This window comes from Citrobacter sp. Colony219 (genome assembly GCF_019382635.1).
Lineage (GTDB): Bacteria > Pseudomonadota > Gammaproteobacteria > Enterobacterales > Enterobacteriaceae > Citrobacter > Citrobacter youngae.
This window is the reverse complement of the sequence record NZ_CP080033.1, coordinates 2514032-2563631: the sequence shown is the minus strand read 5'-3', so window position 1 is coordinate 2563631 and position 49600 is coordinate 2514032. Positions and strand designations below refer to the sequence as shown.

Genomic DNA, 49600 nt, shown 5'->3' with positions numbered 1-49600 from the left:
CTTACCAGTTCCATAGCGTGCCATCTTCAAGACGGGCGACCGGCAGATATGCGGGATCGTACGGATATTTCGCTGCAAGTTTTTCGTCAAACTCAATACCGAGCCCTGGTTTGTCACCTGGATGCATGTAGCCGTTATCAAAGGTCCAGTTATGCGGGAACACTTCCAACATCTGTTCTGAGTACCCCATATATTCCTGCACCCCGAAATTGGGTACCCACAGATCGAAATGCAGCGCAGCGGCCATGCAGACTGGCGACAAATCGGAAGGTCCATGAGAACCCGTGCGTACCTGATAAAGTGAGGCAAAATCAGCAATACGACGCATACCGGTGATACCGCCTGCGTGGGTAATAGTGGTGCGAATATAGTCGATCAGCTGTTCTTCAATAAGCTGCTTGCAGTCCCAGATACTGTTGAACACTTCCCCTACCGCAATCGGCGTGACCGTATGCTGGCGAATCAGGCGGAAGCACTCTTGGTTTTCAGCGGGGGTTGGGTCTTCCATCCAGAACAAACGGTATTGTTCAATGCTCTTACCAAAACGAGCCGCTTCAATTGGCGTCAGACGGTGATGCATGTCATGCAGAAGATGTTCATCAAAACCAAATTTGTTGCGGACGGCTTCAAACAATTTCGGTGTGAAATCGAGATATTTCTCCGTCGACCACAGCTGCTCTTCCGGCCACTGGCCTTTGGTCGCAGGTTCGTAGGCCAGGCCTTTACCTTTAGACATTCCGTAGGTGGTCTTCATTCCCGGTACACCACACTGCACACGGATCGCTTTAAATCCCATCTCTTTATGACGCGCGTAATCCTCCAGCACATCATCAATGGAATGACCCGTTGTGTGACAGTACACCATGACGCCTTCGCGTGATGCGCCCCCCAGCAACTGGTACAACGGCATATTCGCCGCCTTCGCTTTGATATCCCACAGGGCCATATCCACCGCAGAAATCGCCGACATCGTTACCGGGCCGCGGCGCCAGTAAGCCCCCTTGTAGAAAAACTGCCAGATATCCTCAATTCGATGCGCATCACGTCCAATTAGCTGTGGACACACATGATCTTTCAGGTAGGACGCCACGGATAATTCACGCCCGTTAAGCGTGGCATCCCCTAATCCAGTGATCCCATCGTCTGTCGTGATTTTCAGCGTGACAAAATTACGTCCTGGACAGGTAACAAAAACTTCAGCCCCGACAATCTTCATTTTTTAATCCTTACATCTCTTCTTGTGATGCAGGAAATTTACCCAACTGAACTACTACCATACAAGTATGAAGATCAAAAAAACGCTCACTGATCACAAAAAAAGGCGCTATGCGCGCCCCCATCCGGCAACGATGATCAACATCCCGCACAGTGCTACTAACGCGCCGGACCAGTCGTACAGGCTCAGTTTTACGCCATCGACAATGCGTAACCAGAGCAGTGCAGTCACCACGTAGACACCACCATACGCGGCATATACCCGCCCGCTCGCCGCCGGATGTAGCGTCAGCAACCAGACGAACAGCGCTAATGACACCCCAGCGGGAACCAGCAACCAGGCCGTCGCCCCACGCTTAAGCCAGAGCCAAGGTAAAAAGCAGCCAATGATTTCGCATAACGCGGTGACGAAGAAAAGTAATGTTGTCTTAAGCATTGAAGTAATTCAGTTACCTTCGGTTTAACCATGATACGACAGAATATGTCCAACGTATCCATATGCGCCCAGTGGGTATGCCCTGGCGCAGGAATAGTGTAGAATTTAACCCTGTTTTATCGTTTTTTTCCCTTTCTCATTAAAGGAATTCGCCATGAAAATTACACTGACCAAACGCCTGTGTCTGACGGCCATGCTGACGCTGGCGGCGGCCGTGTACACCTCTTCCGTATTTGCTGAAACCAGTAAACTGGTCATAGAGTCCGGGGACAGTGCGCAAAGTCGTCAACAGGCTGCAATGGAAAAGGAACAGTGGAACGATACGCGTCAGTTGCGTCAGAAAGTCAACAAGCGTACAGAGAAAGAGTGGGACAAAGCCGACGCTGCTTTTGATAGCCGTGATAAATGCGAACAAAGCGCGAACCTGAATGCGTATTGGGAGCCTAACACCCTGCGTTGTCTCGATCGCCGCACTGGCCGCACCGTTGCCCCATAATCATTGTGCTCACTAGAAGATATTGAAAGGATACGATATGGCAAGCGCCCTCAGTGTAAAGCTGCGCCCGCTGGAGCGTGAAGATTTACGTTTCGTCCATCAGCTTGATAACAACGCCAGCGTCATGCGCTACTGGTTTGAAGAACCTTACGAAGCGTTTGTTGAGCTGTCAGACCTGTATGACAAACACATTCACGACCAAAGTGAACGCCGTTTTGTGGTCGAGTGTGACGGTGAGAAAGCCGGGCTGGTGGAGCTGGTTGAAATAAACCATGTGCACCGCCGTGCTGAGTTTCAGATCATCATTTCCCCGGATTACCAGGGCAAAGGTCTGGCAACGCGCGCGGCAAAGCTGGCGATGGATTACGGTTTTACCGTGCTTAATTTATATAAGCTGTATCTGATCGTTGATAAAGAGAACGAAAAAGCCATTCACATCTACCGCAAACTTGGCTTTATGGTCGAAGGTGAATTGATTCATGAGTTCTTTATTAACGGCCAATATCGTAACACCATTCGCATGTGTATCTTCCAACAGCAATATCTTGCCGATCACAAAATACCGGGTTCCAGCCTGTTACAACCTACCGCTCAGTAAAAACGGTTAGTAGTAATCAATGGTGTTTTCAATCGAGTAATGATGCTCAACTGCCGGCTTTACGCTTTCGTCAACGATAACCAGCTGGCAGTTGACCGGATTAGCATACGAATCATACTCACAGGTTTGTTTGACGTTACCTAAAGGATGATCGTTCAGCATGCTTACTGCCGTGTAATCCAGTTTTTTCAATGGATCGGCTGACGGTTTAGCCTCAACCTGCAGCGTATTGTCCTTACTGACGGTGGTTTTGCCGAGCGGGTAGCCTTCCGCATCATACCGGTACTGCACCTTCATTTCTTTTCCCGTGGCGGACACAACAAAACCGTTATCGTCGGTATCCCACACTACGCCCGCAGAAGGCAGTTCCGCCAGTTGGCATTTCCCCTGTAAACGGATCCGTTTTTCCATCGTTTCGGCATCCCGATAGAAGTTCGCATCCAGCACTAACGCCATACCCGTATTATTTTCGACATCATGCAATTCCAGCGTATCAAAACAACCTTCCTGCGAGAGTGTACCTGTGACGCGCTTAGTCACTTCGCCTTTGTCGTTGAGCAGTGTCTGACTAAAATCTTTCACCGGGCCACGCAGCGGATCAAAATCAAATTCATTGGAGAAGCTGGCCATTTCCGGCGTAAAGGACACCAGCCCTTTGGCGTTATCACACCCAACCAACACGATACACAGGAAACCTAACAGGGTCTGTTTCTTCACATTTTTCACCGGGATAAGAAGATAATTCTCAATCATATTAGCAAATACAGTTATTTACACCAGAAATGCTAATCTTAGTTTATGTCGATCACGAAAGGAGTTGATGATGAAATACATAGCAGGAATTGCCGCGAGCTTATTACTGGTCGCTTCCCCGCAGATCCTGGCGGCACCCGCGTCATGTGAGCGCGTGAAGAGTGATATCGAGCAGCGCATTATTAATAATGGTGTCGCGGAATCCAGTTTCACGTTGAATATTGTTCCTAATGACCAGGCCGATCAGCCTGATTCACTGGTGGTCGGTCATTGTGCCAATGATACGCACAAGATCCTCTATACCCGAACTAACAGCGGTAACGCACCCGCAAACAGTAGCCCTTCTCAGGACGGTCACGTGGCTGAACCGCAATAAATTTTTACCCTCCGTTCGCGGAGGGTCACTCCTGTTTGATATGCATTAATAAGATTTACCTATAAATAGGTAGACTCAACTTCATTGTTAGCAAGCTAGTTATTTCGTTATAAAACAATGTATATAGCGAAAATTACAATGGAGTGGGTTATGTCTGAAGATGAGCAATATGGAGGTATTAGCCGCAGGACGTTAGTGAAATCCTCGGCTATAGGTTCACTGGCACTTGCTGCCGGAGGCCTGTCACTACCCTTTGGTATTCGTGCCGCTGCTGCTGCAGTACAGCAATCAGTGCAACCTGTTGAAGATAAAGCTGTCTGGAGTTCCTGTACGGTTAACTGCGGCAGCCGTTGCCTTTTACGTCTGCATGTGAAAGATGATGCAGTCTACTGGGTTGAATCTGACACGACCGGCGATGATACCTACGGTAACCACCAAGTTCGCGCCTGCTTGCGTGGTCGTTCGATTCGCCGTCGTATGAACCACCCTGACCGCCTCAAATAYCCGATGAAACGCGTTGGYAAACGCGGWGAAGGCAAATTTGAGCGTATCAGTTGGGATGAAGCGCTGGATACCGTAGCCGGAAATCTGAAACGTATTTTGCATGATTACGGTAATGAAGCCGTTCACGTTCTTTATGGTACCGGTGTGGATGGCGGTAATATCACGAACTCCAACGTCCCCTACCGTTTGATGAATTCCTGTGGTGGCTATCTAAGCCGTTACGGGAGTTACAGCACCGCACAAATCAGCGCCGCCATGGGATACATGTTTGGTGCTAACGACGGTAACAGTCCCGACGATATCGCCAACACAAAACTGGTTGTGATGTTTGGTAATAACCCAGCCGAAACGCGTATGAGCGGCGGTGGCGTAACATGGTATGTCGAGCAGGCACGTGAGCGGTCAAATGCCAGAATGATCGTTATCGATCCACGCTACAACGACACCGCCGCAGGTCGTGAAGATGAATGGTTGCCTATTCGCCCTGGGACAGATGCTGCACTGGCCGCCGCTATCGCCTGGGTGCTGATCACAGAAGATCTGATTGATAAACCTTTCCTTGATAAATACTGCATCGGCTACGATGAAACCACTCTCCCCGCCAGCGCACCGCGTAATGCGCACTACAAGGCCTATATATTAGGTGACGGTCCGGACGGAATTGCCAAAACACCGCAATGGGCATCTCAGATTACCAGCATCCCTGCAGACAAAATCATCCAGTTAGCGCGTGAAATAGGTTCGGCAAAACCAGCTTACATCTGTCAGGGCTGGGGACCGCAACGCCATTCCAACGGTGAACAGACAGCCCGAGCAATCACCATGCTCTCTGTTTTGACAGGAAACGTGGGAATTAACGGCGGTAACTCCGGTATGCGTGAAGGGACCTGGGATCTGGGCGTTGAATGGTTCTCCATGTTAGAGAACCCGGTCAAAACACAGATATCGGTGTTCACCTGGACGGATGCTATCGATCATGGTGCAGAAATGACAGCCACCCGCGACGGTGTCCGTGGCAAAGATAAACTGGATGTGCCTATCAAGTTTATCTGGTGCTATGCCAGTAACACGCTCATCAACCAGCATGGCAATATTGCTCATACTCATGACGTTTTACAGGATGACAGTAAGTGCGAAATGATTGTCGGCATTGAGCACTTTATGACCGCATCGGCGAAGTACTGCGACATCCTGCTGCCGGATCTGATGCCTACTGAACAGGAAGATCTCATCTCACATGAGTCCGCCGGGAATATGGGCTATGTGATCCTCGGACAACCCGCTACCTCACCTAAATTTGAACGAAAACCCATCTACTGGATGTTAAGTGAAGTCGCTAAACGCCTGGGCCCGGACGTCTATCAAAAATTCACGGAAGGCCGCACCCAACACGAGTGGGTGAAATATCTGCATGCCAAAACCAAAGAACGTAACCCGGAAATGCCGGATTACGAAGAGATGAAAACGACCGGTATTTTCAAGAAAAAATGCCCGGAAGAACACTATGTTGCCTTCCGTTCATTCCGCGAAGATCCTGCGGCAAACCCGTTGAAAACGCCATCAGGGAAAATTGAGATTTACTCTGAAAGACTGGCCACCATTGCCGAGACATGGGAACTCAAGCAAGACGAGATTGTGCATCCGCTACCGGCTTATGCGCCAGGCTTTGACGGCTGGGACGACCCCAAACGCAAAACGTACCCGCTACAGCTCACCGGGTTCCACTATAAGGCGCGAACTCACTCAAGCTACGGCAACATTGATGTTTTACAACAGGCATGCCCGCAGGAAATCTGGATTAACCCCGTCGATGCTCGTTCACGTGGTATTCATCACGGCGATACGGTACGGGTGTTTAACAGCAATGGTCAGATGCTGATCGCTGCGAAAGTCACACCGCGTATTTTGCCCGGCGTGACAGCCATCGGCCAAGGCGCATGGCTCAATGCTGATATGTTTGGTGACCAGATCGATCACGGTGGTTCTATTAACATTCTCACGTCACATCGTCCTTCTCCGTTAGCGAAGGGGAATCCATCCCACAGTAATCTCGTTCAGGTTGAAAAGGCGTAAGGTGTAACCCATGACGACTCAATACGGATTTTTTATCGACTCCGCCCGTTGCACCGGTTGCAAAACTTGCGAACTGGCCTGCAAAGACTTCAAAAATTTAACGCCGGACGTCAGTTTCCGCCGTATTTACGAATACGCCGGCGGTGACTGGCAGGAAGATAACGGTGTCTGGCACCAGAACGTTTTCGCCTACTACCTCTCCATTGCGTGCAACCACTGTGAAGACCCGGCCTGTACCAAGGTGTGTCCAAGCGGCGCGATGCACAAACGTGAAGATGGTTTTGTGGTCGTGGATGAAGACGTGTGCATTGGCTGTCGCTATTGCCACATGGCCTGCCCATATGGTGCGCCGCAATACAATGCCGCCAAAGGACACATGACCAAGTGCGATGGCTGTCATGAACGCGTTGCTGAGGGTAAGAAACCCATCTGTGTCGAATCCTGCCCGTTGCGTGCGCTGGACTTCGGCCCGATAGAGGAACTGCGTAAAAAACACGGTACCCTGGCCGCGGTTGCGCCGCTCCCTGGCGCGCACTTTACCAAACCGAGCATCGTCATCAAACCAAATGCCAATAGCCGCCCGACCGGGGATACCACGGGTTATCTGGCTAATCCGAAGGAGGTCTAAAATGGGAAGTGGATGGCATGAATGGCCGCTGGTACTGTTCACGGTTCTGGGCCAATGCGTGGCAGGCGCGCTAATCGTCAGTGGGCTGGGTTGGGTTGCCGCCAAAGACGATGTTGTAAGGCAGCGCATTGTTCGCAGTATGTTTTTTCTTTGGCTGGTAATGGGAATCGCATTCCTGGCCTCGGTTATGCATTTGGGGTCTCCGTTACGCGCATTTAACTCACTGAACAGAGTCGGTGAATCAGCGCTAAGTAATGAAATCGCCAGCGGTTCGCTGTTTTTTGCCGTCGGTGGTTTATGGTGGCTGGTCGCTTTTCTCGGTAAAATGCCTGTTGCATTAGGTAAAATATGGCTGCTGGTAAGCATGTTGCTGGGCGTGGTGTTTGTCTGGGCGATGACCAACGTTTACCAGATAGATACCGTACCGACCTGGTATAATGGTTACACTACGGTGGCCTTTTTCATGACCATGCTTCTGAGCGGGCCACTCTTTGCCGCCCTGCTGTTGCGTGCTGCTGGTGTTCCTTTTAATGCCAACGTGTTCGCGGGAATAAGCGTGCTGGCGTTACTGGTGAGTGCAGGTGTGATTGTCCTGCAGGGACTTTCCCTCGGCACAATCCACAGTTCGGTGCAATTCGCCAATGCGCTGGTACCTGACTACGGCCGCTTACAGGTGTGGCGCATCGTCTTGCTGGCCGCAGGTCTTGGGTGCTGGATATGCCCGCTTATCCGCCGTAAAAACCCGCATGCCGCTGGGCTGGCGTTAGGTTTAATTTTAGTCCTGGCCGGTGAAATCATTGGTCGTGGTTTGTTTTATGGTTTGCATATGACAGTCGGAATGGCTGTTGCAGGTTAACTCTCGGGTGCGGGGCAACCCGCACTGTTCAGGATTGTTTGCATGACCCATTTTTCACAATGTGACAACTTTTCAACCGCAGCGCGCGTTCTGGGCGCGTTGTTCTTCTATGCGCCAGATAGCGCTGAAGCATCTGCGATGGTCAGTGCGTTAAAAGCTGATGGCTGGCAAGCACAGTGGCCGCTGCCGGAAGCTACGCTGTCGCCACTGGCTGCACAAATGCAGACAGATAGCGATGAAACGCTCCCACAAGCCTGGCAACGTTTGTTTATCGGCCCCTACGCTTTGCCATCCCCGCCCTGGGGTTCGGTCTGGCTGGATCGCGAAAACGTGTTGTTTGGTGATTCCACGCTGGCATTACGTCAATGGATGCGCGACAACGGCATTCAGTTTGCGCTGCAACAGAATGAGCCAGAAGATCACTTTGGTTCGCTGTTACTGCTAACCGCCTGGCTTGCCGAAAATGGCCGCCACACCGAATGTGAGCAATTGCTGGCCTGGCATCTACTGCCGTGGTCGGCTCGCTTTCTCGATATTTTTATCGAGAAGGCGGACCATCCGTTCTACCAGGGGTTGGGTAAACTGGCACGCCTGACGCTGGCACAATGGCAGTCGCAGTTATTAGTTCCGGTGGCAGATAAACCATTGTTTCGTTAATGTCACCCACGGGCAGGACAGTTCCTGCCCATTTCCCGCTAAGTTTCGCACGCTGAGCTTTTGCTTCTGCGGCTAATTACCCGCAAAATAAGCCGTCTGAATATTCCTGTCTGGCAACCCATGCATCGTTTACATGCTTATCCTGACCTACGCACTCTGTTTCGGCGTCTGCTGATCGCCGCGCTGATTGGTATCCTTGCAGCCCTGGCCGTTGCAGGATTTCGTCATGCGATGCAATTGCTTGAATGGCTGTTTCTGAGTAACGATACGGGAAGTCTGGTCAATGCCGCGACAAATCTGCCGCCGTTCAGACGCATGCTGACATCTGCGCTCGGTGGTCTGGCGGCAGGACTCTTGTTCTGGGGCTGGCAAAAATTTAATCGTTTACGCCCACAGGCCCCCACAGATTATATGGAAGCCCTGCAGACTGACGGGCAGTTCGACGTCAGCGCAAGTCTGGTGAAATCACTGGCCTCTTTGGTCGTCGTGGCGAGCGGTAGCGCCATTGGTCGTGAAGGAGCAATGATTTTATTGGCCGCATTGGCGGCCTCATGCTTCGCACAACGCTTCACACCGCGTTCGGAATGGAAATTATGGATTGCCTGCGGGGCTGCTGCTGGTATGGCCGGTGCGTATCACGCTCCGTTGGCGGGTAGCTTATTTATTGCCGAAGTGCTGTTTGGCACGTTGATCCTCGCCTCATTAGGGCCGGTGGTTGTCTCCGCCGTCGTCGCATTGTTAACCACCAATGCGCTTAGCGACAGCAACGCGCTACTGTATACCGTTCATCTGACACGTGAACTGCATGTGCTGGAATATGTGATGATTATCAGCACGGGTCTGTTAGCCGGTCTCTGCGGACCTCTTTTTATGTGGCTTATGACCACCAGCCACAACGGCTTTTTGCGCTTAAAACTCGCACCACCAGGCCAGTTAGCCCTGGGCGGGTTGATCGTTGGCCTGTTGTCGCTACTCACACCTGCGGTCTGGGGCAACGGCTACAGCGTGGTACAGTCGTATTTACTCTCTCCGCCTTTGCTCGCCGTCATCAGCGGAATTTTCATTTGCAAATTGCTGGCCGTACTCGCCAGTAGCGGTTCAGGAGCCCCCGGCGGCGTGTTTACACCAACGTTGTTCGTCGGTTTGTCGATCGGTATGTTACTGGGTCGGGTATGGGGGTTCTGGCTTCCGGGGGCGGATGAAATAGCGGTACTGTTGGGCTTAACAGGAATGGCCACACTGCTGGCGGCGACGACCCATGCCCCCATTATGTCGACATTGATGGTCTGTGAAATGACCGGGGAGTATCGACTGCTCCCCGGCCTGTTGATTGCTTGCGTCGTGTCGTCAGTGCTGTCGCGAACGTTACGCCATGACTCTATCTACAGACAACACGCTGCCGAGCATTGACAGACGAATATACTGAGAAAGCTCGCGCTGCTCGGCACGTGGCAAATAAGGCAATTCACCCATCAACGGTGCCGGTAATTTTTTGCTTAGCACGTCGATGATTTCGGCATAATGCGCCAATCCGGGGTTAATACGGTTCGCTACCCAGCCAATCAACGGCAGCCCGTCACTGGCAATCGCCTGTGCGGTGAGAATGGCATGGTTAATACAGCCTTCCTGAATGCCCACCACCATCAGAACCGGGAGTTGCTCCTGTACTACCCACTCCGATAACGGACGCAGATCGTTCATCAGACTACGCCAGCCACCTGTACCTTCAACAACAACGTGATCAACCTTCTCACTCAGGCTTGCAAGTCCATTGGATAACAGGGTGTAGTTAACCGGACCACTATGCGCCACGCTGCTTTCGTCTTCGCTCAGCGCGATAGGGTTAATCGCCTCGTACGGCAGTTCGATGGATGACACACTTTGCAGCACCAGTGCATCTTTATTGCGCATACCCTCCGGGGTCTCTTTGCTGCCTTTGGCGACGGGTTTGTAACCCGCCACACGTTTACCCCCTGACGCCAACGCTTGTAGTAATGCGCGGGAAACCACGGTCTTCCCAACAGAAGTGTCTGTACCTGTAATAAAGAAACGCTTCAGCATCACTAACTCCACCGTATGCTCTGAAAATATAAGTCAGGAAAATAAAACAGTGGAGAAAGTCTAAAGTATGACGGCCAGAACCAGCTTGAGATAGCGCAATTTTTCGTACAACAGTTAAAAAATGTTAACCCTGTAATAGACGAATCAACAAAGAACCGTTATACATCGCGTCTTTAACGAGAGCGGCCCCCGCCATCGTCCCCTGATTAGAAAATTGCGTACTTTCGACAACAATGTGCTGGCTGTAGGCCGGAAGCGCCTGTTGACGAATGCTGTCAGCAATCGTCGGGAACAAAATGTCAGCAGCTTTACTGAGTGGAGATCCTATCAATATCTTTTGCGGGTTGAACAAATTCACCATGATGGCCAGGATACGACCGACATGTGTCCCAACGCCGTTAATAATATCTTTCGCCAATAAATCGCCCTGCATGGCCGCCTGACACAGTGCGTCTACCGTCAACGGTTGTCCGTGCAGAGAGGAACTCATTGACTGCTTCAGTCGCACCTGCGCCAGTTCCAGCACGCTGTCGACGCTGGCGATCGTTTCCAGACACCCATGATTACCGCAGTAGCACCGTTTGCCGTAAGGGTCCACCTGCGTATGACCTATTTCGACCAGGCTGCTGCTGCCTGCATGCAGTAAATGGCCATCAGTGATCACCCCTGCACCCACGTTGTGATCGATGACTACCTGAATAACATCACGCGCCCCGCGTGATGCACCAAACAGCGCCTCGGCCATGGTCCATGCGCTGATATCGTGCTGAATGTATACCGGCACGCCGGTATGCCGCTCCAGCGTTTCGCCGAGCGGCATCTCTTTGACGTCATCATAGAACGGCATACGATGTACGATACCGTTCTCTGTATCAATAATGCCGGGTAAGGTAATCGCGATGGAAGTTAGGCGTTCGAGTTTTTGCTGGTGACGAATAAAAAACTGATCGACTTGCGCAACAACCCGTTCCAGTAACGATATCTCGCTGACCAGCGCCATTTCAAGACAATCCTCGACCACCAGTTTGCTGCTCAGATCGCGCAGCGCCAGGAAAATCTCGCCACGACTAATACGAATAGAAAGGTAATGCCAGGCTTCTGTTTCGACAACCAGCCCAACCGCCGGACGTCCGCGGTTACCGGCTTCTTTTATTTCCAGCTCCTGCACCAAATGCGCTTCCAGCATTTCTCGGACAATTTTGGTAATACTGGCAGGCGCCAATTGTGCCAGGCGAGAGAGATCAATACGCGATACCGGTCCCAGCTGATCAATCAGACGATAAACCGCGCCCGCATTGGTCTGCTTAATTTGATCGATATGCCCAGGCTGACTATCAGCAACCACCACTTACTCCCTTTATTTTCGCGCTCCGAAATAATCTGTAGACTATGGTGAAGCACTTCAATGGTTTCCGTCAACTTTTTGCTTAGCCTTGTGATTTACTGCACATTTTCGACCATTTTTAAACTAAATTAACCGCGCTGCACTGCGGCTAAAAGCTGCTGGCGAAAACGCTGCGCAGCGTGGCTTTGTTCATGATGCTTCGGCCACACCAACCACATTTCGGAGACCGCATCGTCTTCGGCAATAGGGATCCAACACATTTCATACAATTGCACCCGTTTAAAAGAGGCGGGCAAAATGGAAACCCCCAACCCTGCGGCCACCAGTCCAATGATGGTCATCGCCTCACCGACCTCCTGGGCGATGGTTGGTTTCAGATCATAACGGCGCATCAGGCCGAGAATATCGTCATACAACCCCGTTCCAACATGCGGATCAAAAAAGACAAACGGCTCGTTTGCCAACTCCGCCAGCGTCACCACCGGCTTTTGCGCCAGAGGATGTGCGCGTGGGATCATCGCCATCAGCGGCTCATGCAAAATGACCTCCCGCGCCAGCGTGTCCGGTAGTTGCGTATTGCGCAGGAGCCCTAAATCCAGTGTTCCCTCGTTGAGCGGGGCAATTTGCTCGCGCGTATTCATTTCACGGGTTTGCATATGCACCGCAGGATAGCATTGGCGAAAAAGAGACAGCGTATCGGACACGGCCTTAATAAACGGGGCTGATGACGTAAAACCGATGCGCAGTTCTCCCGACTCCCCCAGGTGTAATCGCTCAGCACGGGCGGCAGCCTCATTTACCAGACCCAGGATTTGCCGACTGTCCGCCAGAAACTGTTTTCCGGCAGCGGTAAGCGCCACGCTGCGGTTAGTCCGCGCCAGTAGCCGTGCACCCACCTGCTGCTCAAGAATCTGGATCTGCTGACTCAACGGAGGTTGCGAAATATTCAGTCGTGCCGCTGCACGACCAAAATGCAGCTCTTCCGCAACTGCCACAAAGTAACGTAAATGACGCAGTTCGATATTCATATCTTTAAAATATTATTTGAGATTATTAATATATTAGACAGAATATTGTGATTTTCATACTCTTAAGGCTGGTCCTGTAGACGTAATTGGATGAGCAAGGATTTCAAGTGAGCCGTACAACAACTGTCGATACCGCGCCAACAAGCGATGTTGATGAACAGATAGTTACCCCGCCGGATGGTTTTATCAAACGCGGAACATCCCCATTTATGCGCGTCACGCTGGCGCTGTTTTCCGCCGGACTGGCGACTTTTGCCCTCCTCTATTGCGTACAACCCATACTGCCTGTGCTTTCGCACGAGTTTGGCGTATCGCCTGCCAGCAGTAGTATTTCGCTCTCCATTTCAACAGCGATGCTGGCGATAGGGTTACTGTTTACCGGCCCACTTTCAGATGCTATTGGCCGCAAGCCGGTGATGGTTACCGCGCTGCTGCTCGCCTCTTGTTGTACGCTCCTTTCAACAATGATGACCAGTTGGCACGGTATTTTAATCATGCGTGCGCTGATCGGACTGTCACTGAGCGGCGTGGCGGCCGTGGGAATGACCTATTTGAGTGAGGAAATTCACCCAAGTTTTGTTGCATTTTCAATGGGCTTATACATCAGCGGAAACTCGATTGGTGGTATGAGTGGTCGTTTGATTAGCGGCGTGTTTACTGACTTTTTTAACTGGCGAATCGCGCTGGCGGCTATTGGCTGCTTTGCCCTCGCCTCCGCGCTAATGTTCTGGAAGATCTTACCGGAATCACGGCACTTCAGACCGACATCGTTACGGCCTAAAACGTTATTTATCAACTTCCGTTTGCACTGGCGTGACAGAGGACTTCCACTGTTGTTCGCAGAAGGGTTCTTGCTGATGGGGTCGTTTGTCACACTGTTTAACTACATCGGCTACCGTCTGATGCTGTCTCCCTGGGCGCTGAGCCAGGCTGTCGTCGGTTTGTTGTCTGTGGCTTATCTTACCGGCACCTGGAGCTCACCAAAAGCCGGTTCCATGACCACCCGTTATGGGCGCGGCCCGGTAATGTTGTTCTCGACGGGCGTGATGTTGTTCGGGCTAATAATGACTCTGTTTACCTCGTTATGGCTGATTTTTGCCGGTATGTTGCTCTTTTCAGCCGGCTTTTTTGCGGCGCATTCCGTGGCAAGTAGTTGGATCGGGCCGCGAGCCAAACGCGCTAAAGGCCAGGCCTCTTCACTGTACCTGTTCAGCTATTACCTGGGCTCAAGCATTGCCGGTACACTAGGGGGTGTTTTCTGGCATAGCTATGGCTGGAACGGCGTGGGCGGGTTTATCGCACTGATGCTGGTGCTGGCGCTATTGGTTGGTGCCCGATTGCACCACCGTCTGCACGCATAATCAATGATGCCCGAAAACCGGGCATCATAAACGTCTCACGATAACATAAACGTCTGGGCGCTAATCTGCAGAGCAATTACCGTACCGTTCATCAAAATATGTAGCAAAATCGGCATCAGTAAACCGTTACTTTTCAGCCTCGCCAGGATCAAAACCTGGGACACAATAAACAACATCAATAACGTTCTCAGATCCACATACTGTGTATGCATCACGGCAAAAATAGCCGACACCACCACTGACGACAATCCTGTTTTATTATTGAACCAGTACTGAAAGGCATTGAACAGGCAGCCCCTGAAGATGATTTCTTCATACACAGGTGCAATAAATATCAGCGTTACACTGGATAACCAAAGCGCGTAGCTGTTCAGTGAGACCTGGCTTGTCACCCATTCTTCGGTCTTTCTGATCCCCAATACCCAGGGCAGGACCAGCTGCACAATCAGCAGCGCAACAAACAATATGGCAAACCACCGGGCGTTGAATGTTCCTTTCCCGAGACCGTCTCTTTTTCTAAAGAAAACGTAATACAACGGCACCAGGACGACGAATTCCAGTGTAAACAGCAGCGGGAAAAGTAATCCTTTGGCGAACAAGTCGTGACTGGCAGGGAAAAATAATGGGGAAAATGTGAGGCCGAACATCAACAAAAACATAGAGAAACAGCCAGCCACCGCTTTTGTCCTTGCGATATATTCGTTACTGACTTCCTGTTGCACACCTGCTCCTTGGATAAAATGAAATGTTCTCGTTATCTGAACAATACACGATCATGATAAAAAGTATCATTATCATTGACAAGCTACCAAAATTCCCATGCCTATGATGAATGGGTTAATTTGCGAAATCGCGTTAGACTCTGAAATCTGGTCCAACAGAACGAGAACAAAAAATGAGTAACAGCGATAATTACCATCAACTCACCCGTACGTTCCAGCGCCTCTCTCGCTTCTCCCACCTCTCGGCAATAGCCAGTTGGGACATGTTTACCATGATGCCGCCTGGCGGTAGCAAAGCCCGGGGTGAAGCGCTGGCTGAACTGAGCGTGCTTGAACATCAACTGTTAACCGGTGCCAATGTGGCAAAGTGGATCGCCGCCGCACAGCAGGAAGACCTGAACGATGTCGAGCAGGCCAATCTGCGCGAAATGTCACGGCTACATCATCAAGCGTCCTTGCTACCCGAATCACTGGTAGAAGCGAAATCACTGGCGGGCAGTCGTTGCGAACATGCCTGGCGCAGCCAACGCCCGGCCAATGACTGGGAAGGGTTTGCTGAAAACCTGAAAGAGGTGGTTAAGTACAGCCGCGAAGAAGCCCGACTGCGTGCAGAAGCGAAAGGATGTTCGCCCTACGACGCATTACTGGATGTCTTTGAACCAGAGATGACCAGCGCCCGGCTGGATATTCTCTTTGCCGACATCAAGAGCTGGCTACCCGAATTGCTCAATAAGGTAGTGGCAAAACAATCACAACAATCGCTTATCGCCCCCACTGGTCCCTTCCCGACTGCAGTTCAGCGTGAGCTGGGCCTTGAAACCATGGCTCAGTTAGGTTTTGATTTTACCGCGGGACGCCTGGACATCAGTGCACATCCGTTCTGCGGCGGCGTACCGCAAGATGTTCGGATTACCACCCGCTACGATGAAAACGAACTGCTCAGCGCGTTATTTGGCGTCATTCATGAGACAGGTCATGCGCGTTATGAGCAAAATCTACCTCAGAACTGGTCAGGACAACCTATTGCCCTGGCACGATCAACCGCCATCCATGAATCTCAGAGCCTGTTCTTTGAAATGCAATTAGGCCGCAGCCCGTCGTTTCTGAAACGGTTAATTCCCGCAGTAACCCGACATTTTGGCAATCAACCCGCCTTTGAGGAAAGCAATTTCATCGCCTGGAACCAGCAGGTCAAACCGGGCTATATCCGCGTTGACGCTGACGAGGTTAGCTATCCTGCTCACGTGATCCTGCGTTATGAAATCGAGCGCGCGTTGATTAACGGCGACATTGAGGTCGATGACATTCCTGCCTTGTGGAATGAAAAAATGCAGGCCTGGTTAGGGCTCTCTACGATCGGGAACTACCGTAACGGCTGTATGCAGGATATCCACTGGACCGATGGCGGTTTTGGCTACTTCCCTTCGTACACATTGGGGGCGATGTATGCAGCCCAGCTTTTCAGTGCAGCTAACCGTGCCTTGCCAGGCTTAAACCACGCCATTGCGCAAGGAGATTTTAGCGCCTTGTTTGACTGGTTGCGCCAGAATATCTGGCAACATGGCAGTCGTTTCACGACCGAGCAGCTCATTACCCAGGCAACCGGAGAGCCGCTAAGCAGCCGCTATTTCCGCGCCCATCTGGAAGCCCGCTATCTGTAATCGTAAACCGTGAGTCATTGTACAAACGGTTACACGTCGAAACCAATGACTCACGGAAGCCCAGAGATTACAGCGATATAGTTATTTCAACGGCCCCGCAGTGGGGTTGAATGAAAAACCAAATCGAGGGTATGAGAATGAAAAAAGTATTAGCTCTGGTTGTTGCCGCTGCTATGGGTCTGTCTTCCGCTGCATTTGCTGCTGAAACAACTGCTACTACCGCTCCGACTGCTGCTGCGACCACGAAAGCCGCACCGGCAAAAACCACTCATCATAAAAAACAGCACAAAGCAGCTCCGCAGAAAGCGCAGGCTGCCAAAAAGCACGCTAAAAAATCCGCAGCTAAACCGGCTGTAGAACAGAAAGCTCAGGCTGCGAAGAAACACACCAAAAAAGCAGCAACCAAGCCAGCTGCAGAGCAGAAAGCTCAGGCAGCCAAAAAACACACCAAAAAAGCAGCAAGTAAACCAACTGCAACCAAACCAGCCGCAGAGCAGAAAGCTCAGGCCGCTAAAAAACACACCAAAAAAGCAGTAAAACACGAAACCGCTAAACCAGCTGCTCAACCGGCTGCATAAAACATCTGTAGTAACCATGGCATCCCCCATGCCATAGCATACGGCGCTAAATCAGTCTGATTTAGCGCCGCCTTTCGGAGGGTAAAATGGTGTCACATTACCGCTTTGAGTTCATTCTTATTACCCTGATAATTTGCGCTCTTATCGCCATGCATTTTTATCTTTCCTGAGTGTAGTTATCTGATTTTACTCCCACTTTCCCGCCGTCCCGTCTATAGTATTAACTGAGGGTTTGCTGTTAATAATCATAATTCCCCACCAGAGTGTGATATGCATAAAACCATTGCGGTATTACTGGGTTCAATTTGTCTATTTCCTGTCGTTGCACATGCGGAGCAGCCTGCAACGACCATTGCTGAAGCCGATAACATAAAAACGCTGTTTTTTGGTCATGATGATCGTGTGAGGGTGACTGACCCTACACAATCACCGTGGGACGCTATCGGGCAACTGGAAACCGCCAGCGGTAACCTGTGTACGGCTACGCTCATTTCACCTCACCTGGCCCTGACCGCCGGGCACTGCTTACTCACCCCACCAAAAGGCAAGCCGGATAAAGCCGTCGCGCTACGTTTTGTGTCGAAAAAGGGTATCTGGCGCTATGAAATCCACGGCATTGAAGGACGGGTTGATCCCTCTCTCGGCAAGCGTTTAAAAGCAGATGGTGACGGCTGGATTGTCCCACCTTCTGCAGCTCCGTGGGATTTTGGTCTGGTAGTGTTACGTTATCCCCCCTCCGGGATCACGCCGCTACCGTTATTTGACGGTGATAAAGCCGCGTTAACCGCTGCGCTAAAAGCTGCTGACCGTAAAGTGACTCAATCGGGGTACCCGGAAGATCACCTGGATGACCTGTACACGCATCAGGATTGCGTGGTAACTGGCTGGGCGCAAAATACAGTCTTGTCGCATCAGTGCGATACGCTCCCTGGCGACAGCGGCTCCCCATTGATGTTAAAGACAGATTCAGGCTGGCAATTAATTGGTGTGCAAAGCTCCGCTCCAGCAGCAAAAGATCGCTGGCGGGCAGATAATCGCGCCATTTCTGTGACGGGTTTTCGCGATAAACTCGAAGCACTGGCGAAGGGATGACGCATGCTGCCCACGTTTGCGGGCAGCACGTAGATTAGGCAAGTTTGATCATTATCATTCCGGCCAGCAGCAAGGCGACGCCAATCCAGCCTTTGTTATTCAGGCGCTGACCAAAAAGCACCCATCCTGCGGCCAACGTTGCGGCGATCCCGAATCCTCCCCACAGCGCGTAGGCGACAGAAAGGTCGATCCCTTTTACCGCCTGGGACAGCGCACTAAAGGCCGCTAACACCGCCACCAGCGACAACACGCCATAAGCCTTACGGCGGAAACCATCGGAAAATTTTAAGAAGACGTTAGCAACGATTTCAAGAACGATGGCCATTCCAAGCCACGCGCCGTGAACCCACTCAAACTGCTGCATGGGTCACCTCCCTCCTCGCTTTTGCCGGCTTGCGGGTACCCGATTTGATCAACACAATGCCTAACACCAGCGAGACCAGTCCAGCAACTTTCATCGTGGTCAAGGTTTCGTCGAATAACAACACGCTAAACAGCGTAATAAATAAAATTCCGATACCTTCCCATAAGGCATAGGCCACACCAAGGGCGATTTTTTTAACGGCAAAACTGAGAAAAATATACGATAAGGCGATCATTACCAGCATTAAAATAAAGCCCGCATTACCATGGCCTACGCTGGCCCATTTCATTGACAGCGTACCGGTAATTTCAGCCGCAATGGCCAGACCTAATAATATCCAGTAAAACATGATGCTTCTCCTGCTTGAGAATATAGTCCTTTGGGCCTACTGCATGCAGTAAACCAAAAAATAGAATCAGATAGCTCAGCGCATAACGCCAGCTCAGGCAGAAGAAGGGACTAAAGCGCGTTGCGCCAGTGTTGCTCACCCGCAAGCAAGAAAGTGGAGGAGGTACGAAGAAGTGTAGGTAAACGCAAAAACATCCTGAACGTATTGTCCATAATATTACAATTATCCGCAGTGTTGCTTCTCATCATCGCGGATGATAATTGTCCTCGGTAGTTAAACACAGATGATTTGTATCATAGGTTCAATGCGAACTCAAAATCTTTTCACTTCTTTACCCGACTCGTTTGATTTTTGTTATAACGGCTCGAGGCAGATCACATTATTATATTGATAAAAAACTCAGGGATTCACATGGCAAAACCGATCATCACGCTTAACGGCCTAAAAATAGTTATTATGCTCGGCATGTTGGTTATCATTTTAACCGGTATCCGATTTGCCGCCGATATCATCGTACCGTTTATTCTGGCGTTATTTATCGCCGTCGTGCTTAATCCCGTAGTACAGCGCATGGTTAAGCTCCGCATACCGCGTGTATTTGCCGTGTCATTGCTGGTTGTTATTATTGTCATGCTAATGGTGCTGCTTCTGGCTTATTTAGGTACATCCTTAAATGAGCTGGCACGGACACTGCCGCAGTATCGTTCGTCATTGGTTATCCCACTGAAAAATATCGAACCGTGGCTACAACGTGCGGGGATCGGCGTTTCCGTAGACGAGTTGGTGAAATATGTCGATCCGAACGCTGCGATGACGCTGGTCACCAATTTATTGACGCAACTCTCTAATGCGATGTCCTCGATATTTCTACTGTTGCTGACCGTGGTTTTTATGCTGCTGGAAGTACCGCAACTCCCCGGAAAACTCAAACAAATGATGAGCCGCCCTCTTGAGGGAATGGCCGCGATCCAACGCGCTATCGACAGTGTCTCACACTATCTGGTACTAAAAACCGCCATCAGCATCGTCACCGGCCTGGTCGCCTGGGGCATGCTTGCCGCACTGGATGTCCGCTTCGCGTTTGTCTGGGGACTACTGGCCTTTGCCCTGAATTATATTCCTAACATCGGTTCGGTGTTGGCAGCGATTCCCCCTATTGCTCAGGTACTGGTATTCAGCGGTTTTTACGACGCGTTGCTCGTGCTGGCAGGTTATCTGGTGATTAACCTGGTATTCGGCAATATCCTCGAACCCCGCATCATGGGGCGTGGGCTGGGACTTTCTACGCTGGTGGTATTCCTGTCGCTGATTTTTTGGGGCTGGCTGCTCGGCCCCGTTGGGATGCTGCTTTCAGTACCGCTGACCATCATTGTAAAGATTGCCCTTGAGCAAACAAATGGTGGTCAAAGCATTGCCGTCCTGCTGAGCGATCTTAACAAAGAATAAGCGTATGCCCCGCTATCGCGGAGCTGTTCAACTACTGTTTGTCTCGGAACACCAGTGCGGCGCTCATCAGTGTGAATAGCGCAATAATCCAGGCCATGGTCCAGGGGGTGCCGTCACTCAATCTCGCCAGCAGTAACGATGAGATGATGCCACTGCCATACTGTAATGAACCAATCAGCGCCGAAGCTGACCCGGCGATATTGGGGGCCGCATCCAGCGCGGCGGCCGTCGACGTTGCTGCAATGATCCCATTCATCGAAAATAGTAGAAACACAGTGATGATAATGGCAATAACCCCCCCCTATTTCCAGCTTAACCAGCAGTGCCAATGCAACAGCAGCCAGTGCCGCCAACATTGTCGCGTACTTAAGCAACTGTTCTAACGCGTGCCGTTGCACCAGCCGGCGGTTGACCGCACTCATCGCCATAACGCCGACAATATTTAACGCAAATAACCAGCCATAATGCTGCGGATCGACATGGTAATAGCGAATGTAAACAAATGGCGAACCGGTAATAAACGCATACGCACCCACGTAATAAAAGGTCAGACTCAGGGTGTAGCGCATAAATCGACCATTGGTTAATAGCGCGCGGTAATGCCGGAATGCGCCTGCCAGTGAGGCTTTTACGCGTCTTTCTTCAGGGAGTGTTTCCGGTAACCACAGCAACGAGATAAACATCAGCACGCCAATGGCCACCAGTAACCAAAAAATAGAGTGCCAGGTGCTCAGTCGAATAATTTGCCCGCCAATCAATGGCCCTGCGATGGGGGCAATCGCCATAACCAGTACCAGGGTTGACAACATTTGCGCCGCACGAGTACGAGCAAAGAGATCACGAATCATGGCACGCGCCAGCATCGGTCCGGTACAGGCCCCCAGCGCCTGAAAGACCCGCCAGAAAACAATTTGCGTGATATCCGTGGACAGCGCACACCCCGCAGAACCGATGATAAACAGCACCATGCCGATGAACAACGGTGTACGTCTACCCAGATGATCGCTGATCGGTCCCCAGATCAGCTGCGCAATAGCAAACCCCACCAAAAAACCGGTAACAGTAAGCTCCACATTGCCGTTTAAATCCCCCGCCATGGTCGGCATCGCCGGGAGGTAGATATCGGTTGAAAGTGAAGTAAAGGCCATCAGGCCGCTGAGGATGAGAATAAAAGAGAGACCGGTCTGGCTTGCAGCAGCAGCCGGCAGGCACTGTTCACGTGTACGCATAGCGTCCTGTTATCTTAGGAAAAGTCAGGTGGCAGTATATACGGGGTGAATGACAGTGATTAGATAGCCAAAGAAGCATAAGTTTATGAACGCCAATCATGAGTAACGCCCTCTCCCTGCTAACACATGCGACAACCTTCGCATTTTAGCCTGCTAAAAATGAATTTAGCTCATAGGTCTATGCTGATTTAACGGACTAATGGTGTGAACAGATTCTTGCTAATCTGCTGGCAATGCAAAAAATGATGATCAGGAGCGTTCCATGAATACAACGGTCTTAAATAACGGTGTTGAGATGCCTCTGCTCGGTTTTGGTGTATACCAAATGACCGAAGCGAACGAGTGTGAGCAAGCCGTGCGGGATGCCATCGAAACAGGATATCGCCTGATCGATACCGCCGCCTCCTATCTGAATGAAACTCAGGTCGGCAATGCGCTGAAACAAAGCGGCGTACCCCGCGATGAACTTTTCATCACAACCAAGCTGTGGTTACAGGATACCAGCTACGCTGGCGCGAAAGCTCAGTTTGCGCGTTCGTTGCAGCGCCTTCAACTTGACTACCTTGACCTGTATTTAATCCACCAGCCCTATGGCGACGTACACGGTGCCTGGCGTGCGATGGAGGAACTCTACGAGGAAGGGAAAATTCGCGCAATTGGCGTCAGCAATTTTCACCCGGACCGTCTGGCAGATTTGATGGCCTTCAACCGCATCATCCCGGCGGTGAATCAGATAGAAGTGAATCCCTTCCACCAGCAACCGAATGCCGTAGCCTGGATGCAGAGCCGCAATATTCAACCACAAGCCTGGGCGCCGTTCGCCGAGGGGCGCAATGACCTGTTTCAAAATCCGACACTGGCCGCGATTGGTAAAAAGTACGGGAAAAGCATCGGTCAGGTAGTACTGCGTTGGATTTATCAGCGCGGAATTATTTCTCTGGCGAAAACCGTGCGTAAAGCGCGTATGACAGAGAATATTCAGATACTGGATTTTACCTTAACGACTGAGGAAATGACGCAAATCGCCGCCATGGACGCCGGGATCAGCGCATTTTTCTCGCATCGCGATCCGGCGCGCGTGGAATGGATAACCCAGCGTAAACTGGATGTTTAATAAAAAAACGGCCTCCGCAGAGGCCGTCTTACTTTTAAGCACGCATTACAACGCTTTCAGAATCGCATCCACGCTGGCTTTGGCATCACCAAACAGCATATGGGTGTTTTCTTTAAAGAACAGCGGGTTCTGCACGCCTGCATAACCGGTGTTCATTGAGCGTTTGAACACGATAACATTCTGCGCTTTCCACACTTCCAGCACCGGCATTCCGGCTATCGGGCTGCGCGGATCATCCTGCGCTGCCGGGTTCACCGTATCGTTGGCGCCAATAACCAGCACGGTATCGGTGTCGGCGAAATCATCGTTGATTTCATCCATTTCCAACACGATGTCATACGGCACTTTTGCTTCCGCCAACAGCACGTTCATGTGACCAGGCAAGCGCCCTGCTACCGGGTGAATACCAAAGCGGACTTTGATACCACGGGCGCGCAGTTTCTCAGTGATTTCCGCCACCGGATACTGCGCCTGCGCCACCGCCATACCGTAGCCCGGGGTGATAATCACAGAATGAGAGTTTTTCAGCATTTCAGCGGTATCTTCGGCATTAATCTCGCGATGTTCACCTGCTTCTTCGGTATCACCGGTTGAGGACCCATCGGTGCCAAACCCACCCGCAATAACGCTGATGAAAGAACGGTTCATTGCCTTACACATAATGTAAGACAGGATCGCACCCGAGGAACCGACCAGCGCACCCGTAACGATCAGCAGATCGTTGCTCAGCATAAAGCCTGCCGCTGCTGCCGCCCATCCTGAATAGGAGTTCAGCATAGAGACGACGACTGGCATATCGGCCCCACCGATGGATGCTACCAGGTGCCAACCAAACGCCAGTGCGATAATGGTCATCACCAGCAGCGCCAGAACCTGCAGGCCCACGCTCTCGGTACGAACAAACACCACCAGCAGCAGGAAAGAAACCACCAGTGCCGCCAGGTTCAACTTATGGCGATTCGGCAGCATCAGCGGCTTAGATGAGATCTTGCCGCGCAGTTTACCAAACGCCACGATAGAACCGGTGAAGGTTACTGCACCGATAAAGATGCCGAGGAACACTTCAGTCAGGTGAATGTTCACCAGGATTGGTTCCAGACCGGTATCGTGATACAGGTAGCTGTTGAAACCAACCAGTACGGCGGCCAGACCGACGAAGCTGTGCAGAATCGCCACCAGCTCCGGCATCTCGGTCATCTCGACTCTTTTCGCCAGACGAATACCAATTGCACCACCAATGATCATTGCAACCAGAATCCAGGCGACGTTGCCGGTATCCGGGCCAAAAATCGTGGCAATCAGCGCAATCGCCATCCCGGCGATGCCGTAGTTGTTACCCTGTTGAGACGTTTCGTGTTTGGAAAGTCCCGCCAGGCTGAAAATAAACAGGATTGCGGCAACAATGTATGCAGCTGTAACTAATCCTCCAGACATATGTTACCCCTTAGTTTTTCCGGAACATTTTCAGCATGCGCTGAGTCACGGTGAAGCCACCGAAAATATTAATGCTGGCAATAAGCACCGCGATAAAACTCAGGAAACTCACCCAGCCGCCCTGGCCAATTTGTAATAATGCCCCCACGACGATGATCCCGGAGATAGCGTTAGTCACGGACATCAGCGGGGTATGCAACGCATGCGAGACATTCCACACCACGTAGTAACCCACCACGCAGGAAAGTGCGAACACCGTAAAGTGTCCGAGGAACTCTTTTGGCGCGACGTCGGCTAGCCAGCCAAACAAAATCACCATCAGCGCCATCAGCGCATATTTGCGCCATGGGGATGCAGGTTTTTTCTCTTCCTGTGGTGCAGGTGCAGCTTTAGGCGCCGCTTGTGGCTGAGCAGAAACCTGGATGGGTGGTGCAGGCCACGTAATTTCACCATCGCGAACCACTGTCACGCCGCGCACCACCACATCGTCAAAATCAACGGTGATGTTGCCGTCGTTCTCTTTGCACAACAGTTTCAGCAGGTTTACAAGGTTGGTGCCATACAATTGTGAAGACTGAGTCGGCAAACGTCCCGGCAAATCGGTATAGCCGATAACCTTGACGCCGTTCTCGGTGGTGGTCACCTGATTGGCAACGGTATACTCGCAGTTACCCCCGTTTTGCGCGGCGAGATCGACAATCACGCTGCCGGGCTTCATCGAATCAACCATCTCACGCGTGATCAGTTTCGGCGCTGGTTTCCCCGGGATCAGCGCGGTGGTAACGATGATGTCGACGTCTTTTGCCTGAGCGGCGAACAGCTCCATCTCCGCTTTAATAAACGCTTCGGACATCACTTTGGCGTAGCCATCGCCGCTGCCCGCTTCTTCTTTAAAGTCCAGTTCGAGGAACTCAGCGCCCATACTCTGAACTTGTTCTTTTACTTCCGGGCGCGTGTCAAAGGCGCGAACAATCGCCCCGAGGCTGTTTGCTGCACCGATAGCGGCCAATCCCGCCACGCCAGCACCGATCACCATCACCTTGGCAGGTGGAACTTTACCCGCCGCGGTAATTTGCCCGGTAAAGAACCGTCCGAACTCATGTGCCGCTTCAACAATTGCACGATACCCGGCAATGTTGGCCATCGAGCTTAAGGCATCCAGTGACTGCGCACGCGAAATACGCGGCACGGAATCCATCGCCATGACCGTCACATTTCGCTCAGCGAGCTTTTGCAGTAGCTCAGGGTTCTGCGCAGGCCAGAGAAAACTCACCAGCGTGGTACCCGAATTAAGCAACGGAATCTCAAACGCTTCTGGCGCATTGACCTTCAGGATAATCTCTGACTGCCAGACAGCATTCCCGTCAACAATTTCTGCGCCTGCTTGCACAAACGCCTTATCGTCAAAACTAGCCAGTTGACCTGCGCCGCTTTCAACCGCGACGCTAAAACCCAGCTTCAGCAGCTGCTCAACCGTTTTCGGTGTGGCTGCAACACGGGTTTCATTGGTTAACCGTTCTTTTGGTATGCCAATTCGCATAATGTTCCCTTCCATCTGTATTTTTGATGATGGTTTATCAATGTTCGCAAGAGGCATGCGCACACTCCCGAGAGAGCTCAGTGTTACCCCAATAAAATAAAACAGTAACAAACTCTGTATAAGCTACTGAAAATGACGCCTGTGATCTAGCGCCAAAAAACAGTATTTATTATGAAATTTGCAAAACAGGAATGAATTCATTCGCAAGCAGGGATAATGCCCTTTAAATAGCCCGCAAAGGCCGATAATTCGCTCAAGCGAAGCGGCAAAACATGATTAAGCGCCACCGTAGAACAATTGATTAACATTAAATTAACTTATGAAATTCAACTGCTTTATCAGTTTTAGCCGCCAAACGCCGAATTTTTAGACATATCACTAAATGTTATCGATGTTGTTAGCATGGGTGGCACGATGAGTGAAAAATCACGCAGACACTGACACAATTTAAATGCAATAATCAGCCACGTTTCTAGTCAATAACAATACCAGTACCTGGTTTGCGCAAGGCGAAGGATTATTTTTATGAAGCTTAAGAACACTCTCCTGGCGTCCGCTCTTCTTTCTGCGACTGCTTTTTCTGTAAATGCAGCGACAGAATTGACGCCGGAGCAAGCAGCTGCCCTGAAACCCTATGACCGCATTGTGGTTACCGGTCGTTTTAATGCTATCGGTGATGCGGTAGACGCCGTATCCCGTCGTGCAGATAAAGACGGTGCAGCCTCCTTTTATGTTGTTGATACCTCAGATTTTGGCAGTGGCGGTAACTGGCGCGTCGTCGCCGATATCTATAAAGCCGACGCTGAAAAAGCAGAAGTCACCAAAAATCGCGTCATCAACGGCGTTATGGAATTACCGAAAGACCAGGCTGTTCTGATTGAACCTTTCGATACCGTTACGGTTCAGGGTTTCTACCGCAGCCAGCCTGAAGTAAATGATGCCATCACCAAAGTGGCGAAAGAAAAAGGGGCTTACTCTTTTTATATCGTACGCCAGGTTGATGCCAACCAGGGGGGTAACCAACGTATTACCGCATTCATCTACAAAGAAGATGCGAAAAAACGTGTTGTTCAAAGCCCTGATGCGATCCCTGCCGATTCTGATGCCGGACGTGCCGCTTTAGCAGCCGGTGGCGAAGCCGCGAAGAAAGTTGAAATCCCAGGCGTGGCAACAACCGCGTCTCCGAGTGCCGAAGTGGGTCGTTTCTTCGAAACTCAGTCAACTAAAGGCGGACGTTACACTGTCACCCTGCCTGACGGTACTAAAGTTGAGGAGTTGAACAAAGCTACCGCCGCGATGATGGTGCCGTTCGACAGCATCAAGTTCACCGGTAACTATGGCAACATGACCGAAGTCTCTTACCAGGTTGCTAAACGTGCAGCGAAAAAAGGTGCCAAGTACTACCACATTACCCGCCAGTGGTCGGAACGTGGTAACAACATGACCATCAGCGCCGACCTGTATAAGTAACAGACAGTTGTAACAATAAAAGGCGGCTTTATGCCGCCTTTAGCATTTTTAGTCACAAATCTGCCTATCCCCATTGCATGCGCTGTCTTCTCTCCGTAAAATCCCGCGCCTTGAGTCGCTTTCACCATTTTTATGCGATTTGCCAAAATAATTATTCTCTCACTCTCGTTTTTGTAACTGGATACAAATGGAAAAGAAATTGGGTCTGAGCGCACTGACAGCGCTGGTTCTAAGCTCAATGCTTGGCGCCGGTGTTTTCAGCCTGCCACAAAATATGGCTGCAGTAGCCAGCCCGGCAGCGTTATTGATTGGTTGGGCGATTACGGGCGCGGGGATCCTGCTGCTCGCGTTTGCCATGCTTATCCTGACGCGTATCCGCCCGGAACTGGACGGCGGTATCTTTACCTACGCGCGTGAAGGCTTCGGAGAACTGATCGGTTTCTGTTCCGCTTGGGGGTATTGGCTGTGCGCCGTTATCGCTAACGTTTCCTATCTGGTTATCGTCTTTTCCGCACTTAGCTTCTTTACCGATACACCTGCGTTGCGTCTGTTTGGCGACGGGAATACCTGGCAGTCTATTGTTGGCGCATCGGTACTGCTGTGGGTCGTGCATTTTCTGGTGTTACGTGGTGTACAGACAGCCGCCAGCATTAATCTGGTGGCGACGCTGGCGAAGCTACTGCCGCTTGGCCTGTTTATCGTTCTGGCATTTATGTTATTTAAGCTCGACACCTTTAGCCTGGACTTTACCGGTGTGAAACTGGGTGTTCCTGTTTGGGAGCAAGTTAAAAACACCATGCTTATCACTCTGTGGGTGTTTATCGGCGTGGAAGGCGCTGTCGTGGTGTCCGCACGGGCGAGGAACAAACGCGACGTTGGGCGCGCGACACTGCTGGCAGTACTTGCCGCGCTTGGCGTCTACCTGTTGGTGACCCTGCTTTCTCTTGGCGTGGTCGCACGCCCGGAACTGGCTGAGATCCGCAACCCATCAATGGCTGGTCTGATGGTTAAAATGATGGGGCCATGGGGCGAAATCATTATCGCCGCGGGTTTGATTGTCTCTGTCTGCGGTGCCTATTTGAGCTGGACGATTATGGCGGCGGAAGTCCCATTTCTGGCATCCACGCACAAAGCATTCCCGCGTATTTTTGCCCGTCAGAATGCGCAAGGTGCGCCATCTGCATCACTGTGGCTGACTAACATCTGCGTGCAGGTCTGTCTGGTGCTGATCTGGCTCACAGGTTCTGACTACAATACGCTGCTGACTATTGCCTCTGAGATGATTCTGGTGCCCTATTTCCTCGTCGGCGCATTTTTGCTGAGAATAGCGACCCGCCCAATTCATCAGGCTGTTGGTGTCGGTGCATGCATTTATGGCTTATGGTTACTGTACGCGTCAGGTCCGATGCACCTGCTGTTGTCCGTGGTGCTGTATGCTCCGGGGTTGCTGGTTTTCCTTTATGCCCGCAAAACTCACGCGCATGACAACGTATTAAAACGCCAGGAAATGGCTTTGATCGGCCTGCTTCTTGTAGCAGCTGTTCCAGCGACCTGGATGCTGATGGGTTAAATAGTTGACCCATCGTTTGCGACTCATGGAGATCTCGATGGGTAAAAAGCCCGCTTTGCCAATACTTATCACCGGAGGGGGCCGTCGTATCGGTCTCGCCATCGCATGGCATTTTCTGAATCAAAAGCAGCCGGTGATCGTCAGTTACCGGACACACTACCCGGCGATTGATGGCCTGCAAGAGGCGGGGGCACAATGTATTCAGGCTGACTTCGCGACCGACGAAGGCGTCCTCGCTTTTGCCAGGGAAGTGAAAGCCCGTACCGAAGGTTTACGCGCTATTGTGCATAATGCCAGCGCCTGGCTTGCCGAAAAACCGGGGCTGCCGCTTTCTGAGGTGCTGTCCAGCATGATGCAGATCCACGTGAATACCCCTTACCTGCTTAATCACGCGCTGGAAGGCCTGCTGCGCGGACATGGGCATGCGGCCAGCGATATTATCCATTTTACTGATTACGTCGTAGAGCGTGGCAGCGACAAGCATATTGCCTATGCTGCCAGTAAAGCTGCTCTGGATAATATGACCCGCTCATTTGCCCGCAAACTGGCCCCGGAAGTGAAAGTTAACGCAATCGCCCCCTCGCTAATCCTATTTAACGAGGGTGACGATGCAGAATATCGTCAGCAGGCGCTGAATAAATCGTTGATGAAAACCGCACCCGGTGAAAAAGAAGTCATTGATTTAATAGACTACCTGTTTACCAGCTGCTTTGTCACCGGCCGTAGCTTTGCCGTTGACGGTGGTCGCCACCTGCGCTAGTGCAGTTTTATCCAACAAAAGATCAGCAACCACGCGCTCAGGCTCCAGCAGACTACCGAGCCAATGAGCGCGACGGGTAAACGCATAAAACCGGTGAAGTACCACAGTGAAATGAGGTAGACAAAATAGGGAATAATCGACCACATGCTGAATACAATCGTTGTACGCAGCGCCTCGATCCCACGTTCACTGGCCACAATATAGTGGGCAATCAACGCAAAGGTTGGGAACAACGGAATTAATCCGGCAATATAGTAATTCTTTGTTTTAGCCAGTAAACCAATCAGCACCACTACCAGCGCACCCAGCGCCGCTTTTACTACGAGCCCCATCGTTTTGCCTTAACACATCAATAACATCAGCCTCTAGCATAACGGAAGCGTTCTCGTTTAGAAAAGATTAATGGAAGGAAAAACGATGGCGGTGTATGTTGGCGTTTTATATTCAAAATGAATGATATGAACACCATCGTATTTGTTGAAGATGATCCCGAAGTAGGTTCGCTGATTGCGGCCTATCTGGCCCGGCATGATATTGAGGTTATCGTTGAACCTCGTGGTGATTTGGCCGAAGAGAAAATTCTGCAAGTGCAACCCGATCTGGTGTTGTTAGATATTATGCTTCCAGGTAAGGACGGTATGACTATTTGCCGTGATTTGCGTGGGCGCTGGCAAGGTCCAATTGTCCTGCTGACTTCGCTGGACAGTGACATGAACCATATTCTGGCTCTCGAAATGGGTGCCTGCGACTATATCCTGAAAACCACACCACCGGCAGTACTGCTGGCTCGCCTGCGCCTGCATTTACGCCAAAACGAACATTCAGCCCAGGCTAAAGGGATTCAGGCTGCCACCATCACCCCGCACACCACTCTGCGTTTTGGCGCACTGACCATTGACCCAACGAATAGGTCTGTGCTGCTCGGCGGTGAGCTGGTCGCCCTCTCTACGGCGGATTTTGAGTTACTTTGGGAACTGGCAACCCATGCCGGGCAGATTATGGACCGTGATGCGTTGCTGAAGAATCTGCGCGGCGTAAGTTACGACGGTATGGACCGCAGTGTCGATGTCGCAATTTCCCGGTTACGTAAAAAACTGCTCGATAACGCGACTGAACCCTATCGAATCAAAACGGTACGCAACAAAGGTTATTTGTTCGCGCCGCACGCCTGGGACGACGAATCTCAGAAATAACCCACCGGATGAGGCGCATAACCTATCGCGTGAATGCAACTCAACGTGACAGCGTCACGTTGAGTTGCATACCGATTTTCTACCTCAACTGAACGTCAGACCGTCATATTTTTTCCAGCGGTAGTTCAACGCGGAAATAATCCAACAGGCAATAAAAACGCCAATAATGACAAACCCGACGTTGCCCATGTGGTCACTTAAGTTACTGACCGTGTCCCACAGCCCGCCCTGTAACGAAAAAGCATCAGACAGCAGGCCCAACCCCTCCAGTCCACCGATAAACAGCGCCACAATCACTGAGGTTCCGGTAATGGTCATATTGTAATACAGCTTACGCTGCGGCTTATTGAATGCCCAACCGTAGGCCTCAACCATCAGAATACTGTCGAGGCAGTCAATCAGCGCCATACCGCAGGTAAACAGCGCCGGGAAGACTAAAATGGACCAGACAGACATCCCGTTGGAGGCGCTTGAAGCCGATATGCCCAATAACGAGATTTCAGTCGCGGTGTCAAAGCCCAGGCCAAATAAGAAACCAACAAAATACATGTGCCAGTCTTTCCCAACCAACCTGAAGGCTGAGCGGAATAGCCAATTCAGCGGACCTGAAACCGTGACATCTTCCGTGGAGAGATCATAAATACCGGTACGTTTCAGATGGCGGAACGCCTTCCAGACCTGACAGAAAATGATGAGGTTGATGGTAGCCAGAATCAGCAGAAATGCGGCAGAAACGGTGGTTCCGATAATTCCACCAATATTCTGAAACCATACCATATGTTGCTTAAATACGCTGGTGGTCAGAGCAATACCAATGCTTGCCAGCACAACGATGGTGGAGTGTCCCAGAGAAAACCATGCCCCCGTCGTCAGTGCGCGTTTCTTTTGCTGCATGAGCTTTCGCGTCGCACTATCTATGGCAGCAATATGATCGGCATCGACTGCATGACGCAAACCATAACACCACGCGATCAGGCTCAGCGCCAGAAGTGACGTATTATGACTAAACGCGGTTAATGCCCAAAGCCAGGCGACTATGTTTGCTCCGATGAGAAAAACCACCAGCAATATGAGGCTTGGCCGTTTTTTTATTAATGAATACAACGAAGTCATTATTTCCGGCCCACTCGTTTTGTAATAAACAACACAACATCACCGCCGTTCACTGATAGATTAATAAAACGTTTACCAGCCTAATGATAACGTTTAAGAATTACCAGCCCAGTGTCTTAGATCAAAGTTGCCTGCTCTCTCCGTCCAGTTCAGCAATCGCTAACTCCGCGACACGCAAGGTTATCGCCGCATTTTCCCCATCCTCCAGAAACCATGCAGAAGATAAACCACACCATGCGACTATCCACATCAGCAGTCGCTGTCGTTCAATCGCGGCTATCTCAGAGACAAGTTGCACGCGTTGCTTAAAAATGTTTGGGTCTGTCGCGATAGCAACACAGGGATCGGCAAGGTCAGGATTCGTGAATATATTGGCGTAATCAAACCCTCGCTCACCCAGTAGTCCCTTGGGATCAATTGCCAGCCAGCCTGCCGGGCCAAAATCGAGGACATTGCCGTGGTGTAAGTCACCATGCAATACGACCTCATTCTGAGGAGAGGAGAACAGTTCGTTTGCGATCTCTGCACAGCGCGTCATAACTCCACCATAGATTTTCGCCGCAGGGGCAAGATCGCCAAACCAATGATGTAGCGGCGTTAGCGCGGGTGTAGACGTATTTTGTGGGAGATGGAGACGGCTGGCAGTATGGCAAATAATGCGACAAACCTGCGCATCTTTGCCAGAGCGGGACATGTCAGCTAAAAAACTCGTCCCTGTCGCTCGTTCTAACAGAATCGCGCCATCAGCATGAGCAAGCACTCTCGCTGCGCCATTCCCGCTCCACCAAACCATCAGCTCGCCGCCATTTCGTTCACTATCATCGGTGGTGAGTTTGAGTATCGCTTTTTGTCCATTTTTAATAACGGTAACGGGCAAAAGCTGCGATGTGTGCGTTGCAATCTGTTCGCCATCAGGGGTGAGTCCCCATCGGCTGAGCCAGCCATTGACTACAGATTTATCCAATGCGACCTCTTATTTGATTGAGCCTTGAGGCGAAAAGCATATTGTTACTCCACTTTATAGGGAAATACATGAACAACGTTGCCTGCCAGTAGATACACTCCAAGACTCTCGGTTCTTTGCTTAACTTCTTCAAAAGGAAGTTGCGAATCGGGCTCGCGTCCTCCCCAAACCAGCAGCCCATTGTTGGCATAATGTTCCATGAACTCCAGGGTTTTGCCATTTTCAAGCGCAATAACCACCCTGCTCCCTTTTAGCGGTTGCAGGGAACCGTCATCATCTGCAATAAACATCTCTGTTACACAGGAATCAGATTCTTTGATCGGGAGCGGTGAAACAATCATGCCATTGGCCGCTACCGGTTTGAAATCCAGTTGCGAGGTCTTCACTTCTTCTGATGTTTGATACGGAATTCTGCCGCCCCAAATATGGATCCCGTCAGGGATTCCCTCCGGTAACGGTTGTGGGCTACCAGCCAGTTCAAGCGATTTGCCATCAGCAAACTCAACAACAATACTGCGACCATTTTGTAAGGCTAAATCGCCATTCTGGTCGATAATATAGATCTTCATATCATCCTGTCTCCGCTGTTTTTGATACTCGTGATTGATGCTCAGGAAGATGAAAATGCTAAGAGCCAATAAACAGCTGCCATCGCTGAAACACTCAATAAAATACTGATTATGAAATAGGTTTTGAATGGCTGTTTTTGTGTTTTATGACGAAAAAGTTGTTGGCCCGCAATCGCGCCAGGCCACCCGCCCACCACGCCAAACACCAGCAAAGTGGATTCTGGCACTCTGCGCCAGGCCTTACGCGCCGCCATTTTATCTGCGCCGTAAATCACCAGCGTCAAAACATTAACAAGCAGGCACCACATGACCAAGGGATGTGGGGTGAATATACTGCCTGACGCAGCCAAAATCAGTAGCAAGTAACAGAAACGATTGAGGTTCATTTTATTAGTTGTGTGGAATAGATCAGAATGCATCAAAGCCGCATTATACGTCATACATGCCAAAGCGCCGAGCGGAGGATGGCAATGCAGAAATAGTGGATACAGTGTAATATCGGAATGCCATTCTGGGTCAGCATTTCAGCCAGGGTGCGCGCCCCTGTCCGGTTCCACGCCGGCGTACTTAGCTGTACAGCCTCACTCGCGCCGGATTGACAGTATCGCGTCGTTTTCGCCTTCTCGCCAGTACCGGTAACTGCTACGGTGTATTTCCAGTGCGGAACAAAGGCTTACAACCGTGTGGCTGTCACTCAGTCTGGCGGCTATCGTGAACCGTTCAGTGAGTCGGACATCAAGAGTGCGGTAGCCTTTTTTAATATCGTATTCTGTTCCTCCTGACGCTCTCGCCTGAGCTAACGAACCCAACTTTCAAGCGTGGTAGAACCGACATTCATTGCTTCGCTGGCTTGTCGATTGAGTAGCCCTTATCAACAATCAGCTGTGCACATGCCAGCTTGAACTCAGGGGTGAAAGTACGCTTAGTTTTCTTGTTCATTAAGCCACCTGTTTTTGGTAGTGGTGAGAATATCACTTTTAATCAGGTGGCCAAATTTACTGTGCCACTACAACTGGCTTCTGGTTTCTTTTTCTGCGCACTCTTGCGCGTTTTAATATACCTGCGCACGCTGGAATTCCTGCTCCAGCTTTTTCCAGTCCATTTTCGGCATAACATCACCAAATAATCATTGCTCAACGTCTATGCAGGGCAATAACCACTATTTTACAGGCCGCATTCCATTTTTTGACTACCAATATATTCATAATAAAAATATTAGATATACTAATGATGAGTTAATTTCATGTTAAATCATGTTGTGTAATCACAGCTATCAGTCCACTATCTAATCTGGAGAAAACAACAACAGCTTGCCAACCGGTTACCGGGGATGATGATGTCCATCCCCCGGCCTTTTAATCATTTCGTAGATTGTCGCACTCTGCTGTTCACTCGTACTACTATCAGCATTAATACAGGCACTGGGGCTTGCGGTCTCGCTTATGCTGGCAGCAATAGAAACACGCTTAACGCTTTATCGTTCGCCGATGTGGATTCGGTGTGCCAAGTATTTTCAGTATGGGCGGTTAATGCAGAGCAATTGAGAGTCATGTAAGCAAATGCTATAGCAGTATTCTTCACTGGTTGACGGCTAATTATGGAATTTGCAGAAAACAGGTATGAAAAAGCCCCGGCAGGGGAGTCGGGGCTAATTGAGTATGGTGCCGGGTGCCTCCCGGTGAGTCTTTGGACAGCCTCCGTGACTCGCACCAATTTTGGACCATGTAAAATTAATTACACTTTGCTGTTTATGCCCCACCGCTTAGGGGGATTCACCGCAAACACATTCTACTCAATTATCTTTTAGGTAATTTTAGCTATGGGTGCGGGTTTTTTACTAACCGCCCCACCTAAGCGAATTTCATAATGGCAATATCGGTCAATTTATTCACACCAAAATATTATACACGTCATGCAAAGTTAATTTCATGTTAAATAAGACTATAAATCATCACCTGTTGAAGCACTATCTAACCGAGAAAGATTATAATATTTTATCCAACCAGTTACCGAAGATGATAATTCTTATCCTCTGGATGTTTTGTCAAAATCATTGATAACTCATTTCCACTATCAAACCTATCCGCAGATGAGCTTCACAATAGCTATTACTGCGAGATGCCTGTACTAAATATCGCCACTTCGATCGTCCACCTATCATCCCAGTGGATGGACGACTTACCGCCGCGTGGTTCCAGCTTAGCTATCCGGGGATCGAAGATTTTGATAGCCGCTTCTGTGCTCATTTTTATTTCTCACTAACCTGCTTTGGCCGCGAGCGTCATCTCATAAAAAGGAGCGATTGCTTGCAGTGTTGCAAAAAGTGAAATGTAGTACAGACTGTCAATTCATACTCAACCAGAATGACTCCTGACAAACATTATAAAAATTCTTCTTCATTGGCCTGATTTCCTGCCCTGCCGCATCTATCACTTCCCAACAAATCCAACATTCAGGGCAAACATCATTGGGATGTTGTGTAGCTTCAAGTTCGTTAGTACAGCGGATTACCACACCACTATCATGTCTCCATTCCATGGTTATAGTCTCAACCTCAGCCAAATCATCGCATTCACAAGATTCTTGAATACAAATTACTTCCTTTCCGCTTTTAATAGCATTCACATAATACGCCAAATCAATCATATCTTTTCGTCGTAAAAAAACATTAGTGGCAATGAATATACCCCTATACAGCCCCGTAAGCAGCACCGCATCCGTAACCATGACTACCTTGGTCAGAATGAGCCAGTACCTGTTTTTGGGGATTACGTCGCCACACGGCCATCAAAGCGCATTCAGAACAATATCTTTTGTCATCCGGGGTTGCATTGACCAGCCGATAACTTTGCACGAGAACAGGTCAACAACGACAGCCATATACAGCCAGCCTTCGTGGGTTCGGATGTAGGTTATGTCCGTTACCCAACGTTCATCCGGAGCTTCCGGGTTGAACTGTCGCTGGAGCCTGTCGGGTGTCACGATACTGACTTCACCTTTACGCGCTCGTGGGCTGCGCTACCCGACCTGAGCCTTTATCCCGGCACGCTTCATCAGCCGCCAGACCCGGTTAATCCCACATTGTTGCCCGCTATCTCGCAGGATGACTCCGAGGTGTCTGTTAAACCTGTGGCGATTCACTGCTAATTCGATAAGCTCACTCTGGAACACAACCATAAGGCGTTCTGGCGTGCGCCGCCGTCGCCCATAGCAAACCCGGCATACTTATGCATGCTGGATGCTCTCCGCTGGAGCCAACCCTGCGTTTATTGCAAATCAGATGGGTCATGAGAATGCAGAAATGGTTTATACAGTGTACTCTGCCTGGATATACGCGCTTGATGGTGATCAAATAGCCTTTCTGAACCAGCGCATCAGCGGATACAACAGTGTCCCCCTGGTGCCCCCAGAGGGAAACGCGCAATAGCTAACATATTGAACATTGAGTGATTTTTCATGAAAAAGCTGTTTGTGCAGTTTTATCTCTTATTGTTTGTCTGTTTTCTGGTGATGACCCTGCTGGTTGGCCTTGTGTACAAATTCACCGCAGAACGTGCGGGCAGACAGTCGCTCGACGACTTGATGAAAAGCTCGTTGTATCTGATGCGCAGCGAATTACGCGAAATCCCGCCGCGTGACTGGGGGAAAACCCTGAAAGAGATGGATTTAAATCTGTCTTTTGATCTTCGCGTAGAACCGTTGAATAAATACCATCTGGATGCTCCCACCATGCAGCGCTTACGGGAAGGCGATATCGTTGCGCTCGACGATCAGTACACCTTTATTCAACGAATTCCACGAAGCCACTATGTACTAGCCGTCGGCCCGGTACCTTATCTCTATTTCCTGCACCAGATGCGCTTGCTGGACGTCGCGCTGATGGCCTTCATTGCTATTTCATTGGCCTTCCCTGTGCTGATCTGGATGCGCCCACACTGGCAGGAGATGCTCAGACTGGAGGCCGCTGCGCAGCGTTTTGGTGAAGGGCATCTTAATGAGCGGTTGCACTTTGACAGCGGATCAAGCTTTGAGCGCCTGGGCGTGGCGTTTAACCAAATGGCAGACAATATCAATGCCCTGATTGCCAGTAAAAAACAGCTGATTGACGGCATTGCCCATGAGCTTCGCACACCGCTGGTGCGATTGCGTTACCGCCTGGAAATGAGCGATAACCTCACCGAGCAGGAATCGCAGGCGCTAAACCGCGATATTGGTCAACTGGAAGCGTTAATTGAAGAATTGCTCACCTATGCTCGTCTGGATCGGCCGCAAAATGAGCTAAAACTCAGTGTCCCGGACCTGCCTATGTGGCTAACAACCCATCTGGAAGATGTACAAAGCGTCAATCCCGATCGTGCGGTACGCCTGCACCATCTTCAGATCGGAGACTACGGCGCACTGGATATGCGTTTGATGGAGCGTGTGCTGGATAATTTGTTAAACAACGCTCTGCGTTACTGCCAGTCTACTGTGCAAGCCAGCCTGCAACTCAATGGGAGTCAGGCAACGCTTATCGTCGAAGATGATGGACCCGGCATCGCGCCAGCTGCGCGCGAGCAAATTTTTGAACCGTTCGTTCGTCTGGACCCCAGCCGTGACCGGGCGACAGGTGGCTGCGGACTTGGCCTCGCCATCGTCCACTCCATTGCTCTGGCTATGGGCGGTACTGTGGTCTGTGATGAAAGTGAACTCGGTGGTGCCCGCTTCTCCTTCAGTTGGCCTGTCTGGCATAACATACCTGAATTTTCAGCTGTCTGACCTACACCGCTCGGTGGTCAGGTTGAGTGTCTTGTGCTATAAAAAAGTATGTTGTAACTAAAATGGTAAGCCTATGTCTCGCTATGATCTTGTCGAACGCTTAAACGGAACCTTTCGCCAGATGGAACAAGAACTGGCACACCTCACCGGGCAATTGCAACAGCAGGCGCTGCTGATTGCTCGCGTGTTCTCGTTGCCGGAAGTGGTGAAAGAGGCAGAACACGCGCCACTGGAAACCATCGACGTTAAACAGCACTTGGGTAAAGAGGCGGAAACCCTGGCACTACGCCACTTTCGCCACCTGTTTATTCAACAGCAGTCCGAGAATCGCAGCAGCAAGGCGGCTGTCCGCCTGCCGGGGGTACTCTGCTATCAGGTGAATACCGGCACACAAGTCGTGCTGGAAGAGCAAATACAACGTATTAATCAGCTTAAAACCACCTTTGAGCGTATTGTCACCGTAGATTCTGGTCTGCCATCGGCGGCGCGTTTTGAATGGGTGCACCGCCACCTACCGGGGCTGATTACGTTGAACGCCTATCGGACGCTAACGGTCGTCAGAGATCCGGCTACCCTGCGATTTGGCTGGGCCAACAAGCATATTATTAAGAACCTGACACGTGATGAGGTACTGCAACAACTGGAAAAGAGCCTGACATCACCACGCAGCGTGCATCCGTGGACACGCGAAGAGTGGCAGGCCAGGCTTGAGCGTGAATACCAGGACATCGCTGCCCTGCCACAGCAGGCAAAATTGAAGATCAAACGCCCGGTCAAAGTACAACCCATCGCCCGAGTCTGGTACAAAGGGCAGCAAAAACAGGTGCAATATGCCTGCCCGACGCCATTAATTGCGCTAGTAAATAACGAAAACGGCATGACGGTGCCGGATATCGGAGGATTACTGAACTACGATGCTGACAATGTTCAGCACCGTTTTAAACCTCAGGCACAACCGTTAAGACTGATTATCCCACGGCTGCACCTGTATGTAGCGGATTAACGACCCGGTCGCATGCTACCGACCATCAGTTCCGGGCGGACCCAACTGTCGAATTCGACCTCGGTTAAATATCCCAGCGCCAGGGCTGACGCTTTTAAGGTCAGTCCTTCTTTATGCGCCTTTTTAGCAATCTCAGCCGCTTTATCGTAACCGATATGAGTGTTTAACGCGGTTACCAGCATCAGTGATTCGTTGAGCAGCTGATCAATGCGTTCACGATTTGGCTCGATCCCTGTCGCACAGTGTTCGTTGAAGCTTTCCATACCATCAGCCAACAGGCGAACCGATTGCAGGAAGTTGTGGATAACCATCGGGCGATAGACGTTCAGTTCAAAATTCCCTGACGCCCCGCCGATATTAACGGCAACATCGTTACCCATAACCTGACAGCACAGCATAGTCAGGGCTTCACATTGTGTCGGGTTAACCTTACCCGGCATGATGGAACTGCCCGGTTCATTTTCAGGAATAGATATTTCGCCAATGCCGCAGCGCGGACCGGATGCCAGCCAGCGTACATCGTTGGCGATTTTCATCAGCGATGCAGCCAGGCCTTTGAGCGCGCCGTGGGCATGAACCAGGGCATCGCAGGTGGCAAGCGCTTCAAATTTATTCGGCGCGGTGACAAAAGGTGCAGAGGTCAACACAGCCAGTTCAACCGCAACCCGCTCGGCATATTCCGGGTGGGTGTTCAGCCCGGTCCCTACCGCCGTACCGCCCAACGCCAGTTCAGCAACGTGTGGCAGACTATGTTCAATATGCTTCAGGTTATGTTCCAGCATGGCCACCCAGCCTGAGATTTCCTGACCCAGCGTCAGGGGCGTCGCATCCTGTAAATGGGTTCTGCCGATTTTGACAATGTCGGCGAAGGCATGCGATTTTTCACGTAACGTGGTGGTCAACACATTCAGTTGAGGGATCAGATGCTCACGCAAAGCCAACAGCGCGGCGACATGCATTGCCGTGGGAAAAACATCATTTGAACTTTGGCTTTTGTTGACGTCATCGTTCGGATGTATTTTTCGCTCCATCCCCCGCACGCCGCCCAACAATTCGCTGGCCCGGTTTGCCAGCACCTCATTCATATTCATATTGCTTTGCGTGCCGGAGCCGGTCTGCCAGATAGCCAGCGGAAACTCATCACGATGTTTGTCTGCCAGAACCTCGTCTGCAGCCTGCATGATGGCGGAGGCTTTTTCCGCAGCCAGCAACCCCAAATCCTGGTTAACCTTCGCAGCGGCCCGTTTAGTCAGCGCCAACGCGTGGATCAGCGAAACCGGCATTTTCTCTGTTGAAATGCGAAAATGCTCCAGCGATCGTTGCGTTTGCGCGCCCCAGAGTTTATCGGCCGGGACATCGATCGCACCCATTGAATCATTCTCGCGGCGTACCGTTACCATTACCTGCTCCTTATATTAACGATTGATTAGGTTATGTTTCGACATTGCCCACTTGCATTGGTCTTATGAGTATTAACGAGGAAAAAACTGTCGTTTGGTGGTTCGTGCGGTAAAAAAAACCGCCCCGTAGGGCGGCTGACGTTACTTAACGCAGCGTGCGCACTGCGACGTCTGAATTTGCTGGAAGAAATCGTTCCCTTTGTCATCCACCAGGATAAACGCCGGGAAATCTTCCACTTCAATTTTCCAGATGGCTTCCATCCCCAGTTCGGGATATTCCACGCACTCCAGACTCTTGATACTGCCCTGAGCCAGCACGGCCGCTGGCCCACCAATGCTGCCTAAGTAGAAACCGCCATGTTTATGGCAAGCGTCAGTAACCTGCTGACTGCGGTTTCCTTTTGCCAGCATGATCATACTCCCGCCCGCGGCCTGAAGCTGGTCAACATACGAGTCCATACGTCCGGCAGTGGTTGGACCAAGCGAGCCAGATGCATAACCTTCCGGCGTTTTTGCCGGTCCGGCGTAATAGATTGGGTGATCTTTAACATACTGCGGCAAACTTTCGCCGTTATCCAGACGTTCTTTCAGTTTCGCATGCGCTATGTCACGTCCAACGATGATCGTACCATTCAGCGACAAGCGGGTAGAAACCGGATATTGCGACAACTGTGCCAGGATATCCTTCATCGGACGGTTCAGGTCGACACGCACGGCTTCGCCTTCGCCTGCCTGACGCAGTTCTTCCGGGATATATTTGCCAGGATTGTGTTCGAGCTTCTCAATCCAGATCCCTTCACGGTTGATTTTGGCTTTGATATTACGGTCAGCAGAGCAAGAGACCCCCATACCGACCGGACACGACGCGCCGTGACGCGGCAGGCGGATTACACGGATATCATGAGCAAAGTACTTTCCGCCAAACTGCGCGCCCAGCCCTAAATTCTGTGCCTCAATCAGCAGCTCTTTTTCCAGCACCACATCACGGAATGCCTGGCCATGTTCGTTACCTTCGGTCGGCAGCTCATCATAGTATTTCGCCGACGCCAGTTTCACCGTTTTCAGCGTGGCTTCTGCGGATGTTCCACCGATCACAAACGCGATGTGGTACGGCGGGCAAGCTGCTGTTCCCAGCGTACGCATCTTCTCCACCAGGTAATTTTTTAATTTGCCTGGCGTGAGCAGCGCTTTGGTTTCCTGGTACAGATAGGTTTTGTTCGCCGAACCGCCGCCTTTGGCAATACACAGGAATTTATATTCATCGCCGTCGACGGTATACAAGTCAATCTGTGCTGGCAGATTGGTACCGGTGTTCACCTCTTTGTACATATCCAGCGCGGCGTTTTGTGAATAGCGCAGGTTATCTTCGATGTAGGTGTTATAAACCCCACGCGCCAGCGCCGCTTCGTCACCGCCGCCAGTCCAGACACGCTGTCCTTTTTTACCCACGATAATCGCCGTGCCGGTGTCCTGACATGTCGGCAGAATGCCCTTTGCCGCGATATCAGAGTTACGCAGGAATTGCAGGGCGACATATTTATCGTTTTCGCTGGCATCCGGATCACGCAGAATGTCTGCAACCTGCTGCTGATGAGCAGGACGCAGCATAAACGATGCGTCATGAAACGCCTGGCGAGCCAGCAAAGTTAAAGCCTCAGGCGCAACTTTGACAATCTCCTGCCCTTCAAATTCGGCAACGGAAACATGGTCGCTGGTCAGCAGATAGTATTCGGTATCATCCTTTTTGAGGGGAAAAGGATGCTGATAATGAAAGGGTTTGTTTGACATTGTGCTCTCACTTACTGCTCGGTCTGGTTATTCTCTGGGCAGATGTTCCATTGCCCTGCTTCCCTGCCGCAGATCGGGTTGTAGAAGATATGGCTTTCTGCAACCAGAATTACTCAGGGTATTAAAAGCGAGTCACCATATCCTACACAATTTTTTAACAAAAACTGAGACTAGTACGACTTTTTGCACGTGTAGGTTACTTCGACCGGGGTTTCTTGGTTTAATAGCCAGAGATTTTTCAACATTGAAACAGGGCATTGATAATGCAAAAACTGATCAACTCAGTGCAACACTACGCCTGGGGAAGTAAAACTGCGTTAACGGAACTTTATGGCATTGCCAACCCAACCCAGCAGCCAATGGCCGAGCTGTGGATGGGTGCTCATCCGAAAAGCAGCTCTCAGGTTCAAGGGGCCGATGGCCAACCCGTTGCTCTGCGCGATGTTATCGAGCACGATAAATCCGCACTGTTGGGCGATGCGGTAGCAAAACGCTTTGGCGAACTGCCCTTCCTGTTTAAAGTGCTCTGCGCCGCTCAACCCCTTTCTATTCAGGTCCATCCAAACAAACACAACTCTGAGATAGGTTTCGCCAAAGAAAACGCTGCCGGGATCCCGATGGATGCCGCTGAGCGTAACTACAAAGATCCGAACCACAAGCCAGAACTGGTTTTTGCCCTGACGCCATTCCTGGCGATGAATGCGTTTCGCGAGTTCTCTGACATCGTTGCGTTGTTACAACCGGTTGCGGGCGCACATCCTGCCATTGCTCACTTTTTGCAGGAACCCGGTGCCGAACGCCTGAGCTACCTTTTCGCCAGCCTGTTAAATATGCAGGACCAGGAAAAATCGCATGCACTGGCAATACTGAAATCAGCCCTTAACAGCCAGCAAGGCGAACCGTGGCAGACTATTCGCCTTATCGCTGATGTCTACCCGAACGACAGCGGTCTTTTCTCCCCACTGCTGCTGAATGTGGTGAAGCTAAATCCTGGCGAAGCGATGTTCCTGTTCGCCGAAACGCCGCACGCCTATCTGCAAGGTGTGGCACTTGAGGTCATGGCAAACTCAGATAACGTGCTGCGTGCAGGGCTGACACCGAAATATATCGATATTCCGGAGCTGGTGGCCAACGTTAAATTTGTCGCAAAACCGGCGAACCAACTGTTGACCACGCCGGTCAAAACCGGTGGTGAACTCGACTTCCCGATCCCGGTTGATGATTTCGCCTTCTCCCTGCATGAACTGTCTGCCGGAGAAGCCGTAATTAGCCAGCACAGCGCGGCGATTTTGTTCTGCATCGAAGGTGAAGCGCTACTGAGTAAAGGCGATCAACGTCTGGTACTAAAACCGGGTGAATCCGCATTTATTAGTGCGAATGAATCGCCAATAAGTGTCAGCGGCGTCGGCCGTTTAGCGCGTGTTTACAACAAGCTCTAGCAAGATACTGATATTTTTGACAACTCTTGCTAAGCTAGTAGAGAGTTAAAAACATGTCACTCCTCCAGGCGTCTTCAAACGCCTGGTTTTATTTTATGGATATCGAAATGAAAAAATCGCTGGTAGCTGCGGGTGTGGTGGTTGCGCTGGGTATCGTCTGGACGGGCGGCGCCTGGTACACCGGAAAGAAACTGGAAACGCATCTCGCTGAGATGGTGACGCAGGCAAATGATCAGATCAAACGCTACTCACCTGAGGCAGGAATTGAACTGAGTTATCAAAACTACCAGCGCGGCGTGTTCAATAGCCAACTGCAACTGGTAGTGAAGCCCATCGCCGGACAGGAAAACGCATGGCTGAAAGCAGGCCAAACTATCGTTCTGGATGAAACGGTGGATCACGGCCCCTTCCCGTTAACCCAGCTTAAGTCATTGAACCTCATTCCTGCTATGGCTTCGGTGAGAACAACACTGGTGAATAACGATGTCACTAAGTCGTTGTTTGATATAGCCAAAGGCGAGTCTCCTTTCATCATCAACTCCCGTATTAGCTATAGTGGCGACACCCGTTCCGATCTTTCCCTTAAACCGTTGAACTACGAGAAAGGCGACGAAAAAGTGGCCTTCAGCGGTGGGGAATTCCAGTTCACCGCAGATAAAGACGGTAACGCGGTTTCCCTGACAGGCACTGCGCAAAGCGGTCAGGTTAATGCAGTCAACGAATACGATCAGAAAGTGCAAATTACCTTTAATAACCTGACAACCGAAGGGTCCAGCAGTGTCGCCAGTTTTGGTGAACGCATCGGCGACCAGAAGCTGTCTCTCGATAAGCTGTCGATATCGGTCGAAGGCAAAGAACTGGCCGTGCTGGAAGGGATGGGAATTGATGGTAAATCCGATCTGATTAACGATGGAAAAACCGTGAACAGTCAGTTGGATTACACCCTGAACAGCCTTAAATTACAGGGTCAGGATTTGGGTAGCGGTAAGCTAACGCTGAAAGTGGGTCAGATTGACGGTGAAGCCCTGCATCAGTTCAGCCAGCAGTACAGTGCCCAAACCAAGGTGCTAATGTCGCAGATTGATGTCGTCCAAAACCCAGAGCTGTATCAGCAGAAAGTCACGGAAGCGTTCTTTAATGCGCTGCCCATTCTGATGAAAGGTGAACCAGTAATCACCATTGCGCCGTTAAGCTGGAAAAATGCGAAAGGCGAAACGACGTTTAATCTGTCGCTGCTGCTCAAAGATCCAACCGCGACCAAAGAAGAGCCACAAACGCTGGCTCAGGAAGTGGATCGTTCAGTCAAATCACTGGACGCGAAGCTGACTATTCCTGTGGATATGGCGACTGAGTTCATGACACAGATAGCCAAAATTGAGGGCTATCAGCAGGAGCAAGCCGCGGAGCTGGCTAAACAGCAGGTCAATGGCATGGCTGCGATGGGGCAGATGTTCCGCATTACCACGATGCAGGACAACACTATCGGCTCCAGCCTGCAGTACACCAATGGCCAGGTAACGCTCAACGGGCAGAAGATGCCGCTGGATGAGTTTGTTGGTATGTTCGGTATGCCGACCCTTGGCGAACCGGATGCTCCGGCAGTTCCACAACAGTAATTCTTCTCTGAACCAGGCCCGATAATACCGCTTATCGGGCTTTTGATCTTCGGCAAGCTACTTCTGCGTGACCAGTCGGGCGGAAAGCGTCAGATTGCGAGAATGGCTGTCATCATTACCAATGCGCTGCAGTATACGTTCAGCCAGGGTATAACCCATTTCGCGTGCCGGGGTACTGGCCCAGATAATGGGAATGTCATCCAGCGCGTTTTCCGCCACATCCGCAAATCCGGCCAGTGAGACTTGCTGTTCAAAATAGCGATCGACGCCAATTTCGCCGCTCTGACGCCCCGCTCTCATCAGACCAAACCAGGCACCAACAGCGATGGTTTCGTTGTAACACACTACGGCGCTGATCGTCGGGTTGCGGCGTAACAGTGCAGCAACGGCTTCGGCAGCCTGCTTTTGACTGGATGAACACTCCAGAACCCAATCACTATGAAACGGTAAACCATATTTTAGCAGCGTCGCACAATAGCCGCCGACACGCTCTGCGCGGGTTAAAGAAGAACTCTGCCCCCCCAGCCACGCGATTCGCTGGTGACCGTGCCGAATGAGATGCTCAACCAACAATTGCGCTGCCTGCATGTTGTCGGGTCGTACCGTGTCGACGTCATCCAGGTAACTGGCTCGTGAGGCAAATACGACCGGAATCCCTTTTTCTTCAGCCAGTTGTCGCAGCGCATCACTGCTATCAGCTGCACCTGCAATGACTACGCCATCCACGCCCTGATTAAGTAGCATCGCAAAACGCTGAGCCAATTGTTCACCGTCTTTGCCGCCGTGTAAAAGAAAGACCATCCGACCCTGTGCTTCTAATGCTTCCGTCAGGCCTGCCGTCAGTTCAGCATAAAATGGCGCAGACAGATCGCGCACAATCAGCCCGACCACACCACTCTGACCGCCACGCAGCACCGATGCCTGACGATTACGTACGAACCCCAACTGCTCAATGGCTGCGTTTACCCGCTCCCCGGTTGCGGATGAGATACGCCCTTTTCCACTAAGCACCAATGAGACTGTACTGACCGAAACCCCGGCAGCCAGCGCAACATCATGAATGGTTATTTTTTTGGCTATAGCCATAAAAACAGAAAACTCCCTGATAACGTGACGGATAAAACGTTTTATCAATCGGTTATAGTTATACGCCGTATTATCATTCGATAATGTGATTTATACCGCACTAAAATTAGGTAAAACGTTTTATCTTCTCGCCATCATTAGTCACCGAGCTTTCACGAGGAGTCGTTAGATGACGACGAGAACCACACCAAAAATAACGTTATGGGAATTTTTCCAGCAGTTGGGCAAAACCTTTATGTTGCCCGTGGCTCTGCTCTCCTTCTGCGGGATCATGTTGGGGATCGGCAGTTCATTAAGCAGTCATGATGTCTTAACGCTGATCCCCGCATTGGGTAACCCGGTGCTTCAGGCTCTTTTTACCTGGATGAGTAAAGTCGGCTCTTTCGCCTTTAGTTTCTTACCCGTGATGTTTTGTATTGCTATTCCTCTCGGTCTGGCGCGCGAGAACAAAGGTGTGGCGGCATTTGGCGGGTTTGTTGGTTATGCAGTCATGAACCTTGCCGTTAACTTCTGGTTGACGGCGAAAGGGATTTTACCTACCACTGATGCAGCAATCCTGAAGGCCAATAACATCCAAAACATCCTGGGGATCCAGTCGATCGACACCGGGATCCTCGGTGCCGTCATCGCTGGGATCATTGTCTGGATGCTGCATGAACGCTTCCACAATATCCGTCTGCCGGACGCATTGGCTTTCTTCGGCGGCACCCGTTTTGTCCCCATCATCTCTTCACTGGTCATGGGACTGGTTGGATTAGTTATCCCTCTGATCTGGCCTGTATTTGCGATGGGTATTACCGGGCTCGGCAATATCATCAACAGCGCAGGTGAATTTGGTCCGATGCTGTTTGGTACCGGCGAACGCCTGCTGCTGCCTTTTGGCCTGCACCATATTCTGGTGGCCCTCATTCGTTTTACTGAAGCGGGCGGTACCCAGGAAGTGTGTGGTCATAGCGTCAGTGGCGCATTGACTATTTTCCAGGCGCAGCTGAGCTGCCCGACAACGCAAGGCTTCTCTGAAAGCGCAACCCGCTTCCTGTCTCAGGGCAAAATGCCGGCGTTCCTCGGTGGTTTGCCGGGTGCAGCATTAGCGATGTATCACTGTGCTCGTCCTGAGAATCGACATAAAATTAAAGGGTTATTAATTTCTGGTCTGATTGCCTGCGTCATTGGCGGTACCACCGAACCACTGGAATTCTTGTTCTTGTTTGTTGCCCCAGTTCTGTACGTGATCCACGCCTTATTGACCGGCCTCGGCTTTACCGTGATGGCGTTGCTCGGTGTAACTATCGGCAACACAGACGGTAACCTGATTGACTTCGTGGTGTTCGGGATCCTGCACGGGTTGTCCACCAAGTGGTATCTGGTCCCTGTTGTCGCGGCCATCTGGTTTGCGGTGTACTACGTTATCTTCCGCTTCGCGATCACCCGCTTTAATCTGAAGACACCGGGCCGTGATGTCGAAATTGCCAGCAATATCGAGAAAGTGATGGCAGGCACACCCGGTAAATCTGGCTACAATGTCCCGGCAATTCTGGCGGCATTGGGTGGCGCGGAGAATATCGTTAGTCTGGATAACTGCATTACGCGTTTGCGCTTGTCGGTCAAAGATATGTCACGCGTAAATGTCCAGGCACTAAAAGACAACCGGGCCATTGGCGTGGTACAGCTCAATCAGCATAACCTTCAGGTCGTTATTGGCCCGCAGGTCCAGTCAGTGAAAGACGAAATCGCAGTTCTGATGAACACCGTACAGGCGTGAGGACAACGACATGTTTGATTTTTCAAAGGTTGTGGACAGGCATGGTACCTGGTGTACTCAGTGGGATTACGTTGCCGACCGTTTTGGCACTGCCGATCTGCTGCCGTTCACCATCTCTGATATGGATTTTGCTACGGCCCCTTGCATTCTGGAGGCGCTGACACAGCGCCTGTCACACGGTGTATTAGGATACAGCCGCTGGAAAAATGACGAGTTTTTGGCGGCCATTAGCCACTGGTTTCTAACTCGTCACAATACCCGGATCGATCCTCAATCGCTGGTATATGGCCCCTCAGTTATCTATATGGTCTCAGAACTCATCCGCCAGTGGTCGTCTGCTGGCGACGCGGTAGTTGTCCATACGCCAGCTTACGATGCATTCTACAAGGCCATCGAGGGCAACCAGCGCACAGTGCTCCCCGTCGGTCTGGAAAAGCGGAGCGACGGTTGGTATTGCGACATGGCAAAGCTGGAAGCAGCTCTCTCACGGCCAGAGAGTAAAATTCTTCTGCTGTGTAGCCCACAAAATCCAACGGGCAAAGTGTGGACGCACGAGGAACTGGAAACCATGGCTGACTTATGCCAGCGACATGGTGTCAACGTCATTTCCGATGAAATCCATATGGATATGGTTTGGGGAGAGCAACCGCATATCCCGTGGATCAATGTCGCACGCGGCGACTGGGCGCTACTCACCTCCGGCTCCAAGAGCTTCAATATCCCGGCATTAACCGGAGCGTATGGGATCATCGAAGACGCCAATAGTCGCAACGATTATCTCAGTGCGCTAAAGGGACGCGATGGATTGTCTTCCCCTGCGGTGCTGGCACTCACCGCACATATTGCCGCCTATCAGCAAGGTGAGCGCTGGTTGGATGCCTTACGGGATTATCTTGTCGGCAACCTGCATTATGTTGCTGATGAACTTAATACCGCGTTCCCTGAACTTAACTGGCAGATCCCGCAATCCACCTATCTGGCCTGGATAGATTTACGTCCGCTCAGGGTTGATGACCAGGCGTTACAAAATGCGCTTATCCACCAGCAAAAAGTGGCGATCATGCCAGGTTCGACCTACGGAGAGGAAGGGTGCGGTTTTGTACGTCTGAATACCGGATGCCCCCGCTCAAAACTTGAGAAAGGTGTTCAGGGATTAATTAACGCCCTGCGCTCTCTGCGCTAACTAAAGTTGC

General features: G+C 50.9%; 44 protein-coding genes and 4 pseudogenes. 25 read left to right on the top strand and 23 right to left on the bottom strand.

Annotated elements, in window-relative coordinates:
• Position 1: 1 nt before the first annotated feature.
• Positions 2 to 1216, bottom strand: coding sequence for a starvation-sensing protein RspA (gene rspA / locus JTI85_RS11410; RefSeq protein WP_048211709.1), 1215 nt, complete (start codon positions 1214 to 1216; stop codon positions 2 to 4).
• A gap of 108 nt (positions 1217 to 1324) precedes the next feature.
• Entirely contained in the window at positions 1325 to 1651 is a 327-nt protein-coding gene (locus JTI85_RS11405; RefSeq protein ID WP_005121149.1) for a YnfA family protein, read from the bottom strand.
• 154 nt (positions 1652 to 1805) lie between these two features.
• Here JTI85_RS11405 and JTI85_RS11400 point away from each other — a divergent pair, with 154 nt between their 5' ends.
• Positions 1806 to 2147, top strand: coding sequence for a DUF1283 family protein (locus JTI85_RS11400; RefSeq protein WP_048211710.1), 342 nt, complete (start codon positions 1806 to 1808; stop codon positions 2145 to 2147).
• A 37-nt stretch (positions 2148 to 2184) separates the two neighbouring features.
• Positions 2185 to 2745 (top strand): spermidine N1-acetyltransferase, encoded by a 561-nt coding sequence (gene speG / locus JTI85_RS11395; RefSeq protein ID WP_048211711.1) that lies wholly within the window; start codon positions 2185 to 2187, stop codon positions 2743 to 2745.
• 6 nt (positions 2746 to 2751) lie between these two features.
• On the opposite strand, the gene JTI85_RS11390 is transcribed toward speG, so the two are convergent.
• Entirely contained in the window at positions 2752 to 3462 is a 711-nt protein-coding gene (locus JTI85_RS11390) for a YnfC family lipoprotein (RefSeq protein ID WP_082193773.1), read from the bottom strand.
• Positions 3463 to 3565: 103 nt separating this feature from the next.
• Between JTI85_RS11390 and JTI85_RS11385 the strand changes: the two genes are divergently transcribed.
• From JTI85_RS11385 to clcB, 6 genes are all read left to right on the top strand, one after another.
• Entirely contained in the window at positions 3566 to 3874 is a 309-nt protein-coding gene (locus JTI85_RS11385; protein WP_086523673.1) for a DUF1161 domain-containing protein, read from the top strand.
• A 150-nt stretch (positions 3875 to 4024) separates the two neighbouring features.
• The gene (gene ynfF, locus JTI85_RS11380) at positions 4025 to 6451 is read left to right on the top strand and encodes a selenate/tellurate reductase subunit YnfF (RefSeq protein WP_237558112.1); all 2427 of its coding nucleotides are present in this window, start codon (positions 4025 to 4027) and stop codon (positions 6449 to 6451) included.
• A gap of 10 nt (positions 6452 to 6461) precedes the next feature.
• Complete coding sequence (locus JTI85_RS11375) at positions 6462 to 7079, top strand: DMSO/selenate family reductase complex B subunit (protein WP_048211714.1); 618 nt, start codon at positions 6462 to 6464, stop codon at positions 7077 to 7079.
• A gap of 1 nt (position 7080) precedes the next feature.
• Positions 7081 to 7935 (top strand): dimethyl sulfoxide reductase anchor subunit family protein, encoded by an 855-nt coding sequence (locus JTI85_RS11370; protein ID WP_142879270.1) that lies wholly within the window; start codon positions 7081 to 7083, stop codon positions 7933 to 7935.
• Between the two features lie 42 nt (positions 7936 to 7977).
• The gene (gene dmsD, locus JTI85_RS11365) at positions 7978 to 8592 is read left to right on the top strand and encodes a Tat proofreading chaperone DmsD (RefSeq protein WP_048211716.1); all 615 of its coding nucleotides are present in this window, start codon (positions 7978 to 7980) and stop codon (positions 8590 to 8592) included.
• A 120-nt stretch (positions 8593 to 8712) separates the two neighbouring features.
• Entirely contained in the window at positions 8713 to 10002 is a 1290-nt protein-coding gene (gene clcB, locus JTI85_RS11360) for a voltage-gated ClC-type chloride channel ClcB (protein ID WP_219351499.1), read from the top strand.
• Here the strand turns inward: clcB and bioD are convergent.
• The 3 genes from bioD to JTI85_RS11345 form a co-directional block, all read right to left on the bottom strand.
• Positions 9958 to 10653: a dethiobiotin synthase gene (bioD, locus tag JTI85_RS11355; protein ID WP_005121161.1), complete on the bottom strand. Its 696-nt coding sequence runs from the start codon at positions 10651 to 10653 to the stop codon at positions 9958 to 9960. The genes clcB and bioD overlap by 45 nt on opposite strands.
• Before the next feature lie 124 nt (positions 10654 to 10777).
• Positions 10778 to 11998, bottom strand: coding sequence for a sugar metabolism global transcriptional regulator Mlc (mlc, locus tag JTI85_RS11350; protein ID WP_115602074.1), 1221 nt, complete (start codon positions 11996 to 11998; stop codon positions 10778 to 10780).
• Positions 11999 to 12126: 128 nt separating this feature from the next.
• Positions 12127 to 13026, bottom strand: coding sequence for a LysR family transcriptional regulator (locus tag JTI85_RS11345; RefSeq protein WP_048211718.1), 900 nt, complete (start codon positions 13024 to 13026; stop codon positions 12127 to 12129).
• A 107-nt stretch (positions 13027 to 13133) separates the two neighbouring features.
• On the opposite strand from JTI85_RS11345, the gene JTI85_RS11340 reads away from it, so the two are divergent.
• On the top strand, positions 13134 to 14387 hold the full coding sequence (locus tag JTI85_RS11340) for an MFS transporter (RefSeq protein WP_048211719.1): 1254 nt from the start codon (positions 13134 to 13136) through the stop codon (positions 14385 to 14387).
• Between the two features lie 35 nt (positions 14388 to 14422).
• On the opposite strand, the gene JTI85_RS11335 is transcribed toward JTI85_RS11340, so the two are convergent.
• The gene (locus tag JTI85_RS11335; RefSeq protein WP_219351497.1) at positions 14423 to 15109 is read right to left on the bottom strand and encodes a CPBP family intramembrane glutamic endopeptidase; all 687 of its coding nucleotides are present in this window, start codon (positions 15107 to 15109) and stop codon (positions 14423 to 14425) included.
• Between the two features lie 173 nt (positions 15110 to 15282).
• Here JTI85_RS11335 and JTI85_RS11330 point away from each other — a divergent pair, with 173 nt between their 5' ends.
• The 3 genes from JTI85_RS11330 to JTI85_RS11320 all read left to right on the top strand — a co-directional run bounded on the left by JTI85_RS11330 (position 15283) and on the right by JTI85_RS11320 (position 18440).
• Positions 15283 to 16770, top strand: coding sequence for a carboxypeptidase M32 (locus JTI85_RS11330; protein ID WP_115602077.1), 1488 nt, complete (start codon positions 15283 to 15285; stop codon positions 16768 to 16770).
• 137 nt (positions 16771 to 16907) lie between these two features.
• Entirely contained in the window at positions 16908 to 17348 is a 441-nt protein-coding gene (asr, locus tag JTI85_RS11325; RefSeq protein ID WP_219351495.1) for an acid resistance repetitive basic protein Asr, read from the top strand.
• Positions 17349 to 17618: 270 nt separating this feature from the next.
• On the top strand, positions 17619 to 18440 hold the full coding sequence (locus tag JTI85_RS11320) for a serine protease (RefSeq protein WP_048211723.1): 822 nt from the start codon (positions 17619 to 17621) through the stop codon (positions 18438 to 18440).
• A 34-nt stretch (positions 18441 to 18474) separates the two neighbouring features.
• On the opposite strand, the gene mdtI is transcribed toward JTI85_RS11320, so the two are convergent.
• Both mdtI and mdtJ read right to left on the bottom strand, forming a co-directional pair.
• Complete coding sequence (gene mdtI / locus JTI85_RS11315; protein WP_040233868.1) at positions 18475 to 18804, bottom strand: multidrug/spermidine efflux SMR transporter subunit MdtI; 330 nt, start codon at positions 18802 to 18804, stop codon at positions 18475 to 18477.
• Positions 18791 to 19156, bottom strand: a complete 366-nt coding sequence (gene mdtJ / locus JTI85_RS11310; RefSeq protein WP_161958620.1) for a multidrug/spermidine efflux SMR transporter subunit MdtJ — start codon at positions 19154 to 19156, stop codon at positions 18791 to 18793. The genes mdtI and mdtJ overlap by 14 nt, the downstream gene beginning before the upstream one ends.
• A gap of 408 nt (positions 19157 to 19564) precedes the next feature.
• Between mdtJ and JTI85_RS11305 the strand changes: the two genes are divergently transcribed.
• Positions 19565 to 20599, top strand: a complete 1035-nt coding sequence (locus JTI85_RS11305; RefSeq protein WP_048211724.1) for an AI-2E family transporter — start codon at positions 19565 to 19567, stop codon at positions 20597 to 20599.
• Between the two features lie 31 nt (positions 20600 to 20630).
• Here the strand turns inward: JTI85_RS11305 and JTI85_RS11300 are convergent.
• Positions 20631 to 21828: pseudogene (locus JTI85_RS11300) on the bottom strand (multidrug effflux MFS transporter).
• Positions 21829 to 22090: 262 nt separating this feature from the next.
• On the opposite strand from JTI85_RS11300, the gene JTI85_RS11295 reads away from it, so the two are divergent.
• On the top strand, positions 22091 to 22942 hold the full coding sequence (locus tag JTI85_RS11295) for an aldo/keto reductase (protein ID WP_219351493.1): 852 nt from the start codon (positions 22091 to 22093) through the stop codon (positions 22940 to 22942).
• Between the two features lie 45 nt (positions 22943 to 22987).
• Here JTI85_RS11295 and pntB read toward each other — a convergent pair whose 3' ends face one another.
• Entirely contained in the window at positions 22988 to 24376 is a 1389-nt protein-coding gene (gene pntB, locus JTI85_RS11290; protein ID WP_005121173.1) for a Re/Si-specific NAD(P)(+) transhydrogenase subunit beta, read from the bottom strand.
• A gap of 10 nt (positions 24377 to 24386) precedes the next feature.
• Entirely contained in the window at positions 24387 to 25916 is a 1530-nt protein-coding gene (pntA, locus tag JTI85_RS11285) for a Re/Si-specific NAD(P)(+) transhydrogenase subunit alpha (protein ID WP_219351491.1), read from the bottom strand.
• Between the two features lie 525 nt (positions 25917 to 26441).
• Between pntA and ydgH the strand changes: the two genes are divergently transcribed.
• From ydgH to folM, 3 genes are all read left to right on the top strand, one after another.
• Positions 26442 to 27386 carry a DUF1471 family protein YdgH gene (gene ydgH / locus JTI85_RS11280; RefSeq protein ID WP_005121175.1) on the top strand — a complete coding sequence of 315 codons (945 nt, stop codon included), beginning with the start codon at positions 26442 to 26444 and terminating at the stop codon, positions 27384 to 27386.
• 187 nt (positions 27387 to 27573) lie between these two features.
• Positions 27574 to 28956, top strand: a complete 1383-nt coding sequence (locus tag JTI85_RS11275) for an amino acid permease (protein WP_219351490.1) — start codon at positions 27574 to 27576, stop codon at positions 28954 to 28956.
• Positions 28957 to 28993: 37 nt separating this feature from the next.
• The gene (gene folM, locus JTI85_RS11270; protein ID WP_048211729.1) at positions 28994 to 29716 is read left to right on the top strand and encodes a dihydromonapterin reductase; all 723 of its coding nucleotides are present in this window, start codon (positions 28994 to 28996) and stop codon (positions 29714 to 29716) included.
• On the opposite strand, the gene JTI85_RS11265 is transcribed toward folM, so the two are convergent.
• On the bottom strand, positions 29713 to 30048 hold the full coding sequence (locus tag JTI85_RS11265; RefSeq protein WP_005121178.1) for a GlpM family protein: 336 nt from the start codon (positions 30046 to 30048) through the stop codon (positions 29713 to 29715). The genes folM and JTI85_RS11265 overlap by 4 nt on opposite strands.
• A gap of 126 nt (positions 30049 to 30174) precedes the next feature.
• Between JTI85_RS11265 and rstA the strand changes: the two genes are divergently transcribed.
• A complete protein-coding gene (rstA, locus tag JTI85_RS11260; RefSeq protein ID WP_162926026.1) occupies positions 30175 to 30909 on the top strand; it encodes a two-component system response regulator RstA in 735 nt (244 codons plus the stop codon).
• A gap of 84 nt (positions 30910 to 30993) precedes the next feature.
• On the opposite strand, the gene JTI85_RS11255 is transcribed toward rstA, so the two are convergent.
• From JTI85_RS11255 to JTI85_RS11225, 7 genes and pseudogenes are all read right to left on the bottom strand, one after another.
• A complete protein-coding gene (locus JTI85_RS11255) occupies positions 30994 to 32022 on the bottom strand; it encodes a HoxN/HupN/NixA family nickel/cobalt transporter (RefSeq protein WP_199969140.1) in 1029 nt (342 codons plus the stop codon).
• 121 nt (positions 32023 to 32143) lie between these two features.
• The gene (locus tag JTI85_RS11250) at positions 32144 to 32986 is read right to left on the bottom strand and encodes an aminoglycoside phosphotransferase family protein (RefSeq protein WP_219351489.1); all 843 of its coding nucleotides are present in this window, start codon (positions 32984 to 32986) and stop codon (positions 32144 to 32146) included.
• A gap of 44 nt (positions 32987 to 33030) precedes the next feature.
• Positions 33031 to 33555 (bottom strand): hypothetical protein, encoded by a 525-nt coding sequence (locus JTI85_RS21400; protein ID WP_048211733.1) that lies wholly within the window; start codon positions 33553 to 33555, stop codon positions 33031 to 33033.
• A 41-nt stretch (positions 33556 to 33596) separates the two neighbouring features.
• Positions 33597 to 33941: a DUF1294 domain-containing protein gene (locus tag JTI85_RS11240; RefSeq protein WP_061068825.1), complete on the bottom strand. Its 345-nt coding sequence runs from the start codon at positions 33939 to 33941 to the stop codon at positions 33597 to 33599.
• A gap of 110 nt (positions 33942 to 34051) precedes the next feature.
• Positions 34052 to 34530 (bottom strand): annotated as a pseudogene (locus tag JTI85_RS11235) (transposase); the annotation flags it as partial.
• Between the two features lie 1368 nt (positions 34531 to 35898).
• Positions 35899 to 36282: a hypothetical protein gene (locus JTI85_RS11230; RefSeq protein ID WP_225807907.1), complete on the bottom strand. Its 384-nt coding sequence runs from the start codon at positions 36280 to 36282 to the stop codon at positions 35899 to 35901.
• 1 nt (position 36283) lies between these two features.
• Positions 36284 to 36657 (bottom strand): annotated as a pseudogene (locus JTI85_RS11225) (DDE-type integrase/transposase/recombinase); the annotation flags it as partial.
• A gap of 124 nt (positions 36658 to 36781) precedes the next feature.
• Here JTI85_RS11225 and JTI85_RS11220 point away from each other — a divergent pair.
• From JTI85_RS11220 to tus, 3 genes and pseudogenes are all read left to right on the top strand, one after another.
• Positions 36782 to 36982 (top strand): annotated as a pseudogene (locus JTI85_RS11220) (site-specific integrase); the annotation flags it as partial.
• A gap of 29 nt (positions 36983 to 37011) precedes the next feature.
• Complete coding sequence (gene rstB / locus JTI85_RS11215; RefSeq protein WP_219351488.1) at positions 37012 to 38313, top strand: two-component system sensor histidine kinase RstB; 1302 nt, start codon at positions 37012 to 37014, stop codon at positions 38311 to 38313.
• 73 nt (positions 38314 to 38386) lie between these two features.
• Positions 38387 to 39316, top strand: coding sequence for a DNA replication terminus site-binding protein (gene tus, locus JTI85_RS11210; protein WP_101742531.1), 930 nt, complete (start codon positions 38387 to 38389; stop codon positions 39314 to 39316).
• Here the strand turns inward: tus and fumC are convergent.
• Both fumC and fumB read right to left on the bottom strand, forming a co-directional pair.
• Entirely contained in the window at positions 39313 to 40716 is a 1404-nt protein-coding gene (fumC, locus tag JTI85_RS11205; RefSeq protein WP_219351486.1) for a class II fumarate hydratase, read from the bottom strand. The genes tus and fumC overlap by 4 nt on opposite strands.
• 141 nt (positions 40717 to 40857) lie before the next feature.
• Complete coding sequence (gene fumB, locus JTI85_RS11200; RefSeq protein ID WP_048211738.1) at positions 40858 to 42504, bottom strand: class I fumarate hydratase; 1647 nt, start codon at positions 42502 to 42504, stop codon at positions 40858 to 40860.
• A 263-nt stretch (positions 42505 to 42767) separates the two neighbouring features.
• Here fumB and manA point away from each other — a divergent pair, with 263 nt between their 5' ends.
• Together manA and JTI85_RS11190 are read left to right on the top strand one after the other, a co-directional pair.
• Entirely contained in the window at positions 42768 to 43943 is a 1176-nt protein-coding gene (gene manA / locus JTI85_RS11195) for a mannose-6-phosphate isomerase (protein WP_005121190.1), read from the top strand.
• Positions 43944 to 44050: 107 nt separating this feature from the next.
• Positions 44051 to 45559: a YdgA family protein gene (locus tag JTI85_RS11190; RefSeq protein ID WP_172743583.1), complete on the top strand. Its 1509-nt coding sequence runs from the start codon at positions 44051 to 44053 to the stop codon at positions 45557 to 45559.
• A 57-nt stretch (positions 45560 to 45616) separates the two neighbouring features.
• On the opposite strand, the gene JTI85_RS11185 is transcribed toward JTI85_RS11190, so the two are convergent.
• Positions 45617 to 46645: a Mal regulon transcriptional regulator MalI gene (locus JTI85_RS11185; RefSeq protein ID WP_048211739.1), complete on the bottom strand. Its 1029-nt coding sequence runs from the start codon at positions 46643 to 46645 to the stop codon at positions 45617 to 45619.
• Positions 46646 to 46814: 169 nt separating this feature from the next.
• Here JTI85_RS11185 and malX point away from each other — a divergent pair, with 169 nt between their 5' ends.
• Positions 46815 to 48407: a maltose/glucose-specific PTS transporter subunit IIBC gene (gene malX, locus JTI85_RS11180; protein WP_219351485.1), complete on the top strand. Its 1593-nt coding sequence runs from the start codon at positions 46815 to 46817 to the stop codon at positions 48405 to 48407.
• 10 nt (positions 48408 to 48417) lie between these two features.
• Positions 48418 to 49590, top strand: a complete 1173-nt coding sequence (locus JTI85_RS11175) for a MalY/PatB family protein (protein ID WP_101742536.1) — start codon at positions 48418 to 48420, stop codon at positions 49588 to 49590.
• Positions 49591 to 49600 lie beyond the last annotated feature (10 nt).

Bases quoted from the DNA above. Each gene is read 5' to 3' on its own strand.
- rspA (WP_048211709.1), bottom strand. From the start codon at position 1,216: ATGAAGATTGTCGGGGCTGAAGTTTTTGTTACCTGTCCAGGACGTAAT.
- JTI85_RS11405 (WP_005121149.1), bottom strand. From the start codon at position 1,651: ATGCTTAAGACAACATTACTTTTCTTCGTCACCGCGTTATGCGAAATC.
- JTI85_RS11400 (WP_048211710.1), top strand. From the start codon at position 1,806: ATGAAAATTACACTGACCAAACGCCTGTGTCTGACGGCCATGCTGACG.
- speG (WP_048211711.1), top strand. From the start codon at position 2,185: ATGGCAAGCGCCCTCAGTGTAAAGCTGCGCCCGCTGGAGCGTGAAGAT.
- JTI85_RS11385 (WP_086523673.1), top strand. From the start codon at position 3,566: ATGATGAAATACATAGCAGGAATTGCCGCGAGCTTATTACTGGTCGCT.
- JTI85_RS11375 (WP_048211714.1), top strand. From the start codon at position 6,462: ATGACGACTCAATACGGATTTTTTATCGACTCCGCCCGTTGCACCGGT.
- JTI85_RS11370 (WP_142879270.1), top strand. From the start codon at position 7,081: ATGGGAAGTGGATGGCATGAATGGCCGCTGGTACTGTTCACGGTTCTG.
- dmsD (WP_048211716.1), top strand. From the start codon at position 7,978: ATGACCCATTTTTCACAATGTGACAACTTTTCAACCGCAGCGCGCGTT.
- clcB (WP_219351499.1), top strand. From the start codon at position 8,713: ATGCATCGTTTACATGCTTATCCTGACCTACGCACTCTGTTTCGGCGT.
- bioD (WP_005121161.1), bottom strand. From the start codon at position 10,653: ATGCTGAAGCGTTTCTTTATTACAGGTACAGACACTTCTGTTGGGAAG.
- JTI85_RS11345 (WP_048211718.1), bottom strand. From the start codon at position 13,026: ATGAATATCGAACTGCGTCATTTACGTTACTTTGTGGCAGTTGCGGAA.
- JTI85_RS11330 (WP_115602077.1), top strand. From the start codon at position 15,283: ATGAGTAACAGCGATAATTACCATCAACTCACCCGTACGTTCCAGCGC.
- asr (WP_219351495.1), top strand. From the start codon at position 16,908: ATGAAAAAAGTATTAGCTCTGGTTGTTGCCGCTGCTATGGGTCTGTCT.
- JTI85_RS11320 (WP_048211723.1), top strand. From the start codon at position 17,619: ATGCATAAAACCATTGCGGTATTACTGGGTTCAATTTGTCTATTTCCT.
- mdtI (WP_040233868.1), bottom strand. From the start codon at position 18,804: ATGCAGCAGTTTGAGTGGGTTCACGGCGCGTGGCTTGGAATGGCCATC.
- JTI85_RS11305 (WP_048211724.1), top strand. From the start codon at position 19,565: ATGGCAAAACCGATCATCACGCTTAACGGCCTAAAAATAGTTATTATG.
- JTI85_RS11295 (WP_219351493.1), top strand. From the start codon at position 22,091: ATGAATACAACGGTCTTAAATAACGGTGTTGAGATGCCTCTGCTCGGT.
- pntB (WP_005121173.1), bottom strand. From the start codon at position 24,376: ATGTCTGGAGGATTAGTTACAGCTGCATACATTGTTGCCGCAATCCTG.
- pntA (WP_219351491.1), bottom strand. From the start codon at position 25,916: ATGCGAATTGGCATACCAAAAGAACGGTTAACCAATGAAACCCGTGTT.
- ydgH (WP_005121175.1), top strand. From the start codon at position 26,442: ATGAAGCTTAAGAACACTCTCCTGGCGTCCGCTCTTCTTTCTGCGACT.
- JTI85_RS11275 (WP_219351490.1), top strand. From the start codon at position 27,574: ATGGAAAAGAAATTGGGTCTGAGCGCACTGACAGCGCTGGTTCTAAGC.
- folM (WP_048211729.1), top strand. From the start codon at position 28,994: ATGGGTAAAAAGCCCGCTTTGCCAATACTTATCACCGGAGGGGGCCGT.
- JTI85_RS11265 (WP_005121178.1), bottom strand. From the start codon at position 30,048: ATGGGGCTCGTAGTAAAAGCGGCGCTGGGTGCGCTGGTAGTGGTGCTG.
- rstA (WP_162926026.1), top strand. From the start codon at position 30,175: ATGAACACCATCGTATTTGTTGAAGATGATCCCGAAGTAGGTTCGCTG.
- JTI85_RS11255 (WP_199969140.1), bottom strand. From the start codon at position 32,022: ATGACTTCGTTGTATTCATTAATAAAAAAACGGCCAAGCCTCATATTG.
- JTI85_RS21400 (WP_048211733.1), bottom strand. From the start codon at position 33,555: ATGAAGATCTATATTATCGACCAGAATGGCGATTTAGCCTTACAAAAT.
- JTI85_RS11240 (WP_061068825.1), bottom strand. From the start codon at position 33,941: ATGAACCTCAATCGTTTCTGTTACTTGCTACTGATTTTGGCTGCGTCA.
- JTI85_RS11230 (WP_225807907.1), bottom strand. From the start codon at position 36,282: ATGGTTACGGATGCGGTGCTGCTTACGGGGCTGTATAGGGGTATATTC.
- rstB (WP_219351488.1), top strand. From the start codon at position 37,012: ATGAAAAAGCTGTTTGTGCAGTTTTATCTCTTATTGTTTGTCTGTTTT.
- tus (WP_101742531.1), top strand. From the start codon at position 38,387: ATGTCTCGCTATGATCTTGTCGAACGCTTAAACGGAACCTTTCGCCAG.
- fumC (WP_219351486.1), bottom strand. From the start codon at position 40,716: ATGGTAACGGTACGCCGCGAGAATGATTCAATGGGTGCGATCGATGTC.
- fumB (WP_048211738.1), bottom strand. From the start codon at position 42,504: ATGTCAAACAAACCCTTTCATTATCAGCATCCTTTTCCCCTCAAAAAG.
- manA (WP_005121190.1), top strand. From the start codon at position 42,768: ATGCAAAAACTGATCAACTCAGTGCAACACTACGCCTGGGGAAGTAAA.
- JTI85_RS11190 (WP_172743583.1), top strand. From the start codon at position 44,051: ATGAAAAAATCGCTGGTAGCTGCGGGTGTGGTGGTTGCGCTGGGTATC.
- JTI85_RS11185 (WP_048211739.1), bottom strand. From the start codon at position 46,645: ATGGCTATAGCCAAAAAAATAACCATTCATGATGTTGCGCTGGCTGCC.
- malX (WP_219351485.1), top strand. From the start codon at position 46,815: ATGACGACGAGAACCACACCAAAAATAACGTTATGGGAATTTTTCCAG.
- JTI85_RS11175 (WP_101742536.1), top strand. From the start codon at position 48,418: ATGTTTGATTTTTCAAAGGTTGTGGACAGGCATGGTACCTGGTGTACT.